Genomic DNA, 55833 nt, shown 5'->3' with positions numbered 1-55833 from the left:
ATGGTGGGCGATGCGCTGGTGTTCGAGAACGAGCGCCTCCAGCAGCGCATGAACCAGTTCTTCGACAAGATCGAGGCCACGCTGCGACAGGTGCTGCGCGGGGCGGCCGCCGCGGACGGCTCGGCCACCCCGAGCGTGGATGCGCAGGTGCGCGCCGCCGCGCTCACGGCCTTCGTGGTCGGGCAGCTGCAGCGCTTCACGCGCTCGGGCTTCCGCCGGGCGCCGTCGGAGCACCTCGAAGCCACGATCGCGCTGATCGTCTGAAACCTCGGGCGGCCTTCGGCGGGCCGCCTATCGAGGCGATAGCTCAATGTGATGCGGCAAGGCCGCATTCATTGACAAAATGCATGGGCCCCTACAACTCCAGAGGAAAGCCCACCCATGACCGACTCCCGCAAGCTCACCACCGAAAACGGCGCGCCCGTCGAGAACAACCAGCAATCGCAGACGGCCGGCCCCGGCGGCCCCGTGCTGATGCAGGACCACCACCTGATCGAGAAGCTTGCGCGCTTCGACCGCGAGCGCATTCCGGAGCGCGTGGTGCATGCGCGCGGCTCGGGCGCCTTCGGCACCTTCGAGGTGACGGCCGACGTGTCCAAATGGACCAAGGCCAGGTTTTTGAGCCAGGTCGGCAGGAAGACCGAGGTGCTCGCACGCTTCTCGACCGTGGCGCTCGAACTCGGCTCGGCCGACACCGTGCGCGACCCGCGCGGCTTCGCGCTCAAGTTCTATACCGAAGACGGCAACTACGACCTCGTCGGCAACAACACGCCGGTCTTTTTCATCCGCGACCCGCTCAAGTTTCCCGACTTCATCCACTCGCAGAAGCGCGACCCCTACAGCCACGTGCAGGAGCCCAACAACGCCTGGGACTTCTTCTCGCACTCGCCCGAAGCGACGCACCAGTTCACCTGGCTGTTCGGTGACCGCGGCATTCCGAAGAGCTACCGCCACATGGACGGCTTCGGCTCGCACACCTTCCAGTGGGTGAACGCCAAGGGCGAGGCCTTCTGGGTCAAGTACCACTTCAAGACCCACCAGGGCATCCAGACCTTCGTGGCCGAGGAGGCGCAGCGCGTGGGCGGCGAAAACCCGAACCACCACCACCTGGACCTGCTGCATTCCATCGAGCGCGGCGAATTCCCGAGCTGGAAGGTGCAGGTGCAGATCATGCCGGTGGCCGAGGCGCAGACCTACCGCTTCAACCCCTTCGACCTGACCAAGGTCTGGTCGCACAAGGACTATCCGAAGATCGACATCGGCATCCTCACGCTCAACCGCAATCCCGACAACTACTTTGCCGAGATCGAGCAGGCCGCGTTCAACCCGGCCAACTTCGTGCCCGGCATCGGCCCTTCGCCCGACAAGATGCTGCAGGGCCGCCTGTTCAGCTACGGCGACACGCAGCGCTACCGCCTGGGCATCAACCACACGCAGCTGCCGGTGAACCGCCCGCATGCCACCACGGCGCAGAACTACGGCCGCGACGGCGCGATGCGCGGCGACGGCAACGGCGGCCGCGGCCCCAACTACGAGCCCAACAGCTTCAGCGATGCGCCCAAGCAGAGCAACGAGCCGGTCTACGCGCCGCTCGAGATCCATGGCTGGACCGGCAGCCACCAGTGGCAGCAGCACCCCGAGGACAACGACTTCGTGCAGGCCGGCGACCTCTACCGGCTGATGGACGAAGCCGCCAAGGAGCGCCTGGTGAACAACATCGCGGGCGGCCTGGGTGCGGTGACGCGGCAGGACATCATCGACCGTTCGGTGAGCTACTTCCGCCAGGCCGATGCCGACTACGGCGCGCGGCTCGACAAGGCCATCAAGGCCGTGCAGGCCAGGCTCAGGGGCGAGGAGGTGAGCGTGCAGATCGGCAAGCCGGCGCACGACGCAAGCCGCAGCTGATCCACGGGCGGCAGTGGGGTACCCAGGGTAGTGCGCGGCGGGGCATCGTGCTCGACTTGCCCGGTTGCGAAGCGTAGGATCAGCGCCCCCCTTGCCGCTGAGTCGCGGCGACAAGTTCCGTGTTCGTGTGGCTTCTGAACGGAGGTTCGTATGAGCTATCACCTGGAAGGTCGCCTGCTCGAGGTATGCAACTGCAACGTCCTGTGTCCCTGCTGGATCGGCGAGGACCCTGACAACGGCACCTGCGACACCATCGTCGCGTGGCGCATCGACAAGGGAACCATCGACGGCGTCGACGTCGGCGGCAACACCATCGCGGCCGTGGCGCATGTGCCCGGAAACATCCTCGAAGGCAACTGGACGGCGGCGATCTTCGTCGACGACAAAGCCTCCAAGGAGCAGGAAGAGGCGCTGCTCAAGGTCTACACCGGCAAGGCCGGCGGCCCGATCGCCGACCTGGCCGCCCTCATCGGCCAGGTGGTGTCGGTCGAGCGGGCGCCCATTCGCTTCACGGTGAACGAAGGCAAGGGCGAGCTGGAGATCGGCAAGGACTACTACGCCGAACTCGAACCCTACCGCGGCGCGACCGGCGGGCAGACCACGCTGTCGGACACCGTGTTCTCCACGGTGCCGGGCGCGCCGGTGTTCGTCGGCAAGGCGCCCACCTACCGCTCGAAGAACCCCGCCCTCGGCATCGACCTCGACATCAAGAACCACAACGCCCTGCAGAGCACCTTCGTCTTTGATTCATGAGCGCCGTGCCGGGCCGCCCCAAGCAAGCTCGCACCGCAGTGCGGAGCACGAAGGTTAGCCAGTGAACCCCGCGGCCGGCTTGCCGCCGCGCAACGTCATCCGCCACCGCCGCGTGTTCCTGCCGGTTCTCGCTGCGCTGGCCGCGCTTGCGTGGATGGCATTGTGGGCCTGGGCGCGCAGCCCCTACGGGCGCTATCTCGAACACGGCGACTGGACCGCCTCGGGGCCGGCCGCGTTCCTGTGCCAGGCCATTCCTGCCGGCGGCGTGGTCGTGCCCGCAGTGCTCTATGCGGTGGCGTGGATCCTCATGACCATGGCCATGATGCTGCCGACCACGCTGCCGCTGTTCAACGCCTTCGACCGCCTGACCGCGGGGCGTGCGGACCATGCGCGCCTGCTCGTGCTGCTGGGGCTTGGCTACATGGCCGTGTGGGGTGCCTTCGGGCTGCTGGCGCACGGGCTCCACAGCGCGGTGCTGGCGCTGCTCGCGAGCGCGCCCACGCTGGCCTGGCACGGCTGGGTGATCGGCGCCGCGACCATCGCGCTGGCCGGCGCGTTCCAGTTCAGCCGCCTCAAGCACAAGTGCCTCGAGAAGTGCCGCACGCCGCTGAGTTTTGTCATCGAGCACTGGCGCGGCCATGCGCAGGCGCGCCATGCGTTTGCGCTGGGCCTGCACCATGGCCTGTTCTGCGTCGGCTGCTGCTGGGCGCTGATGCTGCTGATGTTCGCGCTCGGCACCGGCAGCCTGGGCTGGATGCTGCTGCTGGCCGCCGTCATGGCGCTGGAAAAGAACGTTCCCTGGGGCCACCGCCTGAGCGCGCCGCTCGGGTTTGCGCTCTTGGGCTGGGCCGTCTTCATGGTGGGGGCGCATGTCTGAAGCCATCTCCGAGGTGCGCCGCGCGCCGTCCACCCTGCAGACCGTCGCGCTGACCGCGGTGGCCATGCTCGCATTCGCGGCCAATTCGCTGCTGTGCCGGCTCGCGTTGCAGCAGCGGGGCATCGATCCGGCCAGCTTCGGCAGCATCCGGCTGGTTTCCGGTGCGCTCACGCTCGCGCTGGTCGTGCAGTTCCGCTCCCGGCCTGCCGTGCCCGGCCGTGCCGACTGGCTCGCGGCCGCCATGCTGTTCGCCTACGTCGCCTTCTTTTCCTTCGCCTACCTGAGCCTCTCCGCGGGCACGGGCGCGCTGATCCTGTTCGGCGCGGTGCAGCTCACGATGCTCGGCGCGGGCCTGGGCTCGGGCGAGCGCTTCGGGCTCGTGGCATGGCTCGGCTTCGTGCTGGCGGCCGGCGGGCTCGTCTACCTGGTGCTGCCGGGCGTTGCGGCGCCGCCGCTGCTGGGCGCCGTGCTGATGGCCATCGCCGGGGTGGCGTGGGGCGTGTATTCGCTGCGCGGCCGCGGCGTGCCCGATCCGCTGGCCGCCACGGGCCGCAACTTCTTGCGGGCCGTACCGCTGGCCCTGGCGCTGAGCCTTGCCTTCATGATGCGCGCCCATGCGGATGCCACCGGCATCGCGCTGGCCGTGGCCTCCGGCGCCTTGACCTCGGGGCTCGGCTATGTCGTCTGGTATGCGGCGCTCGCGCGCCTGTCGGCCATGCAGGCGGCCACCGTGCAGCTGTCGGTGCCGCTCCTGGCGGCGTTCGGCGGCGTGCTGCTGCTGTCGGAGGCGATCACGCCGCGGCTGGCGGCGGCCTCGGTGGCCATCCTGGGCGGCATTGCGATCGTGCTGAGCCAGAAGTCGCGCAAGGCGCGGCGCTAGAAGGAAACGCGGCCTTTACGCGGCGGCGACCGCCACGCCCACCTTGGTTCCGGCCGCGACGATCTCGCCCCAGGTCGCATCGTCCAGCCAGATGCCGTCGCGCTCGCGCGCCACGCGTGCAGCGCGCTCCGGCTCGCCGGCGATCTGCACCTGGTCGAAGCCGGCGCCCGGCGGGCTCTGGCGCAGCCACTCGACGAAGGCCGTCGCCTCCTGCGCGAAGCTCTCCTGGGTTCCCAGTTTGGCGGGATCGATCAGGATCGTCAGCATGCCGTTGAGCACCGTGCGTGCGGTGTCGGCCGGGCGGTGCCAGGTGCCGCCACCGGTGAGCGCGCCGCCCAGCAGCTCGCAGGCCATCGCCATGCCGTAGCCCTTGTGTTCGCCGAAGGTCATGAGCGCGCCGAACAGGCCGTTGGCCTGCGGCACGACCACCACGCCCGGGTCATTGGTGGGCGCGCCGCGCTCGTCGATCAGGTAGCCGTCGGGCACGCGTTCGCCCTTGTTGTGGGCGACGCGCATCTTGCCCTGCGCCACGCGGCTGGTGGCAAAGTCGAGCAGGAAGGGTTCGGCGCCTGCGAGTGGAATGCCGATGCAGCAGGGGTTGGTGCCAAAGCGCCCGTCGCCGCCGCCCCACGGCGCCACCACGGGCCGCGACAGCACGTTGACGAAGTGCATCGAGACCAGGCCCTCGGCCGTTGCCATTTCGGCGAAGTGCCCGATGCGGCCCAGGTGGTGCGCGTTGGCGAGCGTGAAGATGCAGCTGCCGTGCTGCTTCGCCCGTGCAATGCCGAGTTCCATCGCCTGCACGCCGACGATCTGGCCGTAGCCATGCTGGCCGTCGAGCGCGAGCAGCGTGCCGATGTCGGTGTTGATCTTGACCGCGGCATTGGGCACGAGGCCGCCTTCGGCCACCGCATCGACATAGCGCGGCAGCATGCCCACGCCGTGCGAATCATGGCCGCTCAGGTTGGCCAGCACCAGGTTGTCGGCCACCTGCGCGGCTTCGGCCGGCGTGCTGCCGGCGGCTTCGAGGATGCGGGCGCATTGCGATCGCAGAACAGAGGAGGAAAGGGTTTGGGGCATAGGTTCCTTACATCACCGCGCCGACTTGCCAGGGCACGAATTCATTTTGGCCGTAGCCATGTTTCTCGCTCTTCGAAGGCTCGCCGGACGCGGTGGCCAGCACCAGTTCGAAGATGCGCTGGCCCATCTCCTGGATCGAGCTGGTGCCATCCACGATCTCGCCGCAGTTGATGTCCATGTCTTCTTCCTGCCGCTGCCACAGCGCCGAGTTGGTCGCAAGCTTGAGCGAAGGAGAGGGGGCGCAGCCGTAGGCCGAGCCGCGTCCGGTCGTGAAGCAGATGATGTTCGCGCCGCCCGCGACCTGCCCGGTGGCGCTCACGGGGTCGTAGCCCGGCGTGTCCATGTAGACGAAGCCGTGCGCCGTGACCGGCTCGGCGTATTCGTACACCGCCTCGAGGTTGCTCGTGCCGCCCTTGGCCACCGCGCCGAGCGATTTTTCGAGGATGGTCGTGAGGCCGCCGGCCTTGTTGCCCGGCGAGGGGTTGTTGTTCATCTCGCCTTCGTTGATCTCGGTGTAGTGCTCCCACCACTTGATGCGGTCCACCAGTTTTTGGCCGACCTCGCGCTTGACGGCTCGGCGCGTGAGCAGATGCTCGGCACCATAGACCTCGGGCGTCTCGCTCAGGATGGCCGTGCCGCCGTGCGCCACCAGCAGGTCGACCGCCGCACCGAGGGCCGGATTGGCGCTGATGCCGGAGTAACCGTCCGAGCCGCCGCACTGCAGGCCGATCGTGATGTGCGCCGCGCTGCAGGGCTCGCGCTTGACCGCATTGGCGCGCGGCAGCATCTCGTTGATCAGCGCAATGCCTTTCTCCACCGTCTTGCGCGTGCCGCCGGTGTCCTGGATGTTGAAGGTGCGGAAGTTCTCGCCCTCGGCCAGGTGGCCGGTCGCGAGCCAGGCATTGATCTGGTTCGCCTCGCAGCCCAGGCCCACCACCAGCACGCCCGCGAAGTTGGGGTGCGTGGCATAGCCCGTGAGCGTGCGCTCCAGGATCTGCATGCCCATGCCTTGTGTGTCCATGCCGCAGCCCGTGCCGTGGGTGAGCGCCACGATGCCGTCGACGTTCGGGTAGCCGGCCAGCGCCGATGGATTGGTCTTGCGCGAGAAGTGGTCCGCAATGGCGCGCGCCGCGGTGGCCGAGCAGTTCACGCTCGTGAGCACGCCGATGTAGTTGCGCGTGGCCACGCGGCCGTCGGCCCGCCTGATGCCCATGAAGGTGGCCTCGCGCTTCGCGGGCGCGGGCTTCACGTCGGCGCCGAAGGCGTAGTCGCGTTCGAAGTCGCCCTTGTCGGGGCCCATGTCGAGGTTGTGCGTGTGCACGTGCTCGCCGGCCGCAATGGGCTTGCTCGCGAAGCCGATGATCTGGTTGTAGCGGCGCACCGGTTCGCCGGCGGCAATGGCGTGCGTCGCCACCTTGTGCCCGGCGGGAATCAGGCCGCGCACGGCAAAGTCTTCGACCTTGGCGCCGCCGACCAGCTGGCTGCGCGCGATCACGACATCGTCGGCCGGATGCAGGCGAATGAAGGGATTCATCGTGGAACTCGTGTTGTGTGGGAATCGGAAGGAGGAGCGGTTTTTTTCGCGCGGCGCCAGCTCGCGCTGAACCGCTGGTGCGAGTTGTCCATGTGGGCGTGCATGGCGGCCCGCGCGGCCTCGGGGTCGCGCGCGGCCACGGCGTCGCGGATGGCCTCGTGCTCGGCAATCGCCGAGCGCCAGGAGGCCACCGTCTCGAAGTAGCCGCCCAGGCGCGTGAAGATCGGGCCGTTGCGCGAATCCCAGAAGCTCTGCACCGTTTCCACCAGCACGGCGTTGCCGCTGGCATTGACGATGGCCACGTGGAATTCGCGGTCGCCTTCGAGCGGCAGTATTTCGCGGTCGGCGAGCCCGCGCATCGTTTCGATGGCGCGGCTCATGGCGTCGATGTCCTTGCGCTTGCCCACGGCAGCTGCAATGGCGGCGGTCTCGCCCTCGATCACGCGGCGCGCGCGGATCAGCTCCAGCGGGCCCCATTCGGTGGGCGCCACCGGCTTGCTCGCGCGGTGCGAGCGGTCCAGCACATACACGCCCGAGCCGGTTCGGACCTCGACCCAGCCCTCGACCTCGAGCGCGATCAGCGCCTCGCGCACCGAGGGCCGGCTCACACCGAGCTGCTGGGCCAGGTCGCGCTCGGCCGGCAGCCGCGCGCCGACGGCAAGCTCGCCCTTGCCGATCAGCCCGCGCAGCTGGTCGGCAATCTGGCGATAGAGGCGCTGGGGTTCGACGGTCTGGAGCGGCACGGGTGGTGGGGTTAAGGGTTGTCCTGAATTGGACAAGTGGTAAGGCCAATTCAGAATACGATCCGTACCGCGCCGCTGCCATCGGGCCAAACCCTGAACGCCGGGCAGCCGGTGCGCCACTTTCCAAGGAGACATGCATGAGACTCAAGGGCAAGACCGTGCTCGTGACGGCGGCCGGACAAGGCATCGGCCACGCGAGCGTGCTCGCCATGGCCGCCGAAGGCGCGCAGGTGTGGGCGACCGACGTGAACGAGAAGCTGCTGGGGCGCTACGCCGGCGTCGCCAACGTGCGCACGGCGAAACTCGACGTGCTCGACAAGGACGCGATCGGCGCCTTCTTCAAGAGTCTTCCCGCGCTCGACGTGCTGTTCAACTGCGCCGGCGTGGTACATAACGGCACCGCGCTCGAGGCCACCGACAAGGACCTCGAATTCGCGTTCGCCCTCAACGTGCGCGCGCAGTTCTGGACCATCCAGGCCGCGCTGCCCGGCATGCTGGCCGCAGGACGCGGCAGCATCATCAACATGGCGAGCGTCTGCTCCAGCATGAAGGGCCTGCCCAACCGCTTCGTCTACGGCACCACCAAGGCCGCGGTGCTGGGCCTGACCAAGAGCGTGGCGGCCGACTTCGTGTCGCGCGGCATCCGCTGCAATGCCGTGTGTCCCGGCACGGTCGACACGCCCTCGCTCGGCGAGCGCATCAATGCCAACGAAGACCCCGAAGCGGCGCGCAAGGCCTTCATCGCGCGCCAGCCGATGGGACGGCTCGCGCAGGCCGAGGAAATCGCGCCCGTGGTGGTGTTCCTGGCGAGCGACGAATCGGTGTTCGCCACCGGCCAGGCCTTCACGGTGGACGGCGGCATCACCATATGAACCAGCTCGACTTCGCGGGCCGCCACGCCGTGGTGACCGGCGGCGCGGCGGGGTTGGGCTACGGCATTGCCGAGCGGCTGATCGCATCGGGCGGCAGCGTCACGCTCTGGGACCGCGACGAGGCTGCCGCCGGCAAGGCCGCGGCGGCGCTCGGCTCCAAGGCCTTTGCCGTGAAGGTCGACGTGGCGCAGCAGTCTTCCGTCGCTGCGGCCGTGGCGGCCACGCTCGCGCATTCGCCGCGCATCGATGCGCTGGTCAACAGCGCCGGCATCACCGGTCCCAACACCAGGCTGTGGGACTACCCGGTGGACGATTGGCGGCAGGTGATGGAGGTCAACATCAACGGCGTGTTCCTGTGCTGCCGCGAAGTGGTGGCGCAGATGCGCGCGCAGGGCTACGGCCGCATCGTCAACATCGCTTCGGTCGCGGGCAAGGAAGGCAATCCCAATGCCAGCGCGTACAGTGCAAGCAAGGCCGCCGTCATTGCGCTCACCAAGTCGCTGGGCAAGGAGCTGGCCGACACCGGCATCCGCGTCAACTGCGTGACGCCCGCGGCGGTGAAGACCGCCATCTTCGACCAGATGACACCGGAGCACATCGCATTCATGCTCTCGAAGATTCCCATGGGCCGCTTCGGCACGGTGGAGGAGGTGGCCGCGATGGTCGGCTGGCTCTGCACCGAAGATTGCTCGTTCTCCACCGGCGCCGTGTTCGACCTGTCCGGCGGCCGCTCCACTTACTAAGTCAGTCAGTCTCCCCAAGAAAGGACCACATGAAACTCGTTCGCTATGGCAACCCCGGCAAGGAAAAGCCCGGCCTCATCGATGACAACGGCCAGCTGCGCGACCTGAGCGCGCTGGTCAAGGACATCGGGCCCGAGCAGCTCGGCGATGCCGCGCTGGCCAAGCTGCGCAAGCAGAAGGTCGACAAGCTGCCGCTGGTCAAGGGCAAGCCGCGCTTCGGCAGCCCGGTGGCCAACGTCGGCAAGTTCATTGCCATCGGCCTGAACTACGCCGACCACGCGGCCGAGTCCGGCCTGCCGATTCCGAAGGAGCCGGTGGTCTTCATGAAGGCCACCAGCTGCATCCAGGGCCCGAACGATCCGGTCATGCTGCCCAAGAACTCGGTCAAGAGCGACTGGGAAGTCGAGCTCGGCGTGGTCATCGGCACGCGCGCGCGCTATGTCTCGCAGAAGGACGCGCTCAACTTCGTGGCCGGCTACTGCACCATCAACGACGTGAGCGAGCGCGAGTTCCAGATCGAGCGCGGCGGCACCTGGGACAAGGGCAAGGGCTGCGACACCTTCGGCCCGATCGGCCCCTGGCTCGTGACGCGCGACGAAGTGCCCAACCCGCAGAAGCTGTCGATGTGGCTCGACCTCAACGGCAAGCGCATGCAGACCGGCAGCACCAAGACCATGATCTTCAGCATCGCCAAGATCGTGAGCTACCTGAGCCAGTTCATGACGCTCCTGCCCGGCGACGTCATCACCACCGGCACGCCGCCCGGCGTGGGCCTGGGCATGAAGCCGCCGCTCTACCTGAAGAAGGGCGACGTGATGACGCTGGGCATCGAAGGCCTGGGCGACCAGCGCCAGGAAGTGGTTCCGTTCAAGCTGTAAGCCAACAACCAGCGAGCAGCCAGGAAGCGGCGCGGCGGGCATTGGCCCGGCGCGCCGTTCTTGTTTGTGCGGCGTCGGTTTTAAATGTCCCATTGACAGAACATTGAAACTGCAAAAACATCAAAGGCATGTCGCAGATGCCTTTGCCGAAGTACCACCAGATCTACCTGGTCCTGCGTGAGCAGCTGCACGAAGGCCGTTTCGCCGAGGGGCTGCCCGGCGAGCTTGCGCTCATGGCGCAGTTCAACGTGGCGCGTGTCACGGTGCGGCGCGCTCTCGAGCAGCTGTCTTCCGAAGGCCTGATCGCGCGCAACCCGGGGCGCCGCACGCGCGCGCTGCCGCCCGTGCTCGCAGGCGAAGCGAACAACAGCGGCAACGGCATGGAGCGCGCCAATCTGCGCGGCCTGCTCGAGAACCTGGTGACGATGGGCCTGCACACCTCGGTGAAGGTGATCGAGGTGGCCACCATCACGGCCTCCACCCAGGTGGCCGAGGCGCTGCAGCTGCAGCTGGGCGACCCGGTGCAGAAGGCGGTGCGCGTGCGCTCCACCAAGGAAGGCCCGCTCTCGCACATCACCACCTACGTGCCCGACACGATCGCGCGCCGCTTCGGCCGCCGCGAGCTGTCGAAGAAGCCGATCCTCGTGCTGCTCGAGGAATCGGGCGTCAAGGTGGGGCGCGCGCACCAGACCATCTCTGCGCGGCTGGCCGACAGCCTGATCGCGCAGCACCTCGACGTGTCGGTCGGCTCCGCGCTGCTCGCGGTGCGCCGCCTGATCTACGACGAGGACGAGCGGCCCGTGCAGTGGCTGCATGGCCTCTACCGCCCCGACCGCTACACCTATGAAATGCAGCTCTCCCGCGTGGGCGGCATCGACGCGAAGGTGTGGGTCAGCAAGGACGTGTCAGCCAAGTTCAACTGAAGAGAAGAAAAGGAAAGCCCCATGCAGAACCGCCGCAGTTTCGTGTCGCAGTCCGCCGCCCTGGCGACCGCCGTTGCCTTTCCGCTCGTGGCCGGCGCGCAGCCCAAGACCGTCAAGGTCGGCGTGCTGCATCCGGTCACCGGGGCGCTGGCCTATTCGGGCCAGCAGTGCCGCCTCGGCGCGCTGATGGCCATCGAGGACATCAACGCCGCCGGCGGCATCAAGGCGCTGGGCGGTGCGAAGCTCGAGGCCCTGCTGGGCGACGCGCAATCGCAGCCGCAGGCCGGCGCGGCCGAGGTCGAGAAGATGAACGAAGCCGGCGTGTCCGCCATCGTGGGCGCCTACGCCTCGGCCATCTGCCTGGCGACCACGCAGGCAGCAGCCAAGTACAACCTGCCGCACGTCGTCGACGTGGGCGTGGCAGACCAGATCGTGGAGCGCGGCCTGAAGAACACCTTCCGCTTCGGCCCCGGCTACAAGAAGTCGACCGAGGTGGCCATGGCCAACCTGCTGGTGCTCAACAAGGCCGCGGGCAACCCGGCCAAGACGGTGATGATCATCCACGAGGAGTCGCTGTTCGGCGCCGGCACCGCGCAGCTGCTCTCGCGCGAGCTGCCGGGCTACGGCTTCGAGGTGAAGGAGGTGGTGAAGCACGCCAACCCCACGCGCGACTTCAACAACATCGTGCTGCGCATGAAGTCGGTCAACCCGGACATCGTGATCCCGGCCAACTACTACAACGAGTACGCGCTGCTGGTGCGCACCATGCAGCAGCAGAAGGTGGTGCCCAAGGCGATCTTCTCGGTGCTGGGCGGCGCCGCATCGAGCTACAAGTTCGTGAAGGAGTTTCCGGACGCGGCCAACGGCATCATCGACTGCAACCACTGGTTCAACCCGAAGGACAAGCGCTCGCAGGAGCTGCGCAAGCGCGTGGAGGCCAAGGGCCAGTTCTTCAGCTACGAGGTCTTCATGACCTACACCTCGATGTGGCTGCTGGCCGATGCGCTGGAGCGCGCGAAGTCGGCCGAACGCGCGGCGATCGTCGACGCGCTGGAGAAGAGCACCTTCTCGAATCACATCATGCCGTATGGCCCGACGAAGTTCGTCAACGGACAGAACGAGGGCGCGCAGCCGTTGATGACGCAGGTGGTGAAGAACGACATCAAGGTGATCATTCCGCGCGACTACCGCGAGGTGGAGCCTGTGTTTCCGCTCAGGGCATGAACATGTCGCTGCATGGTGTGGGGTGCGGTGACGGGCGGTCTGGCTCTGGGCGTCCGACGTCACCGGTCCTTCGGACTTCGCTGCTGGCAAGCCCCCCGTATTCCGCCGATCGTCGATCAAGCATGGAGCCCGGTATGCGGTGCGGGCCGGGCGAACCCCTCTGCGCCGCCGAGGAGCGCAGCGTTTCGCGGATCAGGGCTCGCAGCTGTTTGAGCGTAGCGAGTTCTGCGAGACCCCGCGAAACGCGAGCACCGCAGGGCAGCCCGAAGGGCCGGCGCAGTGGGGTCGCACGGCCCGCACCGCATACCGGGCGGATCCCACAAGGCGCACAAAGCAAATGTTCGATCTAAGCATCCTCTTCCCCTCGATCCTGAACGGCCTCACCACAGGCGCCGTGTACGCATTGATCGCGCTGGGACTCACGCTGATCTACGGCGTGCTTCACATCATCAACTTCGCCCACGGCGCCTGCCTGATGCTCGCGCTGTACGCCGTCTACTTTCTCAAGGAGCGCTGGGGCATCGACCCGTACATGGCGCTGCCCATCGCGGTGGCCGGCATGTTCGCGCTCGGCTACGCGCTGCAACGCGTCGTCATCAACCGCGCGGGCCACGGCAAGGACGAGAACATCCTGCTCGCCACGCTCGGCATCGCCATCGTCATGGAGAACCTCGCGCTGCTGTTCTTCAAGTCGGACACGCGCAGCATCGACACCGCCTACTCGCTCAGCACCGTCGCCATCGGCCCCGCCATGATCGCCGTGCCCAAGCTCGTGGCCTTCGCGGGGGCGCTCGTGGTGTCGGGCATCCTGTTCTGGATCATGGGCCGCACCGACCTCGGCCGCGCCATCCGCGCCGTCGCCAAGGAGAAGGAAGGCGCCAAGCTCATGGGCATCGACGTCGACCATGTCTATGCCATGAGCTTCGGCATCGGCCTGGCCTGCCTCGGCGCGGCCGCCTGCTTTCTGCTGCCGGCCTACTACGTCAACCCGCAGGTGGGCGGCGGCTTCGTGCTCGTGGCCTTCACCATCGTGGTGCTCGGCGGCATGGGCAGCTTCGTCGGCGCGCTCATCGGCGGCCTCCTGGTCGGCGTGGTCGAGTCGCTCGGCGGGCTGTACCTGGGCGAATCGCTCGGGCAGATCGGCATCTTCGCGATCTTCATCGGCGTGGTGCTGTTCCGGCCCCAGGGCATGTTCGGAGCCAGGGCATGAGCAGCGCACGCGCACAACTCGCGGGCATCGCGCTCTTCGCGGTGCTGGTCGGCTGCGTGCCGCTCGCCACCAAGTCGGGCGTCGCGCTGAACTTCGTGATGATGGCGCTCTACGCCACGCTCATTGCGCAGGCCTGGAACATCCTCGGCGGCTTCGGCGGGCAGTTCTCGTTCGGGCATGCGCTGTTCTTCGGCACCGGGGCCTACATCCAGGCCATCGCGCAGTTGCAGGGTGGCATCAACGCCTGGGCCGCGCTGCCGCTGGCGGTGGCCGGCGCCGCGGGGGTCGGGCTCTTCGTCGGCGCGCTGAGCTTCCGCTATGGCCTCAAGGGCTCCTACTTCGCGCTCGTCACGCTGGCCTTCGCGGAGGTGTTCCGCATCCTCGCGCTGTCGGTGAATTTCACGGGCGGCGGCGTGGGCCTGATGGTGCCGCTGCGCGAGTCGGCGGCCAACCTGCAGTTCGCCTCGCGCGCCGGCTACCTGTGGTTGGTGCTCGCGATGGTGGTCGCGGCCTTGCTCGTCACCTGCTGGCTGCGCAACGGCCGCTTCGGTGCCTACCTGCAGGCCGTGCGCGACAACGAGGATGCGGCGCGCGCCGTGGGCGTGAACCCGTTTCGCGTCAAGCTCGCGGCCATCGGCCTCTCGGCCGCCTTCATGGGTGCGGCCGGCGCGTTCTATGTACAGGTGTTCCAGTACATCGACGCCGGCATCGCCTACGGCCCGGCCGTCTCGGTCGAAGCGCTGGTGGCCGCCATCGTGGGCGGCATGGGCACGCTGTGGGGCCCGGTGCTGGGCGCGGTCGTGCTGCACCTGCTGTCGGATTTCACGCGCAACCTGTTCGGCGAGCTGCCGGGCATCAACATGGTGATCTACGGCACGGTGCTGGTCGTGATCGTGATCTTCCTGCCGCGCGGCGTCGCCGGGCTGGGGCTGTCGGCGCGGCAGCTGTGCAATCCGAAGAAGGGAGGCCGCCATGACTGAGGCGCTGCTGGCCGTGGGCGGGCTCTCGCGTTCCTTCGGCGGACTGAAGGCCGTGCAGGACGTGAGCCTGTCGGTGAAGGAGGGCAGCCTGAGCGCGCTGATCGGCCCCAACGGCGCCGGCAAGACCACGCTGTTCGCGCTGATGTCGGGCTTCCTCAAGCCCGACGCCGGCACTGTGCGCTTCGCGGGCCAGGACATCACGGGCCGCGAGCCGCACCGCAATGCGCTGCTCGGCATGACGCGCACCTTCCAGATCGTCAAGCCCTTTGCGGCGCAGACGGTGCGCGAGAACATCGCGGTCGGTGCGCACCTGCACCTGCGCGGCCGCCGCGAGGCGCTGGCGCATGCCGAGGCCATCGCGCTGCGCGTGGGCCTTGCGCCGCAGCTCGACAAGGCCGCTTCGGACCTCACGGTGGCCGGCCGCAAGCGGCTCGAACTGGCGCGCGCGCTGGCCACGCGCCCGCGCCTGCTGCTGCTCGACGAAGTGCTGGCCGGCCTCAACCCGCAGGAGATCGCCGAGATGATGCCGGTGGTGCGCGGCATTGCCGACAGCGGCGTCACGGTGCTGATGATCGAGCACGTGATGCAGGCCGTGATGCACCTGGCCGAACATGTGTGGGTGCTGGCGCAGGGCCAGCTGATTGCCGAAGGCAGCCCGGCGCAAGTGACCTCCGACGACAAGGTCGTCGAGGCCTACCTGGGCCATGGCACCGCGGCGCGGCTGCGCAAGGCCGCTTCGGGAGCTAGCGAATGACCGCGTTGCTGGACATCCAGGGCCTGCGCGGCGGCTACGGCCGCGTCGAGGTGCTGCGCGGCGTCGACCTGCAGGTGAACGCCGGTGAAATGGTCGCGCTGCTCGGCAGCAGCGGCGCGGGCAAGTCCACCCTCAACAAGATGGTCTGCGGCCTGTGCCCCGCCTGGAGCGGCAATGTGCGCTTCGACGGCAAGGACCTGAGCGGCGCGCACTACCGCGACGTGGTCAAGGCGGGCCTGATCCAGGTGCCCGAGGGCCGCAAGGTGTTTCCCAACCTCAGCGTGCTGGAGAACCTGGAACTCGGCTCCTTCACGCGGGCGCGCGAGCGCCGCGCGGCCAACGTCGAGAAGATGTTCCACATCTTCCCGCGGCTGCGCGAACGCATGGCGCAACACGCCGGCACCATGAGCGGCGGCGAGCAGCAGATGCTGGCCATCGCGCGCGGGCTCATGGCCGAGCCCGTGCTGCTGATCCTCGACGAGCCCTCGCTCGGGCTTTCGCCGCGGCTGGTGGAGGAGATGTTCACGCTGATCCGCGAACTGCGCGACGGCGGCCTCGCGGTGCTGCTGGTGGAGCAGAACGTGGGCCAGTCGCTCGAGATCGCGGACCGCGCCTACGTGCTGGAGAACGGCAGCGTGCGTTTTTCGGGCCTGCCCGGCGAACTGCTCGGAAGCGACGAACTGCGGCGCGCCTACCTGGGGCTCTGAAGCCCGCACATCACATTGAGATACCCCCGATTTCCTCGGAGACAAGACACATGAAGAGACGCGACACCCTTCTTCTTCCACTGGCCGCCGCATTTGCCGGCAGCGCGTTCGCGCAGATCGGCAATGCGCCGGTGCGCATCCTCGTCGGTGCGCCCGCGGGCGGCTCGACCGATACGCTGGCCCGTTCGCTGGCCGTCAGCATGGGCCCGGCGCTCGGCCGCACGGTGATCGTCGAGAACCGGCCCGGCGCGGGCGGCAACATCGCGGCCGATGCCGTGGCCAAGGCCGCGCCCGATGGCAACACGCTGCTGATGAGCTTCACCAGCCATGCGATCAATGCCACGCTCTACCCGGCGCTGCCTTTCGACCCGGTGAAGGACTTCACCGCGCTCACCTGCGTGGCGACCTCGCCCTCGATCCTCGTCGCGCATCCGTCGGTGCCTGCGAAGGACGTGCGCGAACTCATTGCGCTCGCCAAGGCGAAGCCGGGCCAGCTCAACTTCGCGATCGGCGCGGTGGGCTCGTCGCTGCACATGGCGGGCGAGGCCTTCAAGATGCAGTCGGGCGTCGACATCGTGAACATCCCCTACAAGGGCACCTCGCCCGCCGTGCAGGACGTGCTCGCCGGCCAGGTGCAGCTGATGTTCGCGGCCGTGGGCAACGTCAAGGCACACATCCAGGCCGGCAAGCTCAGGGCGCTGGGCGTGACCACGGCCAGGCGGTTGCCGGCCTTTCCCGACGTGCCCGCCATTGCCGAGGCGCTGCCGGGCTACGAGTCGAGCGCATGGTTCGGCCTCTTCGGCCCGGCCCGCATGCCGGCGGAGCGCGTGAAGCAGCTCGGCGACGCCGCGCGCCATGCACTGCAGCAGGCCGACATGCGCCAGCGGCTCGAAACCGAGGGCGCGATACCGGTGGGCAATTCGTCCGAACAGTTCTCCGCCTTCGTGCAGAGCGAGATCGCGCGCTGGGCCAAGGTCGTCAAGTTCTCGGGAGCCAAGCCGGAATGACCTTCAACGCTCCAGACCGCGCGCCGGCGCAACAGACGCTGGCGCAGAAGCTCATTGCGCGCGCCAGCGGCCGCGCGCAGGTGGCGGTGGGCGAGATCGTGACCTGCGGCGTCGACATGGCCATGTTCCACGACTCCTCCGGTCCGCGCCGGCTGCAGCCGATGCTCGAGGAGCTCGGCGCGCAGATCTGGGACCGCTCGCGCGTGGTGCTCGTGATGGACCACTACGTGCCCGAGCGCGACGACGATTCGCGCCGCATCGTGCGCATTGCGCGCGACTGGGCGCGCGACCAGCAGCTGCCGCACGTGTACGACAGCCAGGGCATCTGCCACGTGGTGGTGCCGCAGCACGGCCACATCCGCCCCGGCATGCTGTGCGTGGGCGGCGACTCGCATTCGCCCACGGGCGGCGCATTCGGCGCCTACATGTTCGGCATCGGCAGCACCGAGATGCTGGGCGTGATGGTCACCGGCGAGATCTGGCTGCGCGTGCCGGAGACCATCCGCATGTGGTGGGACGGCGCGCTGCCCGCCGGCGTGACCGCCAAGGACATGATGCTGCACATGATCGGCCGCTTCGGCATGAACGGCGGGCGCTACCAGGCGGTGGAGTTCGCGGGCCCGGCCGTCGCCGCGCTGTCGATGCAGGAGCGCATGACGCTCTCCAACATGAGCGCCGAGCTGGGCGCGCAGGCCGGCCTGATCGCGCCCGATGCCACCACCGCCGCATTCCTCGCACAAGCCGGTGCCCCGCCGGTCGACATGGCGCCGTGGTTCACCGACGAAGGCGCCGCGCTCACGCACCACCGCTTCGATGCCGCCGCGCTCGAGCCCTACGTCGCCGCGCCGCACAGCCCGGCCAACGCGCACGGCGTGAGCCGCTACCTGGGCACGCATGTCGACGTGGCCTACATCGGCGCCTGCACCGGCGCCAAGCTCGACGACCTGCGCGCCGCGGCCCAGGTGCTGCGCGGCCACAAGGTGGCGGCGGGCATCCGCCTGATCGTGGCGCCGGCCAGCCTGCACGACCAGGAGCAGGCGCGCGAAGAGGGCGTGCTGCAGGTGCTGATGGACGCCGGCGCCGAACTCTTCCCGACCGCCTGCGGCGCCTGCTCGGGCTACGGCGATCCGATGGGCGACGGCATCACGGTGATCTCGACCACGGCACGCAACTTCAAGGGCCGCATGGGCTCGCCGACCGCGCAGGTGTACCTGGGCTCGCCCTACACGGTGGCCGCGGCCGCACTGCGCGGCTGCGTGACCGACCCGCGCGAGGTGCTCGCATGACTGCGGAAACCCTGCACCGCACGCACCGGGTGTGGCGCCTGGGCGCCGACATCGACACCGATGCGCTCGCGCCCGGCCATGCGATGAAGCACGGCATCGACGTGATCGCAAAGCATTGCCTCGAAGCCGTCCGCCCTGATTTCGCGCGCGGCGTGCGCCCCGGCGACGTGATCGTGGCCGGGCCGAACTTCGGCATCGGTTCGTCGCGCGAGCAGGCCGCGGCCGTGCTCGTGCAGCTGGGCGTGGCCGCGGTGATTGCGCCTTCGTACAGCGGCCTGTATTTCCGCAATGCCTTCAACGTGGGCCTGCTGCTTCTGACCTGCGCCGAAGCCGAGTCGCTGCAGGACGGCGAACGCATCGTGCTCGACACCCGCACGCCTGCGATGCGCACCGCCGATGCGCGCATGCTCGCCTGCGAGCCCGTGCCGGGTTTCCTGATGGACATGGTCGATGCCGGCGGCCTGCTGCAGCTGCTGCGCCGGCGCATGGCCGCCAAGAAAGAAGCCGATGCAGGGCGCTGAACACGATCCGCAACGCGCCGTGCTGCAGGCCACGGTGGCGCTGCACGCGGCGCAGCCAGCCACCGCCGAGGCCGCATCGCAGGCGCGGCGCCTGCTGGCCGATACCGTCGGCTGCGCGCTCGCGGGCCGGCATGCGAGCGAGGTGCAGCGCCTCGAAGCCGCGCTCGCAGCCTGCGAACCCGGCGACTTTTCTTTTCCTGGCGGTCCGCCGATGGCGGTGCAGGCCGCCGCGCAGGTGCTGGCCATGGCCGCGACCTGGGACGAGGCCTGCGAAGGCCATGCACTCGCGCACGGCCGGCCCGGCGTGCCGCTGGCGGCGGCGCTGCTGCCGCTCGCACTGCGGCGCGGTGCGAGTCTTGGTGAGTTCATCGATGCCTTCGTGCTCGGCTACGAGGTCGGCGCGCGCTGCGGCGCCTGGCTGCGCATCCGGCCCGGCATGCATGTCGATGCGAACTGGCCCGCGCTGGGCGTGGCGGCCGGCGTGGCGCGCCTGCTCGCGCTGCCGCCGGCGGGCATCGTGCAGGCCATCGACATCGCGGCCTGCCAGCTCGCGACCAGCCTCTACCTGCCGGTGCAGCAGGGCCGCACCGCGCGCAATACCTACCTTGGCCACAGCGCATCGCTGGGGCTGCAGGCGGCCTTTGCCAGCGCGGCGGGCATCGACGCGCCGGACGGTGCGCTGGCTCACTACGCCCGCACGCACTCGGCCGCGACCGCGCAGCCGCTGCCCGATGCGGCGACCCTGCTGCTGCGCGATGCCTACCTCAAGCCCTTCGCGGCCGTGCGCCACGTGCACTACGGCGCGACCGCCGCGCGCCAGGTCCGCGAGCAGCTGGCCCAGGACACCACCGGCATCCAGGGCATCGTGCTCAAGATATACGAAGAGGCGATCGTCTACTGCGGCAACCGCGCGCCGCGCACGCCGATCCAGGCGCAGTTCAGCCTGTCTTTCGGCGTCGCGGCGATGCTGCGCTTCGGCGATGTCGATCCATCGGCCTATGCCGCGCCGCGCTTCGACGATGCCGAGCTGCGTCGGCTCGAAGCCCTGGTCGTGCTCGAAACCGATGCCGGCCTCACGGCGCGCAAGCAGCGCGGCGCCACGCTCCAGGTGTCGCACGCGGGCGGCACGCTCGCGCAGACCGTGGGCACCATCACGGGCGATGCCGCCCATCCGCTCGACCGCGCGGCGCTCGCCGCCAAGTTCGTGCACTACGCCGCGCACAGCGTGCCGGCCCAGCAGGCCGCGCGCTTCTGCGAGGGCGTGCTGGACGCGCCCGACGGCACCCGTCTTCGCGCGCTGTGGCAGCAGCTTGCCGCCTGAATCCTTCATTCCTCACAGGCCCACCACCATGAAACTCCTGCGCCATCTTGCGAGCACATTGCTCCTTGCCTGCCTGCCGCTCGCCGCCGCCGCACAGGCGGGCAGCTTTCCGGACAAGCCGATCCGCATCGTCGTGCCGTTCCCGCCGGGCGGCGCCACCGATGCGGCGGCGCGCCTGGTCGCCGTGAAGATGGGCGAGCACTGGGGCCAGCCGGTGGTGGTCGACAACCGCGCGGGCGCGGGCGGCAACGTCGGCTCCGACCTCGTCGCCAAGGCGCCGGCCGACGGCTACACGCTGGTGATGGGCGTGACCGGCTCGCATGCGATCAACACCTCGCTCTACAGCAGGATGCCCTACGACCCGGTGGCCGACTTCGTCGCCATCAGCCAGGTGGCGGTGGTGCCCAACGTGCTGGTGGTGCACCCCTCGGTGCCCGCGAAGAACCTGGCCGAGCTCGTGGCGCTCGCGAAGAAGGAGCCCGGCAAGCTCAACTACGCCTCGCTCGGCAACGGCACGGCCGCGCACCTGGGCATGGAAATGCTCAAGTCCGAGGCCGGCGTCGACATCACGCACGTGCCCTACAAGGGCAGCGCGCCGGCGGTGTCCGACCTGCTCGCGGGCCAGGTGCAGATGATGGTCGACGGCCTGCCTTCGGCGCTGCCGCACGTCAAGGCCGGCAAGCTGCGCGCCATCGCGCTCACCAGCCTGCACCGCGCGCCCTCGCTGCCCGGCTTGCCGACCATCGCAGAGACCTATCCGGGCTTCTACGCCGATGCATGGTCGGGCCTGTTCGCGCCCAAGGGCACGCCGCAGCCCGTGGTGGACAAGCTCTCGGCCGAGGTGCAGCGCATCCTGAAGCTGTCCGACGTGCGCGAGAAGCTGATGGCTCTGGGCGCCGAGCCCGTCGGCTCCACCCAGGCGGAATTCGCCGCGCACGTGAAGAGCGAGATCGACAAATGGGCCAAGGTGGTGAAAACCAGTGGCGCGAAAGTGGACTGAACATGAACGACACCCTCGACCCCGTCACGCTCGCCGTGCTGCGCGGCCGCCTCGAACAGGTGGCCGACGAGATGGACGCGACGCTCTACCGCAGCGCGTTCAATCCCATCATTGCCGAGGCGCACGACGCCTGCCACGGCCTGTACGACGCCACCACCGGCGACACGCTGGTGCAGGGCAAGTCGGGCCTGCCGGTGTTCGTGGGCGCCATGGCCTTCGCGGTGCGCGCCACGGCGAAGGCGGCCGCGCCGCGCGGCGGCATGAAGGACGGCGACATCTGGATCAGCAACGACGCCTACGACGGCGGCACGCACGCCAACGACTTCAAGCTGGTCAAGCCCTTCTTCCGCAACGGCAAGCTGTATTGCTACATGGCCTCGGCCGCGCACTGGCACGACGTCGGCGGCGCGGTGCCCGGCAACTACAACCCGGCCGCCACCGAGTGCTGGCAGGAGGCGGTGCAGATTCCGCCGGTGCGCATCGTGCAGGGCGGCGTGCTCGATGCCGACGTGCTCGCCATCCTGCAGGCCAACACGCGCCTGCCCGACAGCCTCTGGGGCGACCTCAACGGCCAGCTCGCCGCGCTGGAGCTCGGCGCCAAGCGCCTGCACGGCCTGCTCGACGAATACGGCGACGGCCTGGTGCTGAATGCGCTCGGCGAGCTGCGCGGCCGCGCGCTGCGCCTCATGCGCGCGCACATCGCCTCGCTGCCCGACGGCCGCTACAGCTTCGAGGACGTGCTCGACAACGACGGCATCGTCAACCAGCCGCTCGCCATCGCGCTCGACATGACGGTGGCCGGCGACCGGCTCACGCTCGACTTCTCGCGCACCTCGCCGCAATGCGCGGGCCCGGTGAACATCTCGCGCGCCACGGCGGTCGCGGCCTGCTATGTCGCGCTCAAGCACCTGTTTCCCGACGTGCCCGCGAACGCCGGCGTGCTCGACGCGGTCGACTTCGTGATTCCCGACAAGCTGGTGATCAGCGCCGAGCGCCCGCGCCCGGTCGGCGGCTATACCGAAACCATCCTGCGCATGATCGACGTGATCTTCAGCGCCGCCGCGCAGGCCGACCCCACGCGCGCCGTGGCGCAGGCCTACGGCACCATCAACGCGCTGTCGATCGCCGGCCACCGCAGCGACAAGGGCCGCGAAGGCCAGCGCTGGGTGATGTTCAGCTTCTTCGGCGGCGGGCACGGCGGCCATTCGGGCGGCGATGGCCTTTCGCATGGCAACGCGCCGATCTCGACCGCGACGATCCCGCCGCTCGAGATCCTCGAGGCCGCGTACCCCGTGCGCTTCACCGAATGGTCGCTGCGCGCCGACTCGGGCGGCGACGGCCGGCACCGCGGCGGCCTCGGCGCCGTCTACGAGATCGAACTGCTCGAGAAGGACGCCGAGGTGTTCGTCTTCGGCGAGCGCGGCACCTCGCCGCCCAAGGGCATTGCGGGCGGCGGCCCGGGCGCCCTCAACGTGTTCCGCTACGAGAACGCGGGCGAGTGGCACACGCCACCCATGGTGTCGAAGATGCGCGGCATCCAGCTCGCGCGCGGCGAGCGCGTGCGGCTCGAAACGCCCGGCGGCGGCGGCTGGGGCCGTGCCGGCGAGCGGCCCACTTCGCAGTGCGAAGCCGATGCCGCCATGGGCTACGTCACGGCCGCTAGCGGCAAGAAAGCATCCGAATGAGCTCCACCAGCAAATCCCTGGTCGTCGGCGTCGATGTCGGCGGCACCTTCACCGACCTGTTCGTGCTCGACGAGGCCAACGGCAGCGCGCGCATCGTCAAGGTGCCCTCCACGCGCGGCGAGGAAGCGCGCGGCTTCATGAACGGCGTGGCGCGCGTGGCCGATTCGGCCGCGGCCATCGCCACCATCGTGCACGGCACCACCGTCGGCACCAACGCGCTGCTCGAACGCAAGGTGGCGCGCACCGGCATCATCACCACGCGCGGCTTTCGCGACGTGCTCGAGATGCGCCGCCGCGACCGGCCCCAGACCTGGGGCCTGCGCGGCAGCTTCGTGCCCGTGGTGCCGCGCGACCTGCGCCGCGAAGTCGACGAGCGCGTGCTGGCCGACGGCACGCTGCACACGCCGGTCGACCTGGACCAGGTGCGCGCCGAAGCGCGCTCGCTGCTCGAGGCGGGCTGCGAAGCGGTGTGCGTGTTCTTCATCAACACCTACGCCAACCCCGAGAACGAACGGCTCGCCGTGGCGGCCGTGCGCGAGCTCTGGCCCAACCCGCACGTCACCTCGGCCAGCGAGGTGCTGCCCGAGATCCGCGAGTTCGAGCGCTGCTCGACCGCCACGCTCAATGCGGCGCTGCAGCCGGTCGTCGGCAGCTACCTCGGCCGCCTCGAAGCCGACCTGCGCGCGCAGGGCTTCGCGGGCGAACTGCTGGTGGTGCAGAGCAACGGCGGCGTGATGTCGCGCCAGACCGCGAGCGACCTGCCGGTGCGCACCGCGCTCTCGGGCCCGGCGGCCGGCGTGATCGCCTGCGCGGCCATTGCACGCGCGGCGGGTTTCCCGAACGCGATCACCGGCGACATGGGCGGCACCTCGTTCGACGTGTCGCTGGTGGCCAACGGCGAGGCCGCGCTGGCGGCGCAGACCGCCATCGAGTTCGGCATGGTGATCCGCTCGCCGATGATCCAGATCGAGACCATCGGCGCCGGCGGCGGCTCCATCGCTTCCGTGGATGCGAGCGGCATGCTGCAGGTCGGCCCCGAGTCGGCCGGCAGCGTGCCGGGACCGGCGTGCTACGGGCGCGGCAACATGAGGCCGACCGTGACCGATGCGAACGTGCTGCTGGGCCGCATCGCCGCCGACCGCCCGCTGGGCGGCGGGCTGCTCGCGGCGCTGGATGCAGAGAAGTCCCGGCAGGCCATCGAGGAGCACGTCGCGCGCCCGCTCGGTCTCGACGTGCATGCCGCGGCCGAAGCGATTCTTACCGTAGCCAATGCGCGCATGGCGGGCGCGATCCGCCTCGTGTCGATCGAGCGCGGGCACGATCCGCGCCGCTTCGCCTACATGCCCTTCGGCGGCGGCGGCGCGCTGCATGTGTGCGCGATGATGCGCGAGGTGGGCGTGGCCACCGGCATCGTGCCGCGCTATCCCGGCGTGACCTCCGCCCTCGGCTGCGTGATGGCCGACATGCGGCACGACGCGGTGCAGACCCTCAACAGGCCGCTCGCCGAACTCGACGTGGCCGACCTGCAGCGCCGCATCGACGAACTCTCGGCGGCCTGCCAGCAGCGCCTCGACTCCTCGGGCGTGCGCTTCGACGAAGTGCGCGAGGTGATCGCGCTCGACATGCTCTATGCGGGCCAGACGCACACGCTGCCCGTGGTGCTGGCCGATGCGGGCAGGGCGCCGATCACCGGGCAATCCATTCGCGCCGCGTTCGAAGCCAGTTACAGCGCCGCCTTCGGCCGCGTGCTCGACGGCATCCCCATCCGCGTGATGAACCTGCGCTATGCGCGCATCGGCGTGCGTCCCAAGTTCGACCTGAAGGTGCTCGCGCCCGAAGGGCAGGGCAGCACCGCGCCGCTGGGCACGCAGCGCGTGTTCCACCACGGCCGGTGGCACGAGGCCGTGCGCCATGCACGGCTCGAACTGCCGGTGGCCGCGCGCATCGAGGGGCCTGCGATCCTCGAGCAGGCCGACACCACCGTGTGGCTCGAACCCGGCTTCCACGCCGAGGTCGATGCGCACGGCAACCTGCTGGTGAGGCTGTCATGAGCGCGGAAACCAAGCCTGTGGCAGCGAAGACGGCGCTGGTCATCATCGACCTGCAGAACGATTTTCTCGACCGCAACGGCGCCTATGCGCGCGGCGGCGACACCAACCCGCCCGCGCTGCTGCTGCCGGCGCGCGTGGCCGCGGTGGCGCGCGCGCTCAAGGCCGCGGGCGGCCTCGTGGCCGCCAGCCAGTTCACGCTGTGGCCCGACGCGGCCGGCGAGCCGATGGTGTCGCCGCACCTGAAGGCGCTGCGCCCCTACCTGAAGAAGGGCGACTTCGCGCCCGGCAGCTGGGGCCAGGTGAACGTCGATGCGCTGGCCGGGCTGGTCGACGTGGCGGTCAGCAAGGTCGCGTATTCGGCCTTCTTCAACACCCAGCTCGACTGGGTGCTGCGCCGCGCGGGCATCGACACCGTGGCCGTGTGCGGCATCGTGACCAACGGCGGCGTGGCCAGCACGGTGCGCGATGCCCACATGCGCGACTACCGGACGCTGGTGCTGGCCGACGGCTGCGCGGCCTTCGGAGAGGAACGCCACCAGACCTCGCTGGCCGACATGCGCAACGTGGCCGAGGTGACCGACTGCGCGGCCTTCATCGCATCGCTCGCATGACGGGAAACCCTTCGCGGCGTATCCGCCGCGCAGCGCAGGTCGAGGCCGAGGTGCACGTGCCGGTGGCCATCGTCGGCGGCGGCGCCTGCGGGCTCACGGCCGCGCTGATGCTGTCCGATGCGGGCGTCGACTGCGTGGTGCTCGAACGCGACGCGCTGCCGAGCGGCTCGACCGCGCTGTCCTCGGGATTCATCCCCGCGCCCGGCACGCGCACGCAGCGGGCGCATGGCGTGCAGGGCGACAGTGCCGAGCGCTTTGCCGCCGACATCCAGGCCAAGGCCCACGGCCGTGCGGCGCCTGCGCTGGTCGAGGCCTACGCGGCTTCCATCGGCCCGGCGCTCGATGCGCTGCAGGAGCGGCATGGGCTGCAGTGGATGCTGCTCGACGGCTTTCTCTATCCGGGCCACAGCGTGCATCGAATGCACGCGTTGGCGCAGAAGACCGGCGCGTCGCTGATGGCGGCGCTGCAGGCGGCCGCAGCGGCAGCGGGCATTCCGGTGCTGACCCAGGCGCTGGTCGACACGCTGGTGCTCGACGCCGAAGACAGCGTGATCGGCATCGACTACCTGCGGCCCGATGGCAGCCGAGAAACGCTGGGCTGCGGCGCACTGCTGCTCGCATGCAACGGCTTCGGCGGCAATTCGGAAATGGTGCGCACGCTGCTGCCCGAGATGGCCGAAGCCAGCTTCGGCGGCCACGCCGGCAACGACGGCAGCGCGATCCTCTGGGGCGAGGCACTGGGCGCGCGGCTTCGCGACCTTGGCGGCTACCAGGGCCACGGCTCGTGGGTCACGCCGCAAGGTGCGCTGATGTCGTGGGCCGTGATGATGGAAGGCGGCGTGCAGCTCAACCGCGAGGGCCGGCGCTTCCATGACGAGACAGAGGGCTACTCGGAAGCCGCCGTGCACGTGCTCGCACAGCCGGGCGGCATGGCATGGAATGTGTTCGACGCGCCGCTGCTTGCACTGGCGCGGGGCTTTCCCGACTTCTGCGAGGCCGAAGCGGCAGGTGCGTTGCGCCGCTGCGAATCGGTGGCTGCGCTGGCGGAATGCATCGGCTGCGAGCCTTCCGTGCTGCAAGCCACGCTCGACGCCATGCGCGCCGGCACGCCACCGCCCGACGGCCGTGTGTTCGCACGCGCACTCCAGGCGCCGTACTTCGCAGTGAAGGTCACAGGCGCGTTGTTCCACACCCAGGGCGGCCTCGACACCGCGCCCGACATGCGCGTGCTGCGACACGACGGCACGCCCTTCGCCAACCTGTTCGCCGCCGGTGGCGCGGCGGGCGGCGTTTCGGGCGATGCGGTCTGGGGCTATCTTTCCGGCAACGGCCTGCTGAGCGCGGTGGCCGGCGGCTATATCGCGGCGCATACGGCTGCCGCACTGATCCCATCGACGAAAGCGTCCAGATGACGAATCCTTCCTTCAAGACCCGGCTCGCGCGCAAGGACATCGTGCTCGCGCCCGGCGTGTACGACGCGCTCAGCGCGCTCGTGGCCGAGCAGGCCGGCTTCGAGGCGCTGTACCTCTCGGGCGCCTCCATCGCCTACACGCGCCTGGGCCGCTCCGACATCGGCCTCACCACCTTCACCGAGGTCGAGGACACGCTGGCGCGCATCACCGAACGCGTGCGCCTGCCCGTGATCGTCGATGCCGACACCGGCTTCGGCAACGCGCTCAATACGCAGCGCACCGTGCGCGGCTTCGAGCGCGCGGGCGCGGCCATGGTGCAGATCGAGGACCAGACCTTTCCCAAGCGCTGCGGCCACCTCGACGGCAAGGCCGTGGTGCCCGCGCGCGAGATGGTCGGCAAGCTCAAGGCCGCGCTGGACGCGCGCGCGTCGAGCGACACGCTGATCCTCGCGCGCACCGATGCGGTGGCGGTCGAAGGGCTCGAGGCCGCGCTCGACCGCGCCGAGGCGTACCTGGCCTGCGGCGTCGATGCGCTCTTCATCGAGGCGCTGCGCTCGCCCGAGCAGATGGATGCCGCCTGCCGGCGCTTCGGCGACCGCGTGCCGCTGCTCGCCAACATGGTCGAAGGCGGCAAGACGCCGATCCAGGATGCCGATGCGCTGCAGGCCCACGGCTTTCGCATTGCGATCTTTCCGGGCGGCACCGCGCGCGCCGTGGTGCACACGCTGCAGGGCTACTACGCGAGCCTGCACCGGCACCGCACCACACAGCCGTGGCGGCCGCAGATGCTGGACTTCGACGCGCTCAACGAGGTGATTGGCACGCCGGAGCTGATGCGCACCGGCCAGAAGTACGACTGACCTGCCGCCTCAACGCAGCACGCGGACCAGCTCGTCGTACACCAGCCGCACGCGCGCCGGCACCGGCGCACGCTGCGGGCGGTAGACGTGGATCGGCCAGGGCTCGGGCGCCTCGGCCTCCAGCACGGGCAGCATCGCGCCTGTGCGCAGCCACGGTTCCGCCAGCGGTCCGATCAATTGCCCGAAGCCCACGCCTGCGAGCACGGCGGCGCATTCGGCATCGATGCTGTCCGTCACGAAGGCGGGCGAGGACACCGTCACCACCCGCCGCCTGCTGAAGGCCCATGGCCAGGGGCGGCCCGAGCTGCGGTCGATCAGCGCGGTGAGCGGCAGCGCCGCCAGCGCATCGAGGCTTTGCGGCCGGCCCACTCTTTCGATGAGCGCCGGCGCCGCCACCACATGCAGCGCCATCTTGCCGACGGCGCGCGCCACGAAGCGCGCATCGCGCATCGGCCCCACGCGCACGCCGATGTCGATCTGCTCGTCGACCACGTCGGCATGCTGCTCCGACAGGCGCAGGTCGAGCACCAGCCCGGGGTGCGCCGCCAGCAGCGGCGCCAGCGCCTGCGGGATGAGCCGGGCGTACACGTGCGGCGCCGTGACCCGCACCGTGCCCGCATGCTGCGACAGCGTGCGCCGGTCGATCTGGTGGAACAGCTCGTCGACGCTGCCCACCGCCACGCGGGCGCGCTCGGCCAGCTGCCGGCCGAAGTCGGTGAGCTGCACGCCGCGCGTGCTGCGGTGGAACAGCGGCTCGCCCAGTTCTTCTTCCAGCTCGCGAACCGCGCGCGTCACGACCTGCGGCGAGACGGACAGGCGCGCGGCGGCCTCGCGGAAGTTGGCGGCAGCGGCGGCGGTGCAGAACACGCGCAGGGCTTCAAGACGGTTGGCCATGGTGGTGCTTTCAAGAGGCGGTGTGTTCCAGCTTGGGGAATTCTGAACTCGCAAGAGTTTCATTTACGGGAATGCACGGATTTTCCACACTGCATGCACTTCTTCTTCCACACACCCGAAAGGAATTCCCATGGCATCCGTTCAAGACAACATCCAAGGCAAGGTCGCCATCGTCACCGGCGCGAGCAGCGGGCTCGGCGAATCGACCGCGCGCCACCTGGCCGCGCGCGGCGCCAAGGTGGTGCTCGCGGCGCGCCGCACCGATCGCCTGGACAAGGTGGTCGCCGAGATCCGCGAGGCCGGCGGCGAGGCCATTGCCGTGGCCACCGACGTGGCGAAGCGCGCCGATCTCGACAAGCTCGCGGCCGCCACCGTCGAGGCCTTCGGCCGCATCGACGTGCTGGTCAACAACGCGGGCGTGATGCCGCTGTCGCCACTGGACAAGCTCAAGGTCGACGAGTGGGACCGCACCATCGACGTCAACATCAAGGGCGTGCTCTACGGCATTGCCGCGGTGCTGCCGCGCATGCAGGCCCAAGGCAGCGGCCACATCGTCAACGTGGCGTCGATCGCGGGGCTCAAGGTGTTCACGCCGATCGGCACGGTCTACAGCGCAACCAAGCATGCGGTGCGCGCGATCTCCGAAGGGCTGCGCGTCGAAATGGGCAACAGCGGCGTGCGCGTGACCATCGTCTCGCCCGGCGCGGTGGAGTCGGAGCTGAAGTTCGGCAGCACCGACGCCGAGAGCGCGGCCGGCGTTAAGGCGTTCTACGAGGCCAACCAGATTCCCGCCGATTCGGTGGCGCGCGCCGTGGTCTATGCCGTGGAGCAGCCGGCGGACGTCGACATCAACGAGGTGGTGCTGCGGCCGGTCTCGCAGGAGTTCTGATCCGGGGAGGGGCGGGGCATGGCGGCCCCGCTTCCCGCCCATTAACCTTCAACCGTGGAAGGTCATTGACAGCCAAAAGTGCAAAGCCCCTGCAAAATAGAACGACCGTTCGTTTTATTCCGGAGCTTCCACGATGCCTGTCAATGCCGTTCCCGCCAAGCCGGTCCGCGCTGCCCAGAAGGGCCAGCAGACCAAGGCCGTGATCGTCGACGCCGCGCTGGCGCTGGCGGCGCAGATCGGGCTCGAGGGCCTGTCGATCGGCGCGGTGGCCGAGCTCACCAAGATGAGCAAGTCGGGCGTGTTCGCCCATTTCGGCTCGCGCGAGGAACTGCAGATTTCCGTGGTGCGCGAGTATCACGCACGTTTCGAGCAGGAAGTGTTTTTTCCCGCGCTCGAGGCGCCGCGCGGCCTGCCGCGCCTGCGCGCCATGTTCGCCAACTGGATGAAGCGCACCTCGGCCGAGATCGACTCGGGCTGCATCTACATCAGCGGCGCTTCCGAATTCGACGACCGTCCGGGCCCGGTGCGCGATGCGCTGGTGGAGTCGGTCAGCATCTGGCAGGCGGCCGTGCTGCGCGCGATCGTGCAGGCCAAGAGCGAAGGCCATCTGCGCGCCGACGCCGACGAGCGGCAGCTGGCCTTCGAGATCCACGGCCTGATCCTCGCGCTGCACTACGAAGCGCGTTTCCTGCAGGTGCCGGGCTCGATCGGCCGCGCGAATGTCGGCTTCGACAACATCCTTGCGCGCAGCGCCACGCCCGATGCGCCGCCCGCCGAAGCCGCGGCATCGGCCAAGCCCGCCGCCTCCCGCCGGCTCAAGCCGGTGCGCTGAGCGGCCCCTTTTTTCCTTTCTTTTTTTCCCCTTTCAGTTTTCGACCAGGAGAGTCCCGGATGCCCAGCTACAACCCACCCGTACGCGACATGCAGTTCGTGCTGCACGAAGTGCTCAACGTCGCCGACGAACTCAAGGCGCTTCCGGCCCATGCCGAGACCGATGCCGACACCATCAACGCGGTGATCGAGGAGGCCGGCAAGTTTGCCGCCGAGGTGACCTTCCCGCTCAACATCAGCGGCGACGAAGAGGGCTGCACGCTCGACAAGGCCACGCATGAAGTCAAGACGCCCAAGGGCTTCAAGGACGCCTACGCCAAGTACGTCGAAGGCGGCTGGCCCGCGCTGTCGTGCGACCCGGCCTTCGGCGGCCAGGGCCTGCCCTTCGTGGTGAACCAGTGCCTGTTCGAGATGCTCAACAGCGCCAACCAGGCCTGGACCATGTACCCGGGCCTCTCGCACGGCGCCTACGAAGCGCTGGTGGCCCACGGCACCGAAGAACAGAAGAAGACCTACCTGCCCAAGCTCACGAGCGGCGAATGGACCGGCACCATGTGCCTGACCGAGCCGCACTGCGGCACCGACCTGGGCCTCTTGCGCACCAAGGCCGAGCCGCAGGCCGACGGCAGCTACCGCATCACCGGCAACAAGATCTTCATCTCGGCCGGCGAGCACGACATGGCCGACAACATCATCCACCTGGTGCTGGCCCGGCTGCCCGATGCGCCCAAGGGCAGCAAGGGCATCAGCCTGTTCGTGGTGCCCAAGTACAAGGTCAAGGCCGACGGCTCGCTCGGCGAGCGCAACCCGATCTTCTGCGCGGGCCTCGAGCACAAGATGGGCATTCACGGCAACGCCACCGCGCAGATCGTGATCGAAGGCGCCACCGGCTCGCTGGTGGGCGAGCCCAACAAGGGCCTGCAGGCCATGTTCGTGATGATGAACGCCGCGCGCCTGGGCGTGGGCAACCAGTCGCTCGGCCTGACCGAGGTGGCCTACCAGAATGCGCTGGCCTACGCCAAGGACCGCATCCAGATGCGCTCGCTCTCGGGCGTGAAGGCCAAGGACAAGGAAGCCGACCCCATCATCGTGCACCCCGACGTGCGCAAGATGCTGCTCACCGCCAAGGCCTACGCCGAAGGCGGCCGCGCGCTGCAGATCTTCTGCACGATGCTGCTCGACAAGGAACACCACCACCCGGACGAGAAGGTGCGCAAGGACTCGGGCGAACTGGTGGCGCTGCTCACGCCCATCGTCAAGGCCTTCATCACCGACAACGGCCACATCGCGACCAACGCCTGCATGCAGGTGTTCGGCGGCCACGGCTTCATCAAGGAATGGGGCATGGAGCAGTTCGTGCGGGACAACCGCATCAACATGATCTACGAGGGCACCAACACCATCCAGTCGCTGGACCTCTTGGGCCGCAAGGTGCTGGGCAACAACGGCGCGTCGCTCAAGAAGTTCGGCAAGCTGGTTGCCAAGCTGGTGGAGGAAGAAGGCGTGAACGAGAAGATGGCCGAGTTCATCAACCCGATCGCGGGCCTGGGCGACCAGCTCACCAAGTTCACGACCGAGATCGGCTTCAAGGGTTTCCAGAACCCCGACGAAGTGGGCGCCGCCGCGGTCGACTACCTGCGCGTGGCCGGCCACTTCGTGTTCGGCTACCTGTTCGCGCGCATGGCGCAGGTCGCGCTGCGCCAGATCGCGTCGGGCAACACCGATCCGTTCTACGTTGCCAAGCTGCAGACCGCGCGCTTCTACTTCGCCAAGCTGTTCCCCGAGACCGCGACGCTGATGCGCACTGCACGCGCCGGCAGCAAGGTGCTGATGGACACCGACGCGGCGCTGGCCTGAGGCCGTCGTCCCTTCTTCTCGTCGTCCGACCGGGAGCCGTTCATGAAATCGACGCTTGCAGCCATCGTTCTTGCCGCCACATCCTTCACGGCCATGGCCCAGAACACGCCCGTGGGCCTGTGGCGCAACGTCGACGACAAGACCGGCGAAGCCAAGGCCGAGATCCGCATCGGCGAAGCGAACGGCGCGCTCATCGGCCGCATCGAGAAGTCGCTCAAGAAGGACGGCAAGCCCGATGCGATCTGCGATGAATGCAGCGACGACCGCAAGGGCAAGCCCATCACCGGGCTCGACATCATCCGCGGCGGCAAGAAGGCCGAAGGCAAGGACGTCTGGGAAGGCGGAAAGATCCTCGATCCCGAGAACGGCAAGGAATACCGCGCGAGCTTCACGCCGATTGAAGGCGGCAAGAAGCTCGAAGTGCGTGGCTACCTTGGGCCTTTCTGGCGTACCCAAACCTGGAACCGCGTGCAGTAACGCTGCGTGCAACTCATCCAAGAAATACCAATCAACATGTCCCGATTCCAAGTGAAGAAAGTCGCCGTGCTCGGCGCCGGCGTGATGGGCGCGCAGATTGCGGCCCACCTCGTCAATGTGCGCGTGCCTGTGGTGCTGTTCGATCTGGCTGCAAAAGACGCGACCGGAGCTGTCGCTCAAGGTGCAGCGAAGAACGGCATCGTCTCGCGCGCGATCGAGAACCTCAAGAAGCTCAAGCCCGCGCCGCTCGGCGACGTGGCCGATGCGGTGCTCATCGAGCAGGCCAACTACGAAGACGACCTCGCCAAGCTCGGTGAGTGCGACCTCGTCATCGAAGCCATTGCCGAGCGCATGGACTGGAAGCTCGACCTGTACAAGAAGATCGCGCCGCACGTCGCCAAGCATTCGATCCTGGCCTCGAACACCTCGGGTCTGTCGATCACCAAGCTCAGCGAGGCGCTGCCTGAAGCGCTGAAGCCGCGTTTCTGCGGCATTCACTTCTTCAACCCGCCGCGCTACATGTTCCTGGTGGAGCTGATCAACACGCCCACCACCGAGCCGCAGGTGCTCGACGACCTCGAGGCCTTCGTCACCAGCACGCTCGGCAAGGGCGTGGTGCGCGCGCACGACACGCCCAACTTCATCGCCAACCGCGTCGGCATCGCCGGCATGCTGGCCACGCTGAAGGAGGTCGAGAAGTTCGGCCTCACGGCCGACGTGGTGGACGATCTCACGGGCAAGAAGCTCGGCCGCGCGAGCTCGGGCACCTTCCGCACGGCCGACGTGGTGGGCCTGGACACCATGGCCCATGTCGTGAAGACGCTGCAGGACAACCTGAACGCCGAGACCGATCCGTTCTACGCCAACTTTTCGACGCCGCCGGTGCTCGCCAAGCTGCTCGAACTCGGCAACCTCGGCCAGAAGACCAAGGCCGGCTTCTTCAAGAAGGTGGGCCGCGACATCCTGCGCTTCGACCTGCAGAGCGGCGAGTACGTGCCCGCCGGCGCGAAGGCCGACGAGGTGTACGGCCGCATGCTCAAGAAACCCGCGGGCGAACGCCTGAAGCTCCTGCGCGAGAGCGAAGGGCCGCAGGGGCAGTTCCTCTGGGCCATCCTGCGCGACGGCTTCCACTACGCCGCGGTGCACCTGGCCGACATTGCCGAGAGCGCGCGCGACATCGACCTTGCGATGCGCTGGGGCTTCGGCATGAAGCAGGGCCCGTTCGAGCTGTGGCAGGAAGCCGGCTGGGCGCAGGTCGCCAAGTGGGTGCAGGAAGACATCGACGCCGGCAAGGCGCTGAGCAGCGCACCGCTGCCCAAGTGGGTGTTCGAAGGCCCGGTCGCGCAGGCCGGCGGCGTGCACACGACCGAAGGCTCGTGGAGCGCCTCGCAGAACACCTTCGTGCCGCAGCGCAGGCTGCCGGTGCATGAGCGCCAGCTGTTCCCCGAAAGCGTGCTCGGTGCGAACGCGGCCGATGCCAACACCGCGGGCACGACGATCAGCGACGAGGGCGATGTGCGCGTGTGGACGCTCGACGGCGAAGTGCTCATCGCGAGCATCCATTCGAAGATGCACGCGATCAGCCCCGACGTGGCTGAAGCGCTGGGTGCCGCGGTCGAGCTCGCAGAGGCTGAATACAAGGGCCTGGTGATCTGGTCGCCCGACGAGATGTTCTCGGTCGGCGCCGACCTGCAGGCGATGCTGCCGGCCTTCGTGGTCGCGGGCATCGGCGCGGTCGAAGGCGCGGAAGAAGAGCTGCAGAACGTGATGCTCAAGATCCGCTACGCGAGCGTGCCGGTGGTCTCCGCCGTGCGCGGCATGGCGCTGGGCGGCGGCTGCGAGCTGGCCGTGTATTCGTCGAAGCGCGTGGCGGCGATGGAGAGCTACGTCGGCCTGGTCGAAGTGGGCGTGGGCCTGATCCCCGGCGCGGGCGGCCTGACCTACATTGCGCGCCGCGCGGCCGAGAACGCATCGGCCTCCACAGGCACCGACCTGCTGCCCTTCCTGACCGAAGGCTTCACGGCCGCCGCGATGGCCAAGGTGGGCACCGGCGCGCTCGATTCGAAGAAGCTCGGCTACCTGCTCGACAGCGACGTGATCGTGCCGAACAAGGACGAGCTGCTCTACGTGGCGCTGCAGCAGGCCAGGGCCATGGCCGACGCCGGCTACCGGGCGCCGCTGCGCCGCACCTTCCGCGTGGCGGGCCGAAGCGGCGCCGCGACCATCAAGGGCCAGCTCGTGAACATGCGCGACGGCGGCTTCATCAGCGCGCACGATTTCCACATCGCGAGCCTGATCGCGCACGTGGTGACCGGCGGCGACGTGGACGCAGGCTCGCTCGTGACCGAGGAATACCTGATGGCGCTGGAACGCAAGGCGTTCTGCTCGCTGATCGTGCACCCGAAGACGCAGGAGCGGATCATGGGGATGCTGAGCACGGGGAAGCCGGTGCGCAACTGACCTGCATTTCTCCTTCCCCCTCCGGGGGAAGGCAGGGATGGGGGCCACCTCCAACCAAGCACGATGCGAAATCAGTCCACGCCCAACGCTCGCGCAAACGCGCAGGTGCTTCGCCGCGAGATGACCGATTCGGAGCGAAAGCTCTGGGGTGGACTGCGCGCTGAGCAGCTGGGCGTGAAATTTCGGCGCCAGCATCCGCTGGGCAATTACATCGCTGATTTCGCGTGCCTTGCGCCCAAGCTGATCGTCGAACTCGACGGATCGCAGCATCAGCTGCAGCAAGGCTATGACGCGCGGCGCGACGCATTCTTCCGCGCGCAGGGTTTCGATGTGCTGCGCTTTGCATCGAACGATCCGTTCACCAATCTTGATGGGGTTCGCCAGGCGATTGCCAACCGGCTTGCCGAATTGACGCCGCCGGCCCCCATCCCAACCTTCCCCCGGCGGGGGAAGGAGCAAGAAAATCCAGGAGCTTCTTCATGAGCAGCAAACAAGTCCAAGACGCCTACATCGTCTCCGCCACTCGCACCCCCATCGGCAAGTCGCACCGCGGCTACTTCCGCAACTACCGGCCCGACGGCCTGCTCGCGACCACGCTCAAGGCAGCGCTTGCCGCAGTGCCTGGCCTGGACCCCAAGGCCATCGAGGACATCATCTGCGGCTGCGCGATTCCCGAATCGCAGCAGGGGCTGAATGTCGCGCGCATCGGCGCGGTGCTTGCGGGCCTGCCGACCAGCATCGGCGGCATCACCGTGAACCGCTTCTGCGCATCGGGCCTGTCGGCCGTGCAGATGGCGGCGGACCGCATCCGCGTGGGCGAGGCCGACGTGATGATCGCGGCGGGCGTCGAGAGCATGAGCATGGTGCCGATGATGGGCAACTCGCCGTCGCTGTCGCCTTCCATCTTCGAGCGCGAAGGCGATGTCGGCATTGCCTACGGCATGGGCCTCACGGCCGAGAAGGTCGCGCAGCAGTGGAAGGTGAGCCGCGAGGCGCAGGACGAATTCGCGCTCGCCTCGCACCAGAAGGCGCTGGCCGCGCAGAAGGCCGGCAAGTTCGCCGACGAAATCACGCCGATCGAGGTGACCGACCGCACGCCGGACCTCGCCACCGGCGAATCGATCGCGAAGACCCGCACCGTGAACCTCGACGAAGGCGCGCGGCCCGACACCAGCCTCGAAGGCCTGGCCAAGCTGCGCACCGTGTTCGCCGCGCGCGGTACCGTCACGGCCGGCAACAGCTCGCAGACTTCCGACGGCGCGGGCGCGCTGATCCTCGCGAGCGAGAAGGCCGTGAAGCAGTACGGCCTCACGCCGCTCGCGCGCTTCGTGAGCTTTGCAAGCAAGGGCGTGCCGCCGCACATCATGGGCATCGGCCCGATCGAGGCCATTCCGGCTGCGCTGCGCTATGCGGGCCTCAAGCGCGAGGACATCGACTGGTTCGAGCTCAACGAAGCCTTCGCCGCGCAGTCGCTCGCGGTGATCAACACGCTGGGGCTCGACCCGAGCAAGGTCAACCCGATGGGCGGCGCCATTGCGCTCGGCCATCCGCTCGGCGCGACGGGGGCGATCCGCGCGGCCACGGTGGTGCATGCGCTGCGGCGCGAGAACCTGAAGTACGGCATGGTCACGATGTGCGTGGGGATGGGGCAGGGCGCCGCGGGCATCTTCGAACGCGTCTAGCGGCGGCTACTGCGCGGGCGATCTGCGGCGTTGCGGGGCCCGTCGGGAAATCCTCACGACCCTGAAGGTCGCTCCGGTTTCCCGCCACCCGCGCCTTGCATCTCATCCCGCTCGCTACGCCGGCAAGGTTGCAGTCGATGATTCAAGAAAACGCAGGAGACAACTTCATGCAGACGCAGCAGATCCCGGTCGACAACGGCGTGCAACTGGCGGTTCGCCGCTACGAGCCCGCCGGCGCAGCGCGCGCCAGCATCGTGATCGGCGGCGCGATGGGCGTGCGCCAGTCGTTCTACGAACCCTTCGCGCAGTGGCTCGCGCAGCAGGGCCTGCGCGTGTGGACCTTCGACTACCGCGGCTCGGGCGATTCGCGCAACGGCGCCTCGCTGCGTGGCTTCGAGGCCGACCTGTTCGACTGGGCGCGCGACTATGAAGCGGTGATCGACGCCGCCAAGGCCGCGCTGCCCGAACAGCCGCTCTATCTTCTCGGCCACAGCCTCGGCGCACAGCTGCCGGGCTTCCTTCAGCGGCCCGGGCAGGTCGACGGCCTCGTCAGCATTGCGGCCGGCAGCGGCTACTGGCGTGAGAACGCGCCGAAGCTCAAGCGCGGCATCCTCTACTTCTGGTTCGTGCTCGTGCCGTTGGCCACGCGGCTGTGCGGCTACTTTCCGGGCCGCCGGCTGAAGAAAGTGGGCGACCTGCCGCGCGGCGTGATCCTGCAGTGGCGGCGCTGGTGCCTGCACCCGCGCTACAGCGTGGGCGCCGAGGGCGATCTGGCGCTGCAGAGCTACGGGCGCGTGCGCTTTCCGGTGCTCGCGCTGTCCATCACCGACGACGAGCTCATGACGCTCGCCGGCACCGAAAGCCTGTTGAGCTTCTATGCCGGCGCGCCGCGCGCCATGGAGCGCATTGCACCGGCCGACGTGCAGGCACGGCGCATCGGGCACTTCGGCTTCTTCCGCGAACAGTTCAGCCAGAGCCTGTGGCCGAGCACGGTCGACAAGCTGCACCGGCTGGCCGCGCTTACCGCAGTGCAGCAAGCCGGCGTCCCGCACACGACTGCGTGACGCCATCCACCGGAGGCACACTGCAATCATCATGAGCATGCAACACCCCTTCGACAAGGCCCTGGCCCTGCAGCACAGCGACATCCGCGTGGGCCACTTCACCGGCGCCACGAGCCCGGACTACTGGAACATGGTCGGCCCCTTCGGCGGCGCCACCGCGGCCATTGCGCTGCAGTCGGTGATGCAGCATCCGGATGTGCTGGGCACGCCGATCGCGCTGACCGTCAACTTTGCGGCCGCGCTGGAAGCCGGCGCATTCGACGTGCAGGCCACCGCGGTGCGCACCAACCGCTCGACCCAGCACTGGACGGTGCAGATCACGCAGCCTGGTGCCAGCGGTGCGCCGAACATGACCACCACCGCCACCGTGGTGACGGCCGCGCGCCGCGAGACCTGGGGCCAGAGCGACCTGCCGATGCCCGAGGCGCCCAGGCCCGAGACGGTCGAGCGCCTGAGCGTCGGCCCGTCCGGCGTGGCCTGGCTCGACCAGTACGAGATGCGCCTGTTCAGCGGCAGCATTCCTTCGAAGTGGGACGAGAGCCTGCATCACAGCGAAAGCCGGCTCTGGCTGCGCGACGCGCAGGCGCGGCCGCTGGACTTTGCCTCGCTGGCCGCGATGAGCGACGTGTTCTATCCGCGCGTCTGGCTGCGCCGCGCCAGGCATGTGCCGGCCGGCACGGTGTCGATCACCACGTATTTCCATGCCGGCCCGGCGCAGCTGGCCGAGGTCGGCACGGGCTACCTCCTGGGCCGCGCGGTGGGGCAGCAGTTCTTCAACGGCTTCTTCGACCAGAAGGCGCATCTGTGGAGCGAGCAGGGCGTGCTGCTCGCCACCTCGAACCAGATCGTCTACTACAAGGAATGAATATGACCCCCACGTTCGGCACTTCGTGTCCTCTCTGCCCCCCGAGGGGGCGCTCGCTTGCTTGGGGCGGCCCGGCGCGGCGCTCGTGACCATGGCACTCACCAAGGCCGCACTCATCGTCGGCGCCGGCGACGCCACCGGCGGCGCCATTGCCCGCCGTTTTGCGCGCGAGGGCTATGCCGCCTGCGTCACGCGCCGCAGCCTCGACAAGCTGCAGCCGCTGGTCGCGCAGATCGAGGCCGCGGGCGGCCGCGCCCATGCCTTTGCGTGCGATGCGCGCAAGGAAGAGGAAGTGGTGGCGCTCGTCGAGCAGATCGAATCGACGATCGGGCCGATCGAGGTGATGGTGTTCAACATCGGCGCCAACGTGCCCGAGAGCATCCTGGCCGAGACGGCGCGCAAGTATTTCAAGGTGTGGGAGATGGCCTGCTTCTCGGGCTTTCTGAACGGGCGCGAGGTGGCCAGGCGCATGGTGGCGCGCGAGATGCCGAAGAGCGGGCACCGCGGCACGATCATCTTCACGGGCGCCACGGCGTCGCTGCGCGGCGCGGCCAACTTCGGCGCGTTCTCGGGCGCGAAGATGGCGCTGCGCGCGCTGGCCCAGTCGATGGCGCGCGAACTCGGGCCAGAAGGCATTCACGTCGCGCACGTGGTGGTCGACGGCGCTATCGACACCGAGTTCATCCGCAGCAACTTCCCCGAGCGCTATGCGCTGAAGCAGAGCGACGGCATCCTGAACCCCGAGCACATCGCCGACAGCTACTGGATGCTGCACTCGCAGCCGCGCGACGCCTGGACGCACGAGCTCGATCTGCGGCCTTGGTCGGAGAAGTTCTGAGATGATTTCGGGCGCTTCGATTCATCGAGTTGGATGTCGTTCAGGGCGCGCTCCCGCCGACGGGGTACCTTGCGGAGGGGAGTACCCGGTGATCTGTGCACACGCCCTGAACAAGAGCACCTCATAAGGAGACACCGATGACAAAAACAGTCGAGTTCTATTTCGACTTCGGCAGCCCCGCCGCCTACCTCGCCGCCACGCAGCTGCCGCACGTCTGCGCCGACACCGGCGCCGAGCTGGTGTGGAAGCCCATGCTGCTGGGCGGCGTGTTCCAGGCCACCGGCAACCGGTCGCCGGCCGAGGTCGTGCCCAAGGCGCCGTACATGACCATCGACCTGCAGCGCTTTGCCAAACGCTACGGCGTGCCCTTCGTGCACAACCCGCACTTTCCCATCAACACGCTGCTGCTGATGCGCGGCGCGACAGGCCTCCAGATGAGGGAGCCGGCACGCTTTGGCGCATATGTCGGTGCCGTCTTCCACGCGATGTGGGTCGAGCCGAAGAACATGAACGACCCCGCCACCGTCGGCGCCGTGCTTCAGAATGCGGGCTTCGACGCCACCGCCTTGCTCGCGCTGGCCGGCACGCAGGAAGTGAAGGACCGCCTGAAGGCCGTCACGCAGGAAGCGGTGGCGCGCGGCGTGTTCGGCGCGCCCACCATGTTCGTCGGCGACCAGATGTTCTGGGGCCAGGACCGCCTCGATTTCGTGCGCGAAGCCCTCGACGCCTGACCGCTGCGCCACCCTCCAGGCAAACAAACAGACAAACCGTTTTATCCAAGGACCATTCCCATGAGCGACATCCTCGTCCACACCGAAGCCGGTGTGATGACCCTCACCTTCAACCGCGTCGACAAGAAGAACTCCATCACCGGCAGCATGTACGGCGAACTCGCCGACGCACTGGCCGCGGCCGAGGGCGATGCGGCAGTGCGCTGCGTGCTGATCCAGGGCGACCCCACCATCTTCAGCGCGGGCAACGACATCGGCGACTTCCTCAACGCGCCGCCGGCCGGCAAGGATTCGCCGGTGTTCCGCTTTTTGCGCGGCATCGCGGCCTTTCCCAAGCCCATCGTGGCGGCGGTCTGCGGCCCGGCCGTGGGCATCGGCACCACGATGCTGTTCCACTGCGACCTGGTCTACGCGGGCGACAACGCGGCGTTCTCGATGCCCTTCGTGAACCTGGGCCTGTGCCCCGAGGCGGCGTCGAGCCTGCTGGTGCCGCAGATGCTGGGCTACCACCGCGCAGCCGAGGCGCTGCTGCTGGGCGAGCCCTTCATGGCCGAGGCCGCGCTCGAAGTGGGCCTGGTCAACCGCATCGTGCCGCCGACCGAAGCCAATGCCATCGCGCAGGTGCAGGCCCGCAAGCTCGCGGCCAAGCCGCTGAGCGCGCTGGTCGAGACCAAGCGGCTGTTGAAGAAGGCGCAGATGCCGGCCGTGCTCGAACGCATGGACGAAGAAGGCGCGAGCTTCGGCCGCATGCTGCGCGAACCCGCCGCGCGCGAGGCTTTCGGCGCCTTCATGGAGAAGCGCAAGCCCGATTTCTCCAAAGTCTGAGCGCGTTTCCACGCTTGCCGGCCCACGGCGCATGCGTACACTGCTGCCGTGCAAATTTTCGAGACACGATCGTCGGCAACGCCCACCCAGCGTGCGAATGATGCTACTGAAAAAGTAGCAATCGGCACCACGCGCAGGCGTACTTTAGGCCTGCTCGCGGGGACCCTGGCCGCGCCTTCGCTGGCCCTGGCCCGCGTGCGGCCGCTGCGCATCGGCGTCATCGGTTCCTGGTCGGGCCCTTATGCCGCGGGCGGACGCCAGTTCGATGCCGGCATGTCGGTCTGGCTCGCGGCCCACAACCAGCGCATCGCGGGGCGCCCGGTCGAACTGCTGCGCCGCGACGTGCCCGGCAGCGTGCCCGAGCAGGCGCGCCGCCATGCGCAGGACCTGGTGGAGAGCGAGCGTGTCGACCTGCTCGCGGGGCTGGACTTCAGCTCCAACGCCTACGCCGTCGGCGCCGTGGCCACGCAGGCCAAGGTGCCGCTGCTGGTGATGAATGCGGCTTCCTCGGGCATCACGGCGCGCTGCCCGTTCGCGGTGCGCGTGTCCTTCACCATCGCGCAGGTCACGATGCCGCTGGCGCGCTGGGCGATCCAGCAGGGGCTGCGCGATGTCTGCACCGTGGTGGCCGACTATGCCTCGGGCGTCGATGCCGAAAGCGCCTTCGTCTCGGCCGTCACCGCCGGCGGCGGCCGCATCGGCGCGATGCTGCGCGTGCCGCTCAACACCCTGGACTATTCGGCCTACATGCTGCGGCTGCGCGAGCTCAGGCCGCAGGCGGTGTTCTTCTTCCTGCCTTCGGGCCAGATGCCCGCCACCTTCCTCAAGTTCTGGCGCGACCGCGGCATGGCCGACACCGGCATCCGCCTGCTCGCGACCGGCGACGCCACCGACGACCACTACCTCGAAGGCATCGGCGAGCTGGCCGAGGGCCTCGTGACCAGCCACCACTATTCGTTTGCCCACGAGTCGGCGGCCAACCGCCGCTTCACGGCCGCCTTCGAGACCGAGTACGGCAGCCACCTGCGGCCCGGCTATTTCGCGGTGGCGGCGCACGATGCGCTCGCGGCGGCCGACGCCGCGATGAGCGCGCCGGCCATGCGCGGCAGCGCAGGCGCAGAGCAGCTGGTGGACGCCTTCCGGGGCCTGCGGCTCGAGAGCCCGCGCGGCCCGATCGAGATCGACGCCCACACGCGCGACATCGTGCAGGCCGTCTACATCCGCCGCACCGAGCGGCTCGACGGGCGCTGGATCAACCGCGAGTTCGAACGCTTCGAACGGGTGCGCGAGCCGGCGCTGTGAGCGCACTCAGGGTTGCTGCTCGATCGGCCGCGGCCGGCCGTTGTCGTCGATGGCCACGTAGGTGAAGGTGGCCTGCGTCACCTTGATGTATTCGCCCTGGGCGCGGAAGCGCTCGGCAAAGACCTCGACCGTGACCGTGACCGAGGTGCGGCCGATGCGCACCAGCTTCGAATAGAACGAGAGGATGTCGCCCAGCCGCACCGGCTGCTTGAAGATGAATTCGTTGACCGCCACCGTGGCCTGGCGGCCCTTGGCGTAGCGCGCCGGAATGACCGAGCCGGCCAGGTCGCACTGCGCCATGACCCAGCCGCCGAAGATGTCGCCGTTGGCGTTGCAGTCCGCGGGCATCGGAATGACCTTGAGCACCAGCTCCATGTCGGTGGGCAGGCTCTTGAGGGTCGCGGCGGCGGCGGTGCTGGAAATATCGGACATGGGCACAATCTGGACAAACTAAGCAACCACGATTGTCCCTCATGCGCCGCAGCGGCGAAGCCCTACCTCCTCCCCCCCACAGCGCCACCGGCCATGCGCCGGCGCGCAGCGACCGCTCCGACTGGGCGACGCTGCGCCGCCTTTTCCCCTATCTCTGGCAGTACAAGTGGCGGGTGATCGCCGCGCTCGGCTTCATGGTGGGCGCCAAGGTGGCCAACGTGGGCGTGCCGGTGCTGCTCAAGAACCTGATCGACACGATGACGCCCAGGCCGGACATGGCGCAGGCGCTGCTGATCGTGCCCATCGGGCTCCTGCTGGCCTACGGGCTGCTGCGCTTTTCGACCGCGCTCTTCGGCGAGCTGCGCGAGCTGATCTTCGCCAAGGCCACCGAGGGCACGGCGCGGCAGATCGCGCTGGAGGTGTTCGGCCACCTGCATTCGCTGAGCCTGCGCTTCCACCTGGAGCGCCAGACCGGCGGCATGACGCGCGACATCGAGCGCGGCACGCGCGGCGTGCATTCGCTCATCTCGATGTCGCTCTACAGCATCGTGCCCACCATCATCGAGCTGGCGCTGGTGCTCACCATCCTGGGCGTGAAGTTCGATTCGCTGTTCGTCTGGATCACGGGCGCGGCGCTGGTGCTCTACATCACCTTCACGGTCACCGTGACCGAGTGGCGCACCCAGTTCCGCAAGACCATGAACGAGCTCGACTCCATGGCCCAGAGCCGCGCGGTCGATTCGCTCCTGAACTACGAAACCGTCAAGTACTTCAACAACGAGGAGTTCGAGGCCAGGCGCTACGACGCCAGCCTGGACCGCTACCGCAAGGCCGCCATCAAGAGCCAGCGCACGCTGAGCATGCTCAACACCGGCCAGCAGCTGATCATCGCGACCAGCCTGGTGCTGATGCTCTGGCGCGCCACCTCGGGCGTGGTCGAAGGGCGCATGACGCTGGGCGACCTCGTGATGGTCAACGCCTTCATGATCCAGCTCTACATTCCGCTCAACTTCCTGGGCGTGATCTACCGCGAGATCAAGCAGAGCCTGACCGACCTGGACAAGATGTTCGTGCTGATGGAAAAGGAGCGCGAAGTGCGCGACGCGCCGGGCGCGCAGCCGCTGTCTTTGCTCCCTCTCCCTCGGGGAGAGGGCAGGGGTGAGGGCGGCGGCGTCGACTCCACCATCCGCTTCGAGGACGTGAGCTTCGCCTACGAGCCCGACCGGCCGATCCTCAAGCACGTGAGCTTCGAGATCCCGGCCGGCAAGACCGTGGCCGTGGTCGGCCCTTCGGGCTCGGGCAAGTCGACGCTCGCGCGGCTGCTCTACCGCTTCTACGACGTGCAGCAGGGCCGCATCACCATCGGCGGGCAGGACATCCGCGAAGTGCAGCAGTCCAGCGTGCGCCGCGCGATCGGCATCGTGCCGCAGGACACGGTGCTGTTCAACGACACGGTCGAATACAACATCGCCTACGGCCGCCCCGGCGCCACGCGCGAAGAGGTGGAAGGCGCGGCCCGCGCCGCGCGCATCCACGACTTCATCGCCGCCACGCCCAGGGGCTATGAAACCACCGTGGGCGAGCGCGGCCTCAAGCTGTCGGGCGGGGAAAAGCAGCGCGTGGCCATTGCGCGCACGCTGCTGAAGAACCCGCCGATCGTGATCTTCGACGAGGCCACCTCGGCGCTCGATTCGGCCAACGAGCGCGCCATCCAGTCGGAGCTCAGGAGCGCCGCGCAGGACAAGACCACGCTGGTGATCGCGCACCGCCTCTCGACGGTGGTCGATGCGCACGAGATCTTGGTGCTCGAGGCGGGCGTGATCGTCGAACGCGGCACGCATGCCGAGCTGCTTGCGAAGCAGGGCCGTTATGCGCAGATGTGGGCTTTGCAAAAGAGCGAAGCCACGCCGCTGATGTAGCCCGATCATTCTTTTTTACATCGATCCAGGAGTTCAGACGTGTCGACCAAGATTCCCCTGCTGGTGCTCAACAGCCTTTCGAGCGCCCACCAGGCCCAGATTGCCGAGGTCTATGACATGACCTATGCCTTCGACCCCGCCGCGCGCGCCGCCGCGATTGCCGAGCACGGCAAGAAATTCCGCGCGGTGCTGACCATCGGCGTGATCGGCATCACGCCCGAAGAAATTGCGGCCATGCCGGCGCTCGAGCTGATCTGCTGCCTGGGCGCGGGCTACGAAGGCGTGCCGCTCGAAGTGACGCGTGCGCGCGGCATTGCCACCGCCAATGGCGCCGGCACCAACGACGACTGCGTGGCCGACCATGCCTTCGGCCTCTTGATCGGCATCGTGCGCGAGTTCCGCAAGCTCGACCGGCTGTGCCGCGAAGGCGTGTGGCGCGAAGCCATTCCGCAGCCGCCGAACGTGTCGGGCAAGAAGCTCGGCATCCTGGGGCTCGGCACCATCGGCCAGAAGATCGCGAAGCGCGCGGCCGCCTTCGACATGGAGATCGGCTATCACAACCGCAAGCCGCGCGAAGGTGCGGTGCACCGCTACTTCGGCGACCTGAAGTCGCTCGCGGCCTGGGCCGATTTCCTGGTGCTGGCCGCGCCGGGCGGGCCGGCCACGCGCCATCTCGTGAATGCCGAGGTGCTCGATGCGCTCGGGCCGCAGGGCTACCTGGTCAGCATCGGGCGCGGCAGCGTGGTCGATACCGAGGCGCTGGCGGCGGCGCTGCGCGAGCACCGCATTGCCGGGGCCGGCCTCGATGTGTACGAAAGCGAGCCGAAGCGGCCCGAACCGCTCGTCGGCCTGGACAACGTGCTGCTGACGCCGCACATGGCGGGCTGGTCGCCCGAGGCCACGCAGAAGTCGGTCGACCATTTTCTTGCGAATGCCGAAGGGCACTTCGCGGGGCGCGGCGTGTTGACGCCGGTCTGAAGTCTTCTTGCTCCTTCCCCCGCCGGGGGAAGGCTGGGATGGGGGCGGGCAGGGCGCTCGATGGATGCGCCGCTTGCCCCCACCCCTGCCCTCCCCCGGGAGCGGAGGGAGAAAAGTCAAGCCAATACCGGGGGGCGATGAGCGCCCCAGCCGCAGGCCTGGTCATAGGCATGCCCGAGCCGCAGCACGTCCAGGTCCGCATGGATCGGCCCGGCCAGCTGCAGGCCCATCGGCAGGCCGCCTTCGCCGAAACCTGCGCGCACATTGAGCGTGGGCAAGCCCGCCAGCGTGAACGGCGTCACGATCTCCATCCAGCGGTGGTAGGTGTCGCTCGGCACGCCGGCCACTTCGGCGGGCCAGTGCAGCTCGGCCTCGAAGGGGAACACCTGCGCCGTCGGCGCCAGCACGAAATCGAAGCGCTCGAACAGCCTGAAGAACGCGCGGTACACGTTCGAGCGGTAGAGCGAAGCCTGGTAGAGCGAGGCCGCATCGAGGTGCCGGCTCTGCTCGATTTCCCACTGCGCTTCCGGCTTGAGCTGCGCGAACAGCTGGGGGTCGCTGAGATACGCGCCGAGCTTGCCGCCCACCAGCAGCTGGCGCAGCCGCAGCCAGGCGCTCCAGTTGTGCTCGCGCGGCACGTCGAGCGTGCAGGGCTCGACCTCGCAGCCGATGGCGCGGAAGGTGCCGAGCGCCTGCTCCCCGAGTTCGCGGATGCCGGGCGCGAGCGGCAGTTCGGGCCAGAGGCTGCCGAGCCAGCCGATACGCAGGCCTTTTCCGTCGCCGTCGAGCGCGATGGCATCGGCCGAGGGCAGCGCCTGCGGCGACGACAGCGGCACGCGCCCGTCGAAGCCCGCCTGCACCGCGAGCAGCCGCGCGGTGTCTTCCACCGTGCGGCCCATCGGGCCTTCGGTGCCCAGCTGCTGGAAGAAGAGTTCCTGCTCGGGGTCGCCGGGCACGCGTCCGCGCGAGGGCCGCATGCCGATCACGTTGTTGAAGGCGGCCGGGTTGCGCAGCGAGCCCATCATGTCGCTGCCGTCGGCCACCGGCAGCATGCCCAGGGCCAGCGCCACGGCCGCGCCGCCGCTGCTGCCGCCGGCGCTGCGCTCCGGCGCATAGGCGTTGCGCGTGATGCCGAACACCGTGTTGTAGGTGTGCGAGCCCAGGCCGAATTCGGGCGTGTTGGTCTTGCCGATCACGATGGCGCCGGCTGCGCGCATGCGCGCGACGTGCAGGCTGTCGATGCGCGCCGGCGAGCGCGGTGGCAGCGGCGAGCCCATGGAGGTCGGCAGCCCCGCCGCGTGGCTCAGGTCCTTCACCGCCAAGGGAAAGCCATGCATCCAGCCGCGCCGCTCGCCGCGCGCCAGTTCGGCATCGCGCTCGCGGGCTTCGGCCAGCAGCACACCGGGTTCGCGCAGCGAGACGATCGCGTTGAAGCGCGGGTTGAGCGCCTCGATGCGGGCCAGCGAGGCCTGCATCAGCTCATGGCAGGACACGCTGCGGGCCGCGATGCGGCGCGAGAGTTCGGTGGCGCAGAGGTCGAGCAGATCGGCTGGAGGCATGGCGAATGCGGGAAAAGGAGGGGGAGCCCAGTATGGCGCGGCGCTCGCATAATCGCCGCGTATGGAAACAAAGTGGCTCGAAGACTTCATCAGCTTGGCGGAAACGCGCAGCTTCAGCCGCTCGGCCCAGTTGAGGCACGTGACCCAGCCCGCGTTCTCGCGCCGCATCCAGGCGCTCGAAGGCTGGGCCGGCACCGACCTGGTGGACCGCAGTTCCTACCCCACGCGCCTGACGCCCGCGGGCCAGACGCTCTATAGCCAGGCCATCGAGATGCTGCAGTCGCTGCAGAGCACCCGCGCCATGCTGCGCGGCCACTCGGCCGCCGGGCAGGACGTGATCGAGATCGCGGTGCCGCACACGCTGGCCTTCACCTTCTTTCCCTCCTGGGTGACCAGCCTGCGCGAGCACTTCGGCCCCATCAAGAGCCGGCTGATCGCGCTCAACGTGCACGACGCCGTGCTGCGCCTGGTCGAGGGCAGCTGCGACCTGCTGATCGCCTACCACCATCCTTCCCAGCCGCTGCAGCTGGATGCCAACAAGTACGAGATGGTCAGCCTGGGCGAGGAAACCGTGGCGCCTTGGGTCAAGGCTGACGCCGACGGCGCGCCGCGCTTCCGGCTGCCCGGCCGGCCGGGCCAGCCGCTGCCCTACCTGGGCTACGCGCCCGGCGCCTACCTGGGGCGCGTGGTCGACCAGCTGCTGAAGGAGTCGGGCACCGCCATCCACCTCGACCGGGTCTACGAAACCGATATGGCCGAAGGCCTGAAGGTCATGGCGCTCGAAGGCCATGGCATCGCCTTTTTGCCGCAGAGCGCGGTGCGCAAGGAGATCAAGGCGCGCAAGCTCGTGAGCGCGCTGCCGCCCGAGATCGACAGCCTGGAGGCGACGATGGAGATCCGCGCCTACCGCGAGCGGCCGAGCGCGCCGGCGCCGGTGAAGGCCGGCAGCGGCCGCGCGGCGAAGGGGCCGGTGTCCGAAGGCCTGCAGCCCAAGCGCACGGCCGATGCGCTGTGGTCGTACCTGGTCGGTGCCCAGCCGCCGGGCCGCTGACCGCCATCCGATCGATCGACGCGCGGAATTTGTGCGCTGCACAATCTATAAATGCCGCGCATAAGCCTCCCCGCAAACGGCATTGGCGCCGCAGCTCCGCGGCCACTACAGTCGCGGCAGTTTTTTGCCGCTGTCACACAGCAATCTTCAGGGCACGCGCCATCCGCGTGCTTTTTTTTAGCCGAGGAACCTGTATGAGCCCGAATTTCAGGACCGAACACGACTTTCTCGGCGAAAAGCAGATTCCTGCCTTTGCCTACTGGGGCGTGCACACGGCGCGCGCGGTCGAGAACTTCGCCATCTCCGGCACCCGCGTGTCGGCCATGCCCGACCTGGTGCGCGCGCTGGCCTTCGTGAAAAAGGCCGCCACCCGCGCCAATGCCGATCTCGGCGCCATCGACCGCGACCGCGCGGCCGCCATCATCCTGGCCTGCGAGGACCTGATCGAAGGCAAATTGCTCGATGAATTCGTGGTCGACGTGATCCAGGGCGGCGCCGGCACCTCCACCAACATGAACGCCAACGAGGTGATCTGCAACCTCGCGCTCGAGAAGCTCGGCCACGAAAAGGGCCGCTACGACGTGCTGCATCCCAACGACCACGTCAACGCCTCGCAAAGCACCAACGACGTCTATCCGACGGCGGTGCGGCTGGCGCTGTGGTTTGCCATCGGCCGGCTGCTCGAATCCATGGCCGCGCTGCGCAAGAGCTTCGAGGCCAAGGCGCTCGAGTTCAAGGACATCCTGAAGATCGGCCGCACCCAGCTGCAGGACGCCGTGCCCATGACGCTGGGCCAGGAGTTCCTGACCTACGCCGTCATGATCGGCGAGGACGAGGCCCGCCTGGGCGAGGCGCGCGCGCTCATCGAGGAAATCAACCTGGGCGCCACTGCCATCGGCACCGGCATCAACGCGCCGCACGGCTATGCCAACCTGGCCTGCCAGTACCTGGCCGAGCAGACCGGCGTGCCGCTCAAGCAGTCGGCCAACCTGATCGAGGCCACGCAGGACACCGGCGCCTTCGTGCAGCTGTCGGGCGTGCTCAAGCGCGTGGCCACCAAGCTCAGCAAGACCTGCAACGACCTGCGCCTGCTCTCCAGCGGCCCGCAGGCGGGCTTCGGCGAGATCCGGCTGCCGGCGCGCCAGGCCGGCTCGTCGATCATGCCGGGCAAGGTGAACCCGGTGATCCCGGAAGTGATGAACCAGGTGGCCTTCGAGGTCATCGGCAACGACATCACCGTGACCATGGCGTCCGAGGCCGGCCAGCTGCAGCTCAACGCCTTCGAGCCGATCATGGGATGGAGCCTGTTCAAGAGCATCAAGCACCTGAGCAATGCTTGCAACACGCTGCAGCTCAACTGCGTCGAAGGCATCGAGGCGAACCGGGAGTTCCTGGCCAAGCGGGTGCGCGAATCGGTCACGCTGGTCACCGCGCTGAATCCGCTGATCGGCTACGAGAAGGCGGCGCTGATCGCCAAGACTGCGCTGGCCACCGGCGGGCCGATCGACCTGGTGGCCGAATCGCTCGGCATCATGACGCGCGCCGAGATGGAGGCGCTGCTCGTGCCCGAGAACCTGACCCAGCCGGTGCGCCTGTCCGCGCCGGTGCCGCCGGCTGCCGAGCCCTCGGGCACAAAGGCTGCTTAGTGAAAGTCGGACAATGCCAATGGGTCCACCTGCACCAAGGCGGCGCTTCGATGCGCGCGGCCGGTGCGGCACCGCCGAGAATGCACCGGGTTGGTCCGGGTATTCCCCATCACGTGAATGTCTAGAATTTCGTTGTATCTGTATCTTCCAGTCACCTCAGGAGTTTTCCGTATGAACAAGCAAGTATTGGCATTGGCAATTGCAGCCCTGGCTGCCGGCAGCGCTTTTGCCCAAGCCAATGACACCCTGGCCAAGATCAAGGCCTCGGGCAGCATCACCGAAGGCGTGCGGGAATCTTCCGGCCTGTCGTACACGCTGGGCAACGGCCAGTACACCGGCTTCCACTACGACATCTGCGCCAACATCATCAAGGACATCCAGAAGCACCTGGGCCTTGCCAAGCTGGAAACCAAGTACCAGCCCGTCACCTCGCAAAACCGCGTGCCCCTGGTGCAGAACGGCACCGTCGACCTGGAGTGCGGCTCCACCACCAACAACGCCACGCGCCAGAAGGACGTTTCCTTTGCCGTGACCACCTACGTGGAAGAAGTGCGCATCGCGGTCAAGGCCAACTCGGGCATCAACAGCATCAAGGACCTCAACGGCAAGACCGTGGCCACCACCACCGGCACCACCTCGGTGCAGACCCTGCGCAAGAACGAGCGCGCCGGCGGCATCGACTTCAAGGAACTCTACGGCAAGGACCACTCCGACAGCTTCCTGCTGCTCGAATCGGGCCGCGCCGACGCCTTCGTGATGGACGGCTCCATCCTGGCCTCGAACATCGCCAAGTCGAAGTCGCCCGCCGACTTCAAGATCGTCGGCGAAGTGCTCAGCGTCGAGCCCATCGCCATCATGATCCGCAAGGACGACCCGGCCTTCAAGAAGGTGGTGGACGACAGCATCAAGGCACAGATCAAGAACGGCGACCTCGCCAAGCTCTGGGACAAGTGGTTCCTGAAGCCGATCCCGCCGGCCAACGTCACGGTGAACCTGCCGCTGTCCGACGCCACGAAGGCCGCCTGGGCCAACCCGAACGACAAGCCGATGGAAGACTACGCGGCCAAGAAGTAAACACGGCAAGGCCATCCGCGCAACGCCCGCCGCCCCCGGCGGGCGTTTGTTTTCGCAAATGCGGCGCGCGGGCACGGCCTCTGCAAGCTAGCAGTCTGGAAATCTGAAAGAAGGAGAGTCCCCGATGGGATCAAACTGGGATTGGCAGGTCTTCTTGCAAGACCCGGGCGGGAAGTACCCGACCTATTGGCAGTGGATGCTGTCCGCATGGGGCTGGACCGTGTCCGTGGCCCTGCTGGCGCTCGTCGTTGCGCTGGTGCTGGGTTCGCTGGTCGGCATCATCCGCACCCTGCCCAACAGCCCGTGGCTCATACGCCTGGGCAATGCCTGGGTCGAGCTGTTCCGCAACATTCCGCTCCTGGTGCAGATCTTCCTCTGGTACCACGTGATTCCGGCGCTGGTGCCGGTCATGAAGGGCGTGCCGAGCTTCGTGCTGGTGGTGCTGGCGCTGGGCTTCTTCACCTCGGCGCGGATTGCCGAGCAGGTGCGCTCGGGCATCCAGGCGCTGCCCAAGGGCCAGCGCTACGCGGGCATGGCGGTGGGCTTCACCACGCCGCAGTACTACCGCTACGTCATCCTGCCGATGGCCTACCGCATCATCATTCCGCCGCTCACGAGCGAAACGATGAACATCTTCAAGAACTCGTCGGTGGCGTTTGCCGTGTCGGTGACCGAGCTCACGATGTTCGCGATGCAGGCGCAGGAAGAAACCTCGCGCGGCATCGAGGTGTACCTGGCGGTGACGGGGCTCTACGTGATCTCGGCCTTTGCGATCAACCGCATCATGGCCTTCATCGAGAAGAAGACGCGCGTGCCGGGCTTCATCGTCTCGGCCAGCGGCGGCGGGGGGCACTGACATGATGAACCTCGACCTGTCGTTCTACAACTGGGACGTCATCAGCAACTTCGTCGTCAAGGGCTTCTACTTCAGCATCATGCTGACGATCGTCGCCACCATTGGCGGCGTGCTCTTCGGCACCGTGCTGGCGCTGATGCGGCTGTCGGGCAAGAAGTGGCTCGACGCGCCGGCCGCCATCTACGTCAACGGCATGCGCAGCATTCCGCTGGTGATGGTGATCCTGTGGTTCTTCCTCCTGGTGCCGGCCTCGTTCTATGCGGCCTTCGGCTCCATCGGCTCGAACTACCGCTCGGAAATCTCGGCCGTGATCACCTTCATCGCGTTCGAGGCGGCCTACTTCAGCGAGATCATGCGCGCGGGCATCCAGTCGATTCCGCGCGGCCAGGTGAATGCGGGCCAGGCGGTCGGCATGACGTACGGCCAGAACATGCGCCTCGTGGTGCTGCCGCAGGCCTTCCGCAACATGTTGCCGGTGCTGCTCACGCAGACCATCATCCTGTTCCAGGACACCTCGCTGGTCTACGCCATCGGCGCCTACGACATGCTCAAGGGCTTCGAGACCGCGGGCAAGAACTTCGGCCGCCCGATCGAGGCCTACCTGCTCGCAGCCGTGGTTTACTTCATCATGTGCTATGCCTTGTCGTGGCTCGTCAAGCGCCTCCACAAGAAGATCGCCATCATTCGCTAGCCGAGTGGCTGAACCGGAGAAAGAAATGTCCGAAAAAATGATTGAAATCAAGAACGTCTCGAAGTGGTATGGCCCGGTGCAGGTGCTCAACGATTGTTCGGTGAGCATCTCCAAGGGCGACGTGGTGGTGGTGTGCGGGCCCTCGGGCTCGGGCAAGTCCACCCTCATCAAGACCGTGAACGCGCTCGAGCCCTTCCAGAAGGGCGAGATCACCGTCAACGGCATTCCGCTGCACGACCCCAAGACCAACCTGCCCAAGCTGCGCTCCAAGGTCGGCATGGTGTTCCAGCACTTCGAGCTGTTCCCGCACCTGTCGGTCACCGAGAACCTCACGATCGCGCAGATCAAGGTGCTGGGCCGCAGCCCCGACGAGGCCAAGACCCGCGGCCTCAAGATGCTCGACCGCGTGGGCCTGATGGCGCACAAGGACAAGTTCCCGGGCCAGCTCTCGGGCGGCCAGCAGCAGCGCGTGGCCATTGCCCGCGCGCTCAGCATGGACCCGATCGTGATGCTGTTCGACGAGCCCACCTCGGCGCTCGACCCCGAAATGGTCGGCGAAGTGCTCGACGTGATGGTGAGCCTGGCCAAGGACGGCATGACCATGATGGTGGTCACGCACGAAATGGCCTTTGCGCGCAAGGTGGCGAGCCGCGTGATCTTCATCGACGTGGGCGGCAAGATCCTGGAAGACTGCCCGAAGGACGAGTTCTTCAGCCACCCGGAAAACCGCCAGCCGCGCACCAAGGACTTCCTGAACAAGATCCTCCAGCACTGATCCGCTGCGTCGCAAGGACAAGAGCCACGCTGTTTTGCAGCGTGGCTTTTTTTTGCCTACGGCAGCCGCGCGATGTGCTCCGTCAGCAGGTCGAAGAAGCCCTGCGCATCGCCGTCGGCGATCCAGTTCGCGTTGGGTGGGCGGTGCAGGCTGCCGTGCCAGTCGGCCGCGGTCTGGCCGAAGCCCATGCCTTCGCGGCTGTCGACCTCGACGTGGATGCGCCTGCCCCGGAAGAGCGAGGGCTGCAGCAGGTAGGCCGTGACGGTCGCGTCATGCACCGGCCCGCCGGGCATGCCGTAGTGCTGCATCTCCTGCGGCGCATAGGCGTCGAGGATGTCGGCGACAATCGCGCCGGCCCGGTTGCCCAGGCCGCGCAGCCGCGCGATGCGCTCGTCGCTCGTGAGGATCTTGTGCGTCACGTCGAGCGGCAGCATGGTGATCGGCACGCCGCACTTCAGCACGGCCTCGGCCGCATGCGGATCCGCGAACACGTTGAACTCCGCCGTGGGCGTGATGTTGCCGCCATTGAAGTGCGCGCCGGCCATGAGCACCAGTTCGCGCAGGCCGCGCACGATGTCGGGCGCCTGTTCGAGGGCGAGCGCCAGGTTGGTCTGCGGGCCGAGCATTGCGAGCGTCACGCTTTTTTCGGGCGCGGCGCGCAGCGTGCGGATCAGGTAGTCGACCGCATGGCCTTCGGCCAGCGGCGCGGCGGGCTCGTGCACCTTCACGCCGGTGATGCCTTCGCGGCCATGGATGTTGGCCGCGTAGATCGGCGTGCGCAGCAGCGGCCGTTCGGCGCCCGCATACACCGGAATGTCGGGCCGCCCGGCCCATTCGCAGGCGAGGCGCGCATTGCGCGAGGTCTTGGCCAGCGGCACGTTGCCGGCCACCGTGGTCAGCGCCCGGACCACCAGCGATTCGGGTGCCGCCAGGGCGAACAGCAGCGCGATCACGTCGTCCGCGCCGGGGTCCGTATCGATGATCAGGGTGTGGTGCATGGCCGCATTGTCGCGGCCGCCACCCCGATCCGCAGGAACGCGGGCTTTACTTCTGGCGCGCCGCGATGGCCTTCTCGGCCTTGGCCACGAGGTCCGCGCCCACGGTCGACTTCCACTTGTCGTACACCGGCCGCGTGGCCTTCACGAAGGCTTCGCGCTCGTCGGGCGTGAGCTGGGTCACGGTGACGCCCATGGCGGCAATGTCCTTGAGCACCGGCTTGTCGGCTTCCACCAGGCCCTTGCGCGCGAGCGCGATTTCCTGCTTGCCGGCATCGACGGCGGCCTGGCGCACGATGGCCTGGTCGGCCGGCGTCCACGAGGCCCAGATTTCCTTGTTGACCACGAACACCAGCGGATCGGCCACGTAGCCCCAGGTGGTCACGAACTTCTGGCCCACGGTGTGCATCTTGAGCACGGTGAACAGGAAGAGCGGGTTCTCCTGGCCGTCGACGGCGCCGCTGGCGAGCGCGGGCTGCGCATCGGCCCAGCTCATCTGCGTGGGGTTGGCGCCGAGCGCGGTGAACATGTCGGAGTAGATCGGCGAGCCGACGACGCGGATCTTCATGCCCTTGAGGTCGGCGGGCGACTTGATCGGCTTCTTCGAGTTGGTGATCTCGCGGTAGCCGTTCTCGCCCCAGGCGAGCGGCACGACGCCGGCCTTGTCGAGGGTCTTGAACATGTCCTTGCCGACCTCGCCCTGGGTGAGCGCGTCGATGGCCGCGTAGTCGGGCATCAGGAAGGGCATGGAAAAAAGGTTGAGCTGCTTGACCTGCGGCGACCAGTTGATGGTCGAGCCGACGGCCATGTCGATCACGCCCTGGCGCAGCGCGCTGAATTCGCGGGTCTGGTCGCCCTGGATGAGGGACACGCCGGGGTACAGCTTGATGTTGATGCGGCCCTGGGTGCGCTCCTTGACGAGGTCGGCCCAGATCTTTCCGGCCTGGCCCCAGGGGGTGGGCGGGCCGAGCACCAGGGACATCTTGTACTCGGGCTTGTAGGCGGCCTGCGCCATGGCGCCGGTCGAGAACATGCACAGGGCGGTTGCTGCGGCGGCAAGGCCGAGCAGGGTGCGGCGGAATTTCATGAGAGGTCTCCTTGTTTTCTGAACACAACTAAGCGATGGATGTTTTTGGGAGCGTTCGGGGCGATGCTGTTCGGGGCGTGTGCACAGATCACCGGGTACTCCCCTCCGCGAATGTCCCCCGGCCTGCGGCCTCCTCCTTGATTTCGCTGCGGGGAGCACCCGATGCTCTGTGCACGAGGGCACGCTCGTTGTGCATCGCTGATCAACCACCGCTCCGCATAACGCTCCCGCTGATGGG

General features: G+C 68.2%; 53 protein-coding genes (1 of these 53 only partly in view). 45 read left to right on the top strand and 8 right to left on the bottom strand.

The features are described 5' to 3' along the window. From slmA to AC1DSC_RS28925, 5 genes are all read left to right on the top strand, one after another. Positions 1-264, top strand: the 3' end of a protein-coding gene (gene slmA, locus AC1DSC_RS28945; RefSeq protein WP_012745930.1) for a nucleoid occlusion factor SlmA. 390 nt of this gene lie to the left of the window's left edge; only the last 264 of its 654 coding nucleotides appear in the window; its start codon lies off the left edge, out of view; the stop codon is at positions 262-264. Between the two features lie 117 nt (positions 265-381). Further along, positions 382-1905, top strand: coding sequence for a catalase (locus AC1DSC_RS28940; protein WP_369664205.1), 1524 nt, complete (start codon positions 382-384; stop codon positions 1903-1905). A 150-nt stretch (positions 1906-2055) separates the two neighbouring features. Further along, positions 2056-2658, top strand: coding sequence for a DUF1326 domain-containing protein (locus AC1DSC_RS28935; RefSeq protein ID WP_018903738.1), 603 nt, complete (start codon positions 2056-2058; stop codon positions 2656-2658). 61 nt (positions 2659-2719) lie between these two features. Beyond that, complete coding sequence (locus AC1DSC_RS28930; RefSeq protein WP_307596424.1) at positions 2720-3535, top strand: DUF2182 domain-containing protein; 816 nt, start codon at positions 2720-2722, stop codon at positions 3533-3535. Then, positions 3528-4415 (top strand): DMT family transporter, encoded by an 888-nt coding sequence (locus tag AC1DSC_RS28925; RefSeq protein WP_369664206.1) that lies wholly within the window; start codon positions 3528-3530, stop codon positions 4413-4415. Before AC1DSC_RS28930 ends, AC1DSC_RS28925 begins: the two co-directional genes overlap by 8 nt. Before the next feature lie 15 nt (positions 4416-4430). On the opposite strand, the gene AC1DSC_RS28920 is transcribed toward AC1DSC_RS28925, so the two are convergent. The 3 genes from AC1DSC_RS28920 to AC1DSC_RS28910 are packed head-to-tail and all read right to left on the bottom strand — an operon-like array spanning position 4431 to position 7772. Further along, positions 4431-5495 carry a malate/lactate/ureidoglycolate dehydrogenase gene (locus AC1DSC_RS28920; protein ID WP_018903735.1) on the bottom strand — a complete coding sequence of 355 codons (1065 nt, stop codon included), beginning with the start codon at positions 5493-5495 and terminating at the stop codon, positions 4431-4433. A 7-nt stretch (positions 5496-5502) separates the two neighbouring features. Continuing rightward, complete coding sequence (locus AC1DSC_RS28915; protein WP_369664207.1) at positions 5503-7029, bottom strand: UxaA family hydrolase; 1527 nt, start codon at positions 7027-7029, stop codon at positions 5503-5505. Further along, positions 7026-7772 carry a FadR/GntR family transcriptional regulator gene (locus AC1DSC_RS28910; protein WP_018903733.1) on the bottom strand — a complete coding sequence of 249 codons (747 nt, stop codon included), beginning with the start codon at positions 7770-7772 and terminating at the stop codon, positions 7026-7028. The genes AC1DSC_RS28915 and AC1DSC_RS28910 overlap by 4 nt, the downstream gene beginning before the upstream one ends. A 137-nt stretch (positions 7773-7909) precedes the next feature. Here AC1DSC_RS28910 and AC1DSC_RS28905 point away from each other — a divergent pair, with 137 nt between their 5' ends. The 19 genes from AC1DSC_RS28905 (at position 7910) to AC1DSC_RS28815 (ending at position 27817) form a co-directional block, all read left to right on the top strand. Beyond that, on the top strand, positions 7910-8644 hold the full coding sequence (locus AC1DSC_RS28905; protein WP_018903732.1) for an SDR family oxidoreductase: 735 nt from the start codon (positions 7910-7912) through the stop codon (positions 8642-8644). Next, positions 8641-9387: an SDR family NAD(P)-dependent oxidoreductase gene (locus AC1DSC_RS28900; protein WP_018903731.1), complete on the top strand. Its 747-nt coding sequence runs from the start codon at positions 8641-8643 to the stop codon at positions 9385-9387. Before AC1DSC_RS28905 ends, AC1DSC_RS28900 begins: the two co-directional genes overlap by 4 nt. Before the next feature lie 29 nt (positions 9388-9416). Beyond that, positions 9417-10265, top strand: coding sequence for a fumarylacetoacetate hydrolase family protein (locus AC1DSC_RS28895; protein WP_012745943.1), 849 nt, complete (start codon positions 9417-9419; stop codon positions 10263-10265). A 137-nt stretch (positions 10266-10402) separates the two neighbouring features. Next, positions 10403-11188 (top strand): GntR family transcriptional regulator, encoded by a 786-nt coding sequence (locus AC1DSC_RS28890; protein ID WP_012745944.1) that lies wholly within the window; start codon positions 10403-10405, stop codon positions 11186-11188. A gap of 21 nt (positions 11189-11209) precedes the next feature. Beyond that, positions 11210-12412: an ABC transporter substrate-binding protein gene (locus tag AC1DSC_RS28885; RefSeq protein ID WP_018903729.1), complete on the top strand. Its 1203-nt coding sequence runs from the start codon at positions 11210-11212 to the stop codon at positions 12410-12412. A 337-nt stretch (positions 12413-12749) separates the two neighbouring features. Continuing rightward, complete coding sequence (locus tag AC1DSC_RS28880; RefSeq protein WP_018903728.1) at positions 12750-13622, top strand: branched-chain amino acid ABC transporter permease; 873 nt, start codon at positions 12750-12752, stop codon at positions 13620-13622. Further along, positions 13619-14602 carry a branched-chain amino acid ABC transporter permease gene (locus AC1DSC_RS28875; protein WP_369664208.1) on the top strand — a complete coding sequence of 328 codons (984 nt, stop codon included), beginning with the start codon at positions 13619-13621 and terminating at the stop codon, positions 14600-14602. The genes AC1DSC_RS28880 and AC1DSC_RS28875 overlap by 4 nt, the downstream gene beginning before the upstream one ends. Next, positions 14595-15356, top strand: a complete 762-nt coding sequence (locus tag AC1DSC_RS28870; RefSeq protein WP_018903726.1) for an ABC transporter ATP-binding protein — start codon at positions 14595-14597, stop codon at positions 15354-15356. Before AC1DSC_RS28875 ends, AC1DSC_RS28870 begins: the two co-directional genes overlap by 8 nt. Further along, the gene (locus AC1DSC_RS28865; RefSeq protein WP_478131987.1) at positions 15353-16063 is read left to right on the top strand and encodes an ABC transporter ATP-binding protein; all 711 of its coding nucleotides are present in this window, start codon (positions 15353-15355) and stop codon (positions 16061-16063) included. Before AC1DSC_RS28870 ends, AC1DSC_RS28865 begins: the two co-directional genes overlap by 4 nt. A gap of 50 nt (positions 16064-16113) precedes the next feature. Further along, positions 16114-17070 carry a tripartite tricarboxylate transporter substrate binding protein gene (locus AC1DSC_RS28860; RefSeq protein WP_018903724.1) on the top strand — a complete coding sequence of 319 codons (957 nt, stop codon included), beginning with the start codon at positions 16114-16116 and terminating at the stop codon, positions 17068-17070. Further along, positions 17067-18356 carry a 3-isopropylmalate dehydratase large subunit gene (locus AC1DSC_RS28855; RefSeq protein WP_018903723.1) on the top strand — a complete coding sequence of 430 codons (1290 nt, stop codon included), beginning with the start codon at positions 17067-17069 and terminating at the stop codon, positions 18354-18356. Before AC1DSC_RS28860 ends, AC1DSC_RS28855 begins: the two co-directional genes overlap by 4 nt. After that, a complete protein-coding gene (locus AC1DSC_RS28850; RefSeq protein ID WP_018903722.1) occupies positions 18353-18877 on the top strand; it encodes a LeuD/DmdB family oxidoreductase small subunit in 525 nt (174 codons plus the stop codon). Before AC1DSC_RS28855 ends, AC1DSC_RS28850 begins: the two co-directional genes overlap by 4 nt. Further along, positions 18864-20198: an MmgE/PrpD family protein gene (locus tag AC1DSC_RS28845; protein WP_018903721.1), complete on the top strand. Its 1335-nt coding sequence runs from the start codon at positions 18864-18866 to the stop codon at positions 20196-20198. The genes AC1DSC_RS28850 and AC1DSC_RS28845 overlap by 14 nt, the downstream gene beginning before the upstream one ends. A gap of 28 nt (positions 20199-20226) precedes the next feature. After that, positions 20227-21198 (top strand): tripartite tricarboxylate transporter substrate binding protein, encoded by a 972-nt coding sequence (locus tag AC1DSC_RS28840; protein ID WP_018903720.1) that lies wholly within the window; start codon positions 20227-20229, stop codon positions 21196-21198. A 2-nt stretch (positions 21199-21200) separates the two neighbouring features. After that, the gene (locus AC1DSC_RS28835) at positions 21201-22883 is read left to right on the top strand and encodes a hydantoinase B/oxoprolinase family protein (protein WP_018903719.1); all 1683 of its coding nucleotides are present in this window, start codon (positions 21201-21203) and stop codon (positions 22881-22883) included. Next, complete coding sequence (locus AC1DSC_RS28830) at positions 22880-24934, top strand: hydantoinase/oxoprolinase family protein (protein WP_018903718.1); 2055 nt, start codon at positions 22880-22882, stop codon at positions 24932-24934. The genes AC1DSC_RS28835 and AC1DSC_RS28830 overlap by 4 nt, the downstream gene beginning before the upstream one ends. Continuing rightward, complete coding sequence (locus AC1DSC_RS28825) at positions 24931-25545, top strand: cysteine hydrolase family protein (protein WP_018903717.1); 615 nt, start codon at positions 24931-24933, stop codon at positions 25543-25545. Before AC1DSC_RS28830 ends, AC1DSC_RS28825 begins: the two co-directional genes overlap by 4 nt. After that, positions 25542-26957 (top strand): FAD-dependent oxidoreductase, encoded by a 1416-nt coding sequence (locus AC1DSC_RS28820; protein ID WP_018903716.1) that lies wholly within the window; start codon positions 25542-25544, stop codon positions 26955-26957. The genes AC1DSC_RS28825 and AC1DSC_RS28820 overlap by 4 nt, the downstream gene beginning before the upstream one ends. Beyond that, complete coding sequence (locus AC1DSC_RS28815) at positions 26954-27817, top strand: isocitrate lyase/PEP mutase family protein (RefSeq protein WP_018903715.1); 864 nt, start codon at positions 26954-26956, stop codon at positions 27815-27817. The genes AC1DSC_RS28820 and AC1DSC_RS28815 overlap by 4 nt, the downstream gene beginning before the upstream one ends. 9 nt (positions 27818-27826) lie before the next feature. Here the strand turns inward: AC1DSC_RS28815 and AC1DSC_RS28810 are convergent, their stop codons facing one another. After that, positions 27827-28711: a LysR family transcriptional regulator gene (locus tag AC1DSC_RS28810; protein ID WP_018903714.1), complete on the bottom strand. Its 885-nt coding sequence runs from the start codon at positions 28709-28711 to the stop codon at positions 27827-27829. 130 nt (positions 28712-28841) lie between these two features. Here AC1DSC_RS28810 and AC1DSC_RS28805 point away from each other — a divergent pair, with 130 nt between their 5' ends. From AC1DSC_RS28805 to AC1DSC_RS28745, 13 genes are all read left to right on the top strand, one after another. Then, a complete protein-coding gene (locus tag AC1DSC_RS28805; RefSeq protein WP_018903713.1) occupies positions 28842-29600 on the top strand; it encodes an SDR family oxidoreductase in 759 nt (252 codons plus the stop codon). A gap of 133 nt (positions 29601-29733) precedes the next feature. Then, entirely contained in the window at positions 29734-30432 is a 699-nt protein-coding gene (locus AC1DSC_RS28800) for a TetR/AcrR family transcriptional regulator (RefSeq protein WP_018903712.1), read from the top strand. A gap of 59 nt (positions 30433-30491) precedes the next feature. Beyond that, a complete protein-coding gene (locus AC1DSC_RS28795) occupies positions 30492-32288 on the top strand; it encodes an acyl-CoA dehydrogenase C-terminal domain-containing protein (protein WP_369664209.1) in 1797 nt (598 codons plus the stop codon). A gap of 42 nt (positions 32289-32330) precedes the next feature. Continuing rightward, positions 32331-32765, top strand: a complete 435-nt coding sequence (locus AC1DSC_RS28790) for a DUF2147 domain-containing protein (RefSeq protein WP_018903710.1) — start codon at positions 32331-32333, stop codon at positions 32763-32765. Positions 32766-32801: 36 nt separating this feature from the next. Then, the gene (locus AC1DSC_RS28785; RefSeq protein WP_018903709.1) at positions 32802-35225 is read left to right on the top strand and encodes a 3-hydroxyacyl-CoA dehydrogenase/enoyl-CoA hydratase family protein; all 2424 of its coding nucleotides are present in this window, start codon (positions 32802-32804) and stop codon (positions 35223-35225) included. 63 nt (positions 35226-35288) lie between these two features. Continuing rightward, entirely contained in the window at positions 35289-35708 is a 420-nt protein-coding gene (locus tag AC1DSC_RS28780; protein WP_012745966.1) for an endonuclease domain-containing protein, read from the top strand. Next, positions 35705-36907: an acetyl-CoA C-acyltransferase gene (locus AC1DSC_RS28775; RefSeq protein ID WP_018903708.1), complete on the top strand. Its 1203-nt coding sequence runs from the start codon at positions 35705-35707 to the stop codon at positions 36905-36907. Before AC1DSC_RS28780 ends, AC1DSC_RS28775 begins: the two co-directional genes overlap by 4 nt. Positions 36908-37074: 167 nt before the next feature. After that, complete coding sequence (locus AC1DSC_RS28770) at positions 37075-37971, top strand: alpha/beta hydrolase family protein (RefSeq protein ID WP_018903707.1); 897 nt, start codon at positions 37075-37077, stop codon at positions 37969-37971. 31 nt (positions 37972-38002) lie between these two features. Continuing rightward, a complete protein-coding gene (locus AC1DSC_RS28765; RefSeq protein WP_012745969.1) occupies positions 38003-38836 on the top strand; it encodes an acyl-CoA thioesterase in 834 nt (277 codons plus the stop codon). 91 nt (positions 38837-38927) lie between these two features. Next, entirely contained in the window at positions 38928-39674 is a 747-nt protein-coding gene (locus AC1DSC_RS28760) for an SDR family oxidoreductase (RefSeq protein ID WP_174545055.1), read from the top strand. A 137-nt stretch (positions 39675-39811) separates the two neighbouring features. Next, positions 39812-40405: a 2-hydroxychromene-2-carboxylate isomerase gene (locus AC1DSC_RS28755; protein ID WP_018903705.1), complete on the top strand. Its 594-nt coding sequence runs from the start codon at positions 39812-39814 to the stop codon at positions 40403-40405. Between the two features lie 60 nt (positions 40406-40465). After that, on the top strand, positions 40466-41230 hold the full coding sequence (locus tag AC1DSC_RS28750; protein WP_012745973.1) for an enoyl-CoA hydratase: 765 nt from the start codon (positions 40466-40468) through the stop codon (positions 41228-41230). 195 nt (positions 41231-41425) lie between these two features. Continuing rightward, positions 41426-42532: an ABC transporter substrate-binding protein gene (locus tag AC1DSC_RS28745; protein WP_018903704.1), complete on the top strand. Its 1107-nt coding sequence runs from the start codon at positions 41426-41428 to the stop codon at positions 42530-42532. A 6-nt stretch (positions 42533-42538) separates the two neighbouring features. Here AC1DSC_RS28745 and AC1DSC_RS28740 read toward each other — a convergent pair whose 3' ends face one another. Further along, positions 42539-42964 (bottom strand): acyl-CoA thioesterase, encoded by a 426-nt coding sequence (locus AC1DSC_RS28740; protein ID WP_012745975.1) that lies wholly within the window; start codon positions 42962-42964, stop codon positions 42539-42541. Between the two features lie 41 nt (positions 42965-43005). On the opposite strand from AC1DSC_RS28740, the gene AC1DSC_RS28735 reads away from it, so the two are divergent. Both AC1DSC_RS28735 and AC1DSC_RS28730 read left to right on the top strand, forming a co-directional pair. Continuing rightward, the gene (locus tag AC1DSC_RS28735; RefSeq protein WP_018903702.1) at positions 43006-44883 is read left to right on the top strand and encodes an ABCB family ABC transporter ATP-binding protein/permease; all 1878 of its coding nucleotides are present in this window, start codon (positions 43006-43008) and stop codon (positions 44881-44883) included. 39 nt (positions 44884-44922) lie between these two features. Next, positions 44923-45861: a 2-hydroxyacid dehydrogenase gene (locus AC1DSC_RS28730; RefSeq protein ID WP_018903701.1), complete on the top strand. Its 939-nt coding sequence runs from the start codon at positions 44923-44925 to the stop codon at positions 45859-45861. 116 nt (positions 45862-45977) lie between these two features. On the opposite strand, the gene AC1DSC_RS28725 is transcribed toward AC1DSC_RS28730, so the two are convergent. Then, positions 45978-47420 (bottom strand): amidase, encoded by a 1443-nt coding sequence (locus AC1DSC_RS28725; protein ID WP_018903700.1) that lies wholly within the window; start codon positions 47418-47420, stop codon positions 45978-45980. Positions 47421-47481: 61 nt separating this feature from the next. On the opposite strand from AC1DSC_RS28725, the gene AC1DSC_RS28720 reads away from it, so the two are divergent. The 6 genes from AC1DSC_RS28720 to AC1DSC_RS28695 all read left to right on the top strand — a co-directional run bounded on the left by AC1DSC_RS28720 (position 47482) and on the right by AC1DSC_RS28695 (position 53513). Further along, positions 47482-48471, top strand: a complete 990-nt coding sequence (locus AC1DSC_RS28720; RefSeq protein WP_018903699.1) for a LysR substrate-binding domain-containing protein — start codon at positions 47482-47484, stop codon at positions 48469-48471. Between the two features lie 194 nt (positions 48472-48665). Continuing rightward, entirely contained in the window at positions 48666-50117 is a 1452-nt protein-coding gene (locus AC1DSC_RS28715) for an aspartate ammonia-lyase (protein ID WP_012745980.1), read from the top strand. A 171-nt stretch (positions 50118-50288) separates the two neighbouring features. Beyond that, on the top strand, positions 50289-51191 hold the full coding sequence (locus tag AC1DSC_RS28710; RefSeq protein WP_012745981.1) for an amino acid ABC transporter substrate-binding protein: 903 nt from the start codon (positions 50289-50291) through the stop codon (positions 51189-51191). 124 nt (positions 51192-51315) lie between these two features. Further along, positions 51316-52047 (top strand): amino acid ABC transporter permease, encoded by a 732-nt coding sequence (locus AC1DSC_RS28705; protein ID WP_018903698.1) that lies wholly within the window; start codon positions 51316-51318, stop codon positions 52045-52047. 1 nt (position 52048) lies between these two features. Next, the gene (locus tag AC1DSC_RS28700) at positions 52049-52738 is read left to right on the top strand and encodes an amino acid ABC transporter permease (protein WP_018903697.1); all 690 of its coding nucleotides are present in this window, start codon (positions 52049-52051) and stop codon (positions 52736-52738) included. A 37-nt stretch (positions 52739-52775) separates the two neighbouring features. Further along, positions 52776-53513: an amino acid ABC transporter ATP-binding protein gene (locus AC1DSC_RS28695; RefSeq protein WP_018903696.1), complete on the top strand. Its 738-nt coding sequence runs from the start codon at positions 52776-52778 to the stop codon at positions 53511-53513. 56 nt (positions 53514-53569) lie between these two features. On the opposite strand, the gene AC1DSC_RS28690 is transcribed toward AC1DSC_RS28695, so the two are convergent. Both AC1DSC_RS28690 and AC1DSC_RS28685 read right to left on the bottom strand, forming a co-directional pair. Continuing rightward, positions 53570-54511: a nucleoside hydrolase gene (locus tag AC1DSC_RS28690; RefSeq protein ID WP_018903695.1), complete on the bottom strand. Its 942-nt coding sequence runs from the start codon at positions 54509-54511 to the stop codon at positions 53570-53572. A gap of 46 nt (positions 54512-54557) precedes the next feature. Next, complete coding sequence (locus AC1DSC_RS28685; RefSeq protein WP_018903694.1) at positions 54558-55595, bottom strand: DctP family TRAP transporter solute-binding subunit; 1038 nt, start codon at positions 55593-55595, stop codon at positions 54558-54560. Between the last annotated feature and the right edge of the window lie 238 nt (positions 55596-55833).

The organism is Variovorax sp. 01N425, from assembly GCF_056399465.1.
Note: the sequence above shows the minus strand (reverse complement) of the source record. Positions and strands in the feature narration are given on the sequence as shown.

Coding starts and splice junctions, on each gene's coding strand:
- AC1DSC_RS28890 (WP_012745944.1), top strand. CDS start 10,403: ATGCCTTTGCCGAAGTACCACCAGATCTACCTGGTCCTGCGTGAGCAG.
- AC1DSC_RS28780 (WP_012745966.1), top strand. CDS start 35,289: ATGCGAAATCAGTCCACGCCCAACGCTCGCGCAAACGCGCAGGTGCTT.
- AC1DSC_RS28735 (WP_018903702.1), top strand. CDS start 43,006: ATGCGCCGCAGCGGCGAAGCCCTACCTCCTCCCCCCCACAGCGCCACC.
- AC1DSC_RS28795 (WP_369664209.1), top strand. CDS start 30,492: ATGCCCAGCTACAACCCACCCGTACGCGACATGCAGTTCGTGCTGCAC.
- AC1DSC_RS28685 (WP_018903694.1), bottom strand. CDS start 55,595: ATGAAATTCCGCCGCACCCTGCTCGGCCTTGCCGCCGCAGCAACCGCC.
- AC1DSC_RS28905 (WP_018903732.1), top strand. CDS start 7,910: ATGAGACTCAAGGGCAAGACCGTGCTCGTGACGGCGGCCGGACAAGGC.
- AC1DSC_RS28700 (WP_018903697.1), top strand. CDS start 52,049: ATGATGAACCTCGACCTGTCGTTCTACAACTGGGACGTCATCAGCAAC.
- AC1DSC_RS28895 (WP_012745943.1), top strand. CDS start 9,417: ATGAAACTCGTTCGCTATGGCAACCCCGGCAAGGAAAAGCCCGGCCTC.
- AC1DSC_RS28770 (WP_018903707.1), top strand. CDS start 37,075: ATGCAGACGCAGCAGATCCCGGTCGACAACGGCGTGCAACTGGCGGTT.
- AC1DSC_RS28705 (WP_018903698.1), top strand. CDS start 51,316: ATGGGATCAAACTGGGATTGGCAGGTCTTCTTGCAAGACCCGGGCGGG.
- AC1DSC_RS28940 (WP_369664205.1), top strand. CDS start 382: ATGACCGACTCCCGCAAGCTCACCACCGAAAACGGCGCGCCCGTCGAG.
- AC1DSC_RS28885 (WP_018903729.1), top strand. CDS start 11,210: ATGCAGAACCGCCGCAGTTTCGTGTCGCAGTCCGCCGCCCTGGCGACC.
- AC1DSC_RS28750 (WP_012745973.1), top strand. CDS start 40,466: ATGAGCGACATCCTCGTCCACACCGAAGCCGGTGTGATGACCCTCACC.
- AC1DSC_RS28740 (WP_012745975.1), bottom strand. CDS start 42,964: ATGTCCGATATTTCCAGCACCGCCGCCGCCGCGACCCTCAAGAGCCTG.
- AC1DSC_RS28790 (WP_018903710.1), top strand. CDS start 32,331: ATGAAATCGACGCTTGCAGCCATCGTTCTTGCCGCCACATCCTTCACG.
- AC1DSC_RS28805 (WP_018903713.1), top strand. CDS start 28,842: ATGGCATCCGTTCAAGACAACATCCAAGGCAAGGTCGCCATCGTCACC.
- AC1DSC_RS28875 (WP_369664208.1), top strand. CDS start 13,619: ATGAGCAGCGCACGCGCACAACTCGCGGGCATCGCGCTCTTCGCGGTG.
- AC1DSC_RS28725 (WP_018903700.1), bottom strand. CDS start 47,420: ATGCCTCCAGCCGATCTGCTCGACCTCTGCGCCACCGAACTCTCGCGC.
- AC1DSC_RS28855 (WP_018903723.1), top strand. CDS start 17,067: ATGACCTTCAACGCTCCAGACCGCGCGCCGGCGCAACAGACGCTGGCG.
- AC1DSC_RS28900 (WP_018903731.1), top strand. CDS start 8,641: ATGAACCAGCTCGACTTCGCGGGCCGCCACGCCGTGGTGACCGGCGGC.
- AC1DSC_RS28825 (WP_018903717.1), top strand. CDS start 24,931: ATGAGCGCGGAAACCAAGCCTGTGGCAGCGAAGACGGCGCTGGTCATC.
- AC1DSC_RS28800 (WP_018903712.1), top strand. CDS start 29,734: ATGCCTGTCAATGCCGTTCCCGCCAAGCCGGTCCGCGCTGCCCAGAAG.
- AC1DSC_RS28925 (WP_369664206.1), top strand. CDS start 3,528: ATGTCTGAAGCCATCTCCGAGGTGCGCCGCGCGCCGTCCACCCTGCAG.
- AC1DSC_RS28920 (WP_018903735.1), bottom strand. CDS start 5,495: ATGCCCCAAACCCTTTCCTCCTCTGTTCTGCGATCGCAATGCGCCCGC.
- AC1DSC_RS28810 (WP_018903714.1), bottom strand. CDS start 28,711: ATGGCCAACCGTCTTGAAGCCCTGCGCGTGTTCTGCACCGCCGCCGCT.
- AC1DSC_RS28785 (WP_018903709.1), top strand. CDS start 32,802: ATGTCCCGATTCCAAGTGAAGAAAGTCGCCGTGCTCGGCGCCGGCGTG.
- AC1DSC_RS28710 (WP_012745981.1), top strand. CDS start 50,289: ATGAACAAGCAAGTATTGGCATTGGCAATTGCAGCCCTGGCTGCCGGC.
- AC1DSC_RS28830 (WP_018903718.1), top strand. CDS start 22,880: ATGAGCTCCACCAGCAAATCCCTGGTCGTCGGCGTCGATGTCGGCGGC.
- AC1DSC_RS28775 (WP_018903708.1), top strand. CDS start 35,705: ATGAGCAGCAAACAAGTCCAAGACGCCTACATCGTCTCCGCCACTCGC.
- AC1DSC_RS28870 (WP_018903726.1), top strand. CDS start 14,595: ATGACTGAGGCGCTGCTGGCCGTGGGCGGGCTCTCGCGTTCCTTCGGC.
- AC1DSC_RS28815 (WP_018903715.1), top strand. CDS start 26,954: ATGACGAATCCTTCCTTCAAGACCCGGCTCGCGCGCAAGGACATCGTG.
- AC1DSC_RS28720 (WP_018903699.1), top strand. CDS start 47,482: ATGGAAACAAAGTGGCTCGAAGACTTCATCAGCTTGGCGGAAACGCGC.
- AC1DSC_RS28865 (WP_478131987.1), top strand. CDS start 15,353: ATGACCGCGTTGCTGGACATCCAGGGCCTGCGCGGCGGCTACGGCCGC.
- AC1DSC_RS28880 (WP_018903728.1), top strand. CDS start 12,750: ATGTTCGATCTAAGCATCCTCTTCCCCTCGATCCTGAACGGCCTCACC.
- AC1DSC_RS28835 (WP_018903719.1), top strand. CDS start 21,201: ATGAACGACACCCTCGACCCCGTCACGCTCGCCGTGCTGCGCGGCCGC.
- AC1DSC_RS28695 (WP_018903696.1), top strand. CDS start 52,776: ATGATTGAAATCAAGAACGTCTCGAAGTGGTATGGCCCGGTGCAGGTG.
- AC1DSC_RS28860 (WP_018903724.1), top strand. CDS start 16,114: ATGAAGAGACGCGACACCCTTCTTCTTCCACTGGCCGCCGCATTTGCC.
- AC1DSC_RS28765 (WP_012745969.1), top strand. CDS start 38,003: ATGAGCATGCAACACCCCTTCGACAAGGCCCTGGCCCTGCAGCACAGC.
- AC1DSC_RS28845 (WP_018903721.1), top strand. CDS start 18,864: ATGCAGGGCGCTGAACACGATCCGCAACGCGCCGTGCTGCAGGCCACG.
- AC1DSC_RS28755 (WP_018903705.1), top strand. CDS start 39,812: ATGACAAAAACAGTCGAGTTCTATTTCGACTTCGGCAGCCCCGCCGCC.
- AC1DSC_RS28690 (WP_018903695.1), bottom strand. CDS start 54,511: ATGCACCACACCCTGATCATCGATACGGACCCCGGCGCGGACGACGTG.
- AC1DSC_RS28715 (WP_012745980.1), top strand. CDS start 48,666: ATGAGCCCGAATTTCAGGACCGAACACGACTTTCTCGGCGAAAAGCAG.
- AC1DSC_RS28915 (WP_369664207.1), bottom strand. CDS start 7,029: ATGAATCCCTTCATTCGCCTGCATCCGGCCGACGATGTCGTGATCGCG.
- AC1DSC_RS28840 (WP_018903720.1), top strand. CDS start 20,227: ATGAAACTCCTGCGCCATCTTGCGAGCACATTGCTCCTTGCCTGCCTG.
- AC1DSC_RS28760 (WP_174545055.1), top strand. CDS start 38,928: ATGGCACTCACCAAGGCCGCACTCATCGTCGGCGCCGGCGACGCCACC.
- AC1DSC_RS28820 (WP_018903716.1), top strand. CDS start 25,542: ATGACGGGAAACCCTTCGCGGCGTATCCGCCGCGCAGCGCAGGTCGAG.
- AC1DSC_RS28850 (WP_018903722.1), top strand. CDS start 18,353: ATGACTGCGGAAACCCTGCACCGCACGCACCGGGTGTGGCGCCTGGGC.
- AC1DSC_RS28935 (WP_018903738.1), top strand. CDS start 2,056: ATGAGCTATCACCTGGAAGGTCGCCTGCTCGAGGTATGCAACTGCAAC.